At 62.6% G+C, this 57671-nt stretch carries 48 protein-coding genes and 6 pseudogenes (1 of these 54 running past the window's edge); 18 read left to right on the top strand and 36 right to left on the bottom strand.

Annotation, left to right across the window (positions count from 1 at the left end):
* The first annotated feature begins 1080 nt into the window (after positions 1–1080).
* Positions 1081–2326 (top strand): annotated as a pseudogene (locus tag C0Z18_RS06595) (ISNCY family transposase).
* Between the two features lie 236 nt (positions 2327–2562).
* Here C0Z18_RS06595 and C0Z18_RS32640 read toward each other — a convergent pair.
* The 3 genes from C0Z18_RS32640 to C0Z18_RS06610 form a co-directional block, all read right to left on the bottom strand.
* Complete coding sequence (locus C0Z18_RS32640) at positions 2563–3705, bottom strand: hypothetical protein (protein ID WP_146013956.1); 1143 nt, start codon at positions 3703–3705, stop codon at positions 2563–2565.
* 153 nt (positions 3706–3858) lie between these two features.
* A complete protein-coding gene (locus tag C0Z18_RS06605) occupies positions 3859–4269 on the bottom strand; it encodes a hypothetical protein (RefSeq protein ID WP_102644604.1) in 411 nt (136 codons plus the stop codon).
* 396 nt (positions 4270–4665) lie between these two features.
* Positions 4666–4896, bottom strand: a complete 231-nt coding sequence (locus C0Z18_RS06610; protein WP_102644605.1) for a hypothetical protein — start codon at positions 4894–4896, stop codon at positions 4666–4668.
* Positions 4897–4977: 81 nt separating this feature from the next.
* Between C0Z18_RS06610 and C0Z18_RS06615 the strand changes: the two genes are divergently transcribed.
* The 6 genes from C0Z18_RS06615 to C0Z18_RS06640 all read left to right on the top strand — a co-directional run bounded on the left by C0Z18_RS06615 (position 4978) and on the right by C0Z18_RS06640 (position 13500).
* Positions 4978–5340 (top strand): hypothetical protein, encoded by a 363-nt coding sequence (locus C0Z18_RS06615; RefSeq protein ID WP_102644606.1) that lies wholly within the window; start codon positions 4978–4980, stop codon positions 5338–5340.
* A 98-nt stretch (positions 5341–5438) separates the two neighbouring features.
* Positions 5439–6734 (top strand): TolC family protein, encoded by a 1296-nt coding sequence (locus C0Z18_RS06620; RefSeq protein WP_102644607.1) that lies wholly within the window; start codon positions 5439–5441, stop codon positions 6732–6734.
* A gap of 10 nt (positions 6735–6744) precedes the next feature.
* Positions 6745–8274 (top strand): efflux RND transporter periplasmic adaptor subunit, encoded by a 1530-nt coding sequence (locus C0Z18_RS06625; RefSeq protein WP_102644608.1) that lies wholly within the window; start codon positions 6745–6747, stop codon positions 8272–8274.
* Positions 8271–11477: an efflux RND transporter permease subunit gene (locus C0Z18_RS06630; RefSeq protein WP_102644609.1), complete on the top strand. Its 3207-nt coding sequence runs from the start codon at positions 8271–8273 to the stop codon at positions 11475–11477. Before C0Z18_RS06625 ends, C0Z18_RS06630 begins: the two co-directional genes overlap by 4 nt.
* The gene (locus C0Z18_RS06635) at positions 11474–11821 is read left to right on the top strand and encodes a copper-binding protein (RefSeq protein WP_102644610.1); all 348 of its coding nucleotides are present in this window, start codon (positions 11474–11476) and stop codon (positions 11819–11821) included. Before C0Z18_RS06630 ends, C0Z18_RS06635 begins: the two co-directional genes overlap by 4 nt.
* 647 nt (positions 11822–12468) lie before the next feature.
* Positions 12469–13500, top strand: a complete 1032-nt coding sequence (locus C0Z18_RS06640; RefSeq protein ID WP_102644611.1) for a DNA-binding protein — start codon at positions 12469–12471, stop codon at positions 13498–13500.
* Between the two features lie 169 nt (positions 13501–13669).
* Here the strand turns inward: C0Z18_RS06640 and merR are convergent, their stop codons facing one another.
* Positions 13670–14083, bottom strand: a complete 414-nt coding sequence (gene merR, locus C0Z18_RS06645) for an Hg(II)-responsive transcriptional regulator (protein ID WP_102644612.1) — start codon at positions 14081–14083, stop codon at positions 13670–13672.
* A gap of 73 nt (positions 14084–14156) precedes the next feature.
* On the opposite strand from merR, the gene merT reads away from it, so the two are divergent.
* The 3 genes from merT to C0Z18_RS33430 are packed head-to-tail and all read left to right on the top strand — an operon-like array spanning position 14157 to position 15026.
* Positions 14157–14507, top strand: coding sequence for a mercuric ion transporter MerT (merT, locus tag C0Z18_RS06650; RefSeq protein WP_102644613.1), 351 nt, complete (start codon positions 14157–14159; stop codon positions 14505–14507).
* Positions 14508–14527: 20 nt separating this feature from the next.
* Positions 14528–14806, top strand: coding sequence for a mercury resistance system periplasmic binding protein MerP (gene merP / locus C0Z18_RS06655; protein ID WP_102644614.1), 279 nt, complete (start codon positions 14528–14530; stop codon positions 14804–14806).
* A gap of 10 nt (positions 14807–14816) precedes the next feature.
* Entirely contained in the window at positions 14817–15026 is a 210-nt protein-coding gene (locus tag C0Z18_RS33430) for a GDCCVxC domain-containing (seleno)protein (protein WP_102644615.1), read from the top strand.
* 82 nt (positions 15027–15108) lie between these two features.
* Here C0Z18_RS33430 and C0Z18_RS06665 read toward each other — a convergent pair whose 3' ends face one another.
* The 4 genes from C0Z18_RS06665 to bufA1 are packed head-to-tail and all read right to left on the bottom strand — an operon-like array spanning position 15109 to position 17596.
* Positions 15109–15594: a DoxX family protein gene (locus tag C0Z18_RS06665; protein ID WP_102644616.1), complete on the bottom strand. Its 486-nt coding sequence runs from the start codon at positions 15592–15594 to the stop codon at positions 15109–15111.
* A complete protein-coding gene (locus C0Z18_RS06670) occupies positions 15582–16400 on the bottom strand; it encodes an HvfC/BufC N-terminal domain-containing protein (RefSeq protein WP_102644617.1) in 819 nt (272 codons plus the stop codon). The genes C0Z18_RS06665 and C0Z18_RS06670 overlap by 13 nt, the downstream gene beginning before the upstream one ends.
* On the bottom strand, positions 16372–17262 hold the full coding sequence (gene bufB / locus C0Z18_RS06675; protein ID WP_102644618.1) for an MNIO family bufferin maturase: 891 nt from the start codon (positions 17260–17262) through the stop codon (positions 16372–16374). Before bufB ends, C0Z18_RS06670 begins: the two co-directional genes overlap by 29 nt.
* 13 nt (positions 17263–17275) lie before the next feature.
* The gene (gene bufA1, locus C0Z18_RS06680) at positions 17276–17596 is read right to left on the bottom strand and encodes a BufA1 family periplasmic bufferin-type metallophore (RefSeq protein ID WP_102644619.1); all 321 of its coding nucleotides are present in this window, start codon (positions 17594–17596) and stop codon (positions 17276–17278) included.
* Positions 17597–17725: 129 nt separating this feature from the next.
* Between bufA1 and C0Z18_RS06685 the strand changes: the two genes are divergently transcribed.
* Together C0Z18_RS06685 and C0Z18_RS06690 are read left to right on the top strand one after the other, a co-directional pair.
* Entirely contained in the window at positions 17726–18379 is a 654-nt protein-coding gene (locus C0Z18_RS06685; protein ID WP_102644620.1) for a sigma-70 family RNA polymerase sigma factor, read from the top strand.
* Positions 18379–19035, top strand: a complete 657-nt coding sequence (locus C0Z18_RS06690) for an NrsF family protein (protein ID WP_102644805.1) — start codon at positions 18379–18381, stop codon at positions 19033–19035. The genes C0Z18_RS06685 and C0Z18_RS06690 overlap by 1 nt, the downstream gene beginning before the upstream one ends.
* Before the next feature lie 312 nt (positions 19036–19347).
* Here C0Z18_RS06690 and C0Z18_RS06700 read toward each other — a convergent pair.
* The 5 genes and pseudogenes from C0Z18_RS06700 to C0Z18_RS06720 all read right to left on the bottom strand — a co-directional run.
* Positions 19348–20244 (bottom strand): annotated as a pseudogene (locus C0Z18_RS06700) (tyrosine-type recombinase/integrase); the annotation flags it as partial.
* A 62-nt stretch (positions 20245–20306) separates the two neighbouring features.
* A pseudogene (locus tag C0Z18_RS33435) lies at positions 20307–20402 on the bottom strand (hypothetical protein); the annotation flags it as partial.
* 262 nt (positions 20403–20664) lie between these two features.
* Positions 20665–22169, bottom strand: a pseudogene (locus tag C0Z18_RS06710) (PAS domain-containing protein).
* A gap of 51 nt (positions 22170–22220) precedes the next feature.
* A complete protein-coding gene (locus tag C0Z18_RS06715) occupies positions 22221–22667 on the bottom strand; it encodes a response regulator (protein WP_102644623.1) in 447 nt (148 codons plus the stop codon).
* Complete coding sequence (locus tag C0Z18_RS06720) at positions 22664–25624, bottom strand: PAS domain-containing sensor histidine kinase (RefSeq protein ID WP_102644624.1); 2961 nt, start codon at positions 25622–25624, stop codon at positions 22664–22666. The genes C0Z18_RS06715 and C0Z18_RS06720 overlap by 4 nt, the downstream gene beginning before the upstream one ends.
* Before the next feature lie 310 nt (positions 25625–25934).
* On the opposite strand from C0Z18_RS06720, the gene C0Z18_RS06725 reads away from it, so the two are divergent.
* Complete coding sequence (locus C0Z18_RS06725; protein ID WP_102644625.1) at positions 25935–26219, top strand: hypothetical protein; 285 nt, start codon at positions 25935–25937, stop codon at positions 26217–26219.
* Between the two features lie 207 nt (positions 26220–26426).
* Here C0Z18_RS06725 and C0Z18_RS33825 read toward each other — a convergent pair.
* From C0Z18_RS33825 to C0Z18_RS06805, 17 genes and pseudogenes are all read right to left on the bottom strand, one after another.
* A pseudogene (locus C0Z18_RS33825) lies at positions 26427–26522 on the bottom strand (CopG family transcriptional regulator); the annotation flags it as partial.
* A 183-nt stretch (positions 26523–26705) separates the two neighbouring features.
* Positions 26706–26843: pseudogene (locus C0Z18_RS32645) on the bottom strand (Tn3 family transposase); the annotation flags it as partial.
* A gap of 1 nt (position 26844) precedes the next feature.
* On the bottom strand, positions 26845–27447 hold the full coding sequence (locus C0Z18_RS06735) for a phosphatase PAP2 family protein (RefSeq protein WP_102644626.1): 603 nt from the start codon (positions 27445–27447) through the stop codon (positions 26845–26847).
* A 116-nt stretch (positions 27448–27563) separates the two neighbouring features.
* The gene (locus C0Z18_RS06740) at positions 27564–27962 is read right to left on the bottom strand and encodes a surface-adhesin E family protein (protein ID WP_146013957.1); all 399 of its coding nucleotides are present in this window, start codon (positions 27960–27962) and stop codon (positions 27564–27566) included.
* 147 nt (positions 27963–28109) lie between these two features.
* Entirely contained in the window at positions 28110–28619 is a 510-nt protein-coding gene (locus C0Z18_RS06745; RefSeq protein WP_233217211.1) for a DUF2127 domain-containing protein, read from the bottom strand.
* A gap of 35 nt (positions 28620–28654) precedes the next feature.
* Positions 28655–30709: an LssY C-terminal domain-containing protein gene (locus C0Z18_RS06750; RefSeq protein ID WP_158244211.1), complete on the bottom strand. Its 2055-nt coding sequence runs from the start codon at positions 30707–30709 to the stop codon at positions 28655–28657.
* A gap of 11 nt (positions 30710–30720) precedes the next feature.
* The gene (locus tag C0Z18_RS06755; RefSeq protein ID WP_102644629.1) at positions 30721–34485 is read right to left on the bottom strand and encodes an HAD-IC family P-type ATPase; all 3765 of its coding nucleotides are present in this window, start codon (positions 34483–34485) and stop codon (positions 30721–30723) included.
* A gap of 38 nt (positions 34486–34523) precedes the next feature.
* The gene (locus C0Z18_RS06760; RefSeq protein WP_102644630.1) at positions 34524–37637 is read right to left on the bottom strand and encodes an efflux RND transporter permease subunit; all 3114 of its coding nucleotides are present in this window, start codon (positions 37635–37637) and stop codon (positions 34524–34526) included.
* Positions 37638–37678: 41 nt separating this feature from the next.
* Entirely contained in the window at positions 37679–38743 is a 1065-nt protein-coding gene (locus tag C0Z18_RS06765; protein WP_102644631.1) for a metal transporter, read from the bottom strand.
* Positions 38740–40128: a TolC family protein gene (locus tag C0Z18_RS06770; protein ID WP_102644632.1), complete on the bottom strand. Its 1389-nt coding sequence runs from the start codon at positions 40126–40128 to the stop codon at positions 38740–38742. The genes C0Z18_RS06765 and C0Z18_RS06770 overlap by 4 nt, the downstream gene beginning before the upstream one ends.
* A 145-nt stretch (positions 40129–40273) precedes the next feature.
* Positions 40274–40621, bottom strand: coding sequence for a DUF4148 domain-containing protein (locus C0Z18_RS06775; protein WP_332888203.1), 348 nt, complete (start codon positions 40619–40621; stop codon positions 40274–40276).
* Between the two features lie 27 nt (positions 40622–40648).
* On the bottom strand, positions 40649–41956 hold the full coding sequence (locus tag C0Z18_RS06780; RefSeq protein ID WP_102644808.1) for a sensor histidine kinase: 1308 nt from the start codon (positions 41954–41956) through the stop codon (positions 40649–40651).
* On the bottom strand, positions 41949–42635 hold the full coding sequence (locus C0Z18_RS06785; RefSeq protein WP_102644633.1) for a response regulator transcription factor: 687 nt from the start codon (positions 42633–42635) through the stop codon (positions 41949–41951). The genes C0Z18_RS06780 and C0Z18_RS06785 overlap by 8 nt, the downstream gene beginning before the upstream one ends.
* Positions 42636–43035: 400 nt before the next feature.
* Positions 43036–43341, bottom strand: a complete 306-nt coding sequence (locus C0Z18_RS06790; RefSeq protein ID WP_102644634.1) for a hypothetical protein — start codon at positions 43339–43341, stop codon at positions 43036–43038.
* Between the two features lie 158 nt (positions 43342–43499).
* On the bottom strand, positions 43500–43805 hold the full coding sequence (locus tag C0Z18_RS06795) for a PepSY domain-containing protein (protein ID WP_102644635.1): 306 nt from the start codon (positions 43803–43805) through the stop codon (positions 43500–43502).
* A gap of 122 nt (positions 43806–43927) precedes the next feature.
* Complete coding sequence (locus tag C0Z18_RS06800; protein WP_102644636.1) at positions 43928–44911, bottom strand: YncE family protein; 984 nt, start codon at positions 44909–44911, stop codon at positions 43928–43930.
* 410 nt (positions 44912–45321) lie between these two features.
* The gene (locus C0Z18_RS06805; RefSeq protein WP_146013958.1) at positions 45322–45798 is read right to left on the bottom strand and encodes an NHL repeat-containing protein; all 477 of its coding nucleotides are present in this window, start codon (positions 45796–45798) and stop codon (positions 45322–45324) included.
* A gap of 277 nt (positions 45799–46075) precedes the next feature.
* On the opposite strand from C0Z18_RS06805, the gene C0Z18_RS06810 reads away from it, so the two are divergent.
* Positions 46076–46516 carry a hypothetical protein gene (locus tag C0Z18_RS06810; protein ID WP_233217212.1) on the top strand — a complete coding sequence of 147 codons (441 nt, stop codon included), beginning with the start codon at positions 46076–46078 and terminating at the stop codon, positions 46514–46516.
* Between the two features lie 41 nt (positions 46517–46557).
* Here C0Z18_RS06810 and C0Z18_RS06815 read toward each other — a convergent pair whose 3' ends face one another.
* Together C0Z18_RS06815 and C0Z18_RS06820 are read right to left on the bottom strand one after the other, a co-directional pair.
* A complete protein-coding gene (locus C0Z18_RS06815; protein WP_102644639.1) occupies positions 46558–47133 on the bottom strand; it encodes a DUF7713 domain-containing protein in 576 nt (191 codons plus the stop codon).
* 149 nt (positions 47134–47282) lie between these two features.
* Positions 47283–48440, bottom strand: a complete 1158-nt coding sequence (locus C0Z18_RS06820) for a tyrosine-type recombinase/integrase (protein WP_102644640.1) — start codon at positions 48438–48440, stop codon at positions 47283–47285.
* A gap of 179 nt (positions 48441–48619) precedes the next feature.
* On the opposite strand from C0Z18_RS06820, the gene C0Z18_RS06825 reads away from it, so the two are divergent.
* The 3 genes from C0Z18_RS06825 (at position 48620) to C0Z18_RS06835 (ending at position 53155) form a co-directional block, all read left to right on the top strand.
* Positions 48620–49573 (top strand): DNA-binding protein, encoded by a 954-nt coding sequence (locus C0Z18_RS06825; RefSeq protein WP_102644641.1) that lies wholly within the window; start codon positions 48620–48622, stop codon positions 49571–49573.
* Positions 49574–49663: 90 nt separating this feature from the next.
* On the top strand, positions 49664–50137 hold the full coding sequence (locus C0Z18_RS06830) for a 3'-5' exonuclease family protein (RefSeq protein WP_102644642.1): 474 nt from the start codon (positions 49664–49666) through the stop codon (positions 50135–50137).
* Positions 50138–50173: 36 nt separating this feature from the next.
* Positions 50174–53155 (top strand): Tn3 family transposase, encoded by a 2982-nt coding sequence (locus C0Z18_RS06835; RefSeq protein WP_102644643.1) that lies wholly within the window; start codon positions 50174–50176, stop codon positions 53153–53155.
* A gap of 19 nt (positions 53156–53174) precedes the next feature.
* On the opposite strand, the gene C0Z18_RS33885 is transcribed toward C0Z18_RS06835, so the two are convergent.
* A complete protein-coding gene (locus C0Z18_RS33885) occupies positions 53175–53342 on the bottom strand; it encodes a nucleolar RNA-binding Nop10p family protein (RefSeq protein WP_146013959.1) in 168 nt (55 codons plus the stop codon).
* A gap of 313 nt (positions 53343–53655) precedes the next feature.
* Positions 53656–54498, bottom strand: coding sequence for an oxidoreductase (locus C0Z18_RS06840; RefSeq protein ID WP_102644644.1), 843 nt, complete (start codon positions 54496–54498; stop codon positions 53656–53658).
* A 166-nt stretch (positions 54499–54664) separates the two neighbouring features.
* Here C0Z18_RS06840 and C0Z18_RS06845 point away from each other — a divergent pair, with 166 nt between their 5' ends.
* The gene (locus C0Z18_RS06845; protein ID WP_102644645.1) at positions 54665–55573 is read left to right on the top strand and encodes a LysR family transcriptional regulator; all 909 of its coding nucleotides are present in this window, start codon (positions 54665–54667) and stop codon (positions 55571–55573) included.
* On the opposite strand, the gene C0Z18_RS06850 is transcribed toward C0Z18_RS06845, so the two are convergent.
* Together C0Z18_RS06850 and C0Z18_RS06855 are read right to left on the bottom strand one after the other, a co-directional pair.
* Positions 55570–56574 (bottom strand): Acg family FMN-binding oxidoreductase, encoded by a 1005-nt coding sequence (locus C0Z18_RS06850; protein ID WP_233217213.1) that lies wholly within the window; start codon positions 56572–56574, stop codon positions 55570–55572. The two genes, C0Z18_RS06845 and C0Z18_RS06850, sit on opposite strands and share 4 nt — an antisense overlap.
* A gap of 241 nt (positions 56575–56815) precedes the next feature.
* Positions 56816–57671, bottom strand: the 3' portion of a protein-coding gene (locus C0Z18_RS06855; RefSeq protein WP_102644647.1) for an alpha/beta fold hydrolase. The gene runs 275 nt beyond the window's last position; only the last 856 of its 1131 coding nucleotides appear in the window; its start codon lies beyond the right edge, outside the window — the gene reads right to left on this strand; its stop codon occupies positions 56816–56818.

Consider the following 57671-nt stretch of genomic DNA (forward strand, 5'->3'; position numbering starts at 1 on the left):
ATGGAACCGCTCGGCTATATCCCGCCCGCGGAAGCTGAGGCAAACTACTACCGGCAACGTTGCAACTCAGTCGTCGTGCCGGCATCAACTTAAACCAACCAGCCTCCACGAATCCCGGGGCGATTCAGTATCCTCGGGCGTTGCGCTTCTTGGTTTGGTTTACCTGCCCTGTTGTTTACTGAATATCGTGCCGTTACCCGTAAAGAACGATGGTTGGCTAGTGTGTCGGCCGGACACCCCATTTCGATAGGAAAACATCATTTGGGAAGAGGAGGGCTGGCCATGATCGCAGGCAATCGCGCGCGGAGAGGCAAGGAGTTCGCCGGGCCGAGCCGGGCTGGCCCTCAGCCGTGCGATTTGGAGGGATTCGCCAGGATGGCCCGCTCGAGCAGCGGCGGATCATCCGCGAAGGCATGGATGCAAGCATCGTCGAGCGCGTCGCGACGAATCTTCTGCATCTGAGTGTCCCGACGTTACTCGTCCATATCAACTTGCTGTGCAGCACGATCTTGCGAAGGATCAAACGCGCTGAACGCCTAACAGCCAGTGAATCGGATCGGATCGCACGCGTGCTGTTCGTGCTTGAACATGCCAGGGAGGTGTTCGCATCAGCGGAACTAGCGGCGGAATGGATGCAGCGTGGTAACGCCGCTTGGTGGCCCCAAACCGCTCGAGGTGCTCGACAGCCAACCCGGCTATGGATCGCGTGCGGACGCGGTTGGTGCGCGTAACGCATGGCGTGGCCGCATGAGTCTGTATAGGCTCGAGAGCAGCTGTAGCAAGAAGATCGTGGAGAAGACGCAAGCGCGGCGGTACGTTCACCCGAAGTCGCCGTACGGCCCAACGATTTCAGCCTAGGGGCTAGGAACAAATTTGTGCAAAAAGGGGGAACAGATTTCTGCAAACCAATGCGAGGTGATGAAGTACAACCGCGTGGACATCATTGACTTGACATAATCTCAATTATCGAACTTTTGGGGTGTTAGAGCTATATGCAAATGTCGTGTTCTAGCTAGATAGAAATGTCGGGTTTTAACCTGGGTATGCTTGTCGGCTCCCCGCAGGACAACGGAGCCGACCATGCACGCCACTGCACTGGTGACATTGAACATGCGAGAACTCGATCGTCTGAAGATGGTTCAGGCTGTGGTGGAAACGGGACTGAAGCCCGGGCGTGCGGCTGAACGGCTGGGCCTGCGAGAAGCTGTGGGAATGCCATGGCATCCATCTGGCCAAGGAGACGGTCAGGAAGCTGATGATCGACGCCGGCCTATGGATTCCGCGCCGGCAGCGCCCGCCCAAGATCTATCAGCCGCGGGCGCGCCGAGCGTGTCTGGGGCAACTGATCCAGATCGACGGAAGCGAGCATGCGTGGTTCGAGGATCGGGCACCGCAATGCACGCTGCTGGTCTATGTGGACGACGCGACGAGCCGGCTGATGATGCTGCACTTCACGGCCACCGAGTCGACCTTCAGCTATTTCGAGGCGACGCGTGCGTACCTGGAGCGCTACGGCAAGCCCCAGGCGTTCTATAGCGACAAGGCCAGTGTATTTCGCCCGACGACCAAGGGCGAAGCGGGCGTGACGCACTTTGGCCGGGCGATGTACGAGCTCAATATCGACACGTTTTGCGCCAACAGCAGTTCGGCCAAGGGGCGCGTGGAGCGCGCGCACCTGACTTTGCAGGATCGGCTGGTGAAGGAGTTGCGGCTGCGCGGGATCGACACGGTGGAGGCGGCCAACGCCTATGCGCCCTCCTTTATCGCGGCCTATAACGCGCGCTTTGCCAAGCCGCCCAAGAGCGCGTTCGACGCGCACCGGCAGCTGCGCGCCGACGAGGATCTGGATAGCGTGTTCACGTGGCGCGAGTTGCGCAAGGTCACCAAGTCGCTCACGGTGCAGTACGACCGCGTGATCTATCTGCTGGAGGACAGCCTCGCGAATCGCAAACTGGTCGGCCGCTATCTCGAGGTATGGGAGTATCCGGACGGTCGCATCGAACTGCGGGCCGACGGTGTGTCCCTGCCCTATGTGCCCTATGACCGGCTGGCGCATGTCGATCAAGGCGCGATCGTCGAGCACAAGCGTCTGGCGCATGTGCTGCAGGTGGCGCAGGCACTGCAAGCGCAGCGCGACGATCGACGGGCCTGCGGCTCGCCCTCGCGCACGAATCACGGCCAGCCTGTGCGAAACAAAGAACGCGTGCCGGGCACCAAGAAGCAGCGCGAGTTCACGCAGGCCGATTTGAACGACGTCATCGCGCAGTTGTCGTCCCCGCCTCCACCTTCAAAACCGGCTCGTCGGTCTGCCCAAGTGGTCACCTGATGCATCGGCGCCCTGCCCGTTCAACCCTCGTTCTTCTACGCTGCACGAACGGTAAACCGACGACAGATACGACATTTCTAAATAGCTGGCGCTACGACATTTGAATCCGGCTTTGACAAAATTTGTTAGAGCAAAGTTCTAATGTCGTATCTGGGCAAAGTTCAGATGTCGTAGTGCCGTGCTGTTTGAGCGCATTCTGGCGGGGTTTCACCCTGGCTCCCCGCGCCGGCAATCGGCTATTCCAAGTTGATCGCAACGCTTTTGAAGAATCGATTGAGCGCATCGCCGACGTGTTCCGGCGCAGCCGCGCGTATGCGCGGTTGACTTTGCGCGAGCATCTCCAAGTAAAAGCGCGGATTGGCTTCGCATAGCTGGATGCACCTCACCGCGCGATCGATGAGTTGATTGTCGGTTTCCTCACCGCGCCTGGAAAACAGCAGATGCCCTTCTCGAACAACATTGACCATCGCGGATGCATTGAGGCGATAGCCTAGCCGATCGAACGAGATGGCATACCGGCAGCCGGCATAATGATCGAGCCCGTCGATAGGGCCAGCATAGAGGACCCTCGGATTCGTGGCCGGGAGCGCTTTCATGCTGCCCACTAGCTGATCATCGGATTCCCTGCCGGCGATGACGATCTTCAACGATGCGTCGAGCCCAGCTTCATTCATCTTCGTTGCCAATCGCTCGACCGCTGCTTGGCTCAGCCCGTGTCTCGGCATGATCATGCCAAATATGACGATTCCCTTGATACCTACGCTAGCGACGACAGGTGCATTGCTCAGCCTGAGCAATTGCTGCGAGCGAGCCCAAAAGAGATTGCTCGCCGCACTGTATCGGTCGACCGGTTCGAGGTACTGCCCGACGAGCTTGAGCAGCAGATCGATCTTCGTTGTGTGGATCGAACTCATCAAGCCGGGGACCCGCGAGACATATCGGCGAACACGGGGGAATTGCAGGTCCATCGCATGCCCGACATCTGGATTCAATGAAACAACGCCGGACGGCACGAGTAGGTGGCTCGTCAGATCACTGGCCTCATGGATCGTGTAAACAATCGCAAGCTTTTTGCCGGCCATCCGGCACATCTCGGTCAACCTCCTAACCAGCGCGCCGTTTATGCCTCTACCGGTCCACCCGTTCGGCGTTCCATTGGTAAAGCGGATGTGCCAGTTGAGAATGATGATGGGTGCCTGCAGAAAAGCAGCAGAATCGAGTATCCCGGCGAATTGGGGTACAAAAATCCGATTGAATTGATTCGCGAGCAGCGAATCCTTGATGTTGCCAGTGGGGCCATCGTATCGAACCCGGCTGACCGCTAGACATCCGTTGCCGGCGGTAGCGCTAGCGCTAGCGCCCTCGAAGTGGCGCTGCATCCAATCCGAGTACGCGCCATCCCCTGCGAGCGGGTCGAACTTGAGGGTCGGCCGGGATTCGTGGATTTTTCGCTAAAATGGCGTTAAGTGATTGATAGGAAAGAGAGAATCGTCGCTCTCACGGCGCTGGAATCCCCCTCTCGGCTGTCGACGCTATCCGTCGAGTGACTGCGCGCCGCGAAGTGCCGAGGCTATTCGACTCTTCCATGTCCCCGGCTCAACCTCGTATCGTGAGAGCAGACTGAGAAGCCTCTCGCGGGGTGCAGTGGTTGTGTATCGGCCGCCTTGGATCCAAGACTCAGTATCGAGCCATCCCATCGACTTGCCGACCCCTACCGATTCAGGATAGGTCAGCGCATAGATGGTCGCTGTCTCCGGTTGTCCGATACCCCAGACGAACGCCAACTGGAGATCCGGAGATTTCGCGTATTTTCGATCGATTGAAAACGAGCGCTGCGTGGCTGTTTTGATCTGAATCGGCAGAGCCGCGAACCGTCCGATCTGCTCATCGATGTCGAGGTATGCGATCAGATCGACGCCTCGACCGCGAGCCGGTGTTGCCACCTCAACGCCGCCTCGCAGGAGATCGTTAATCAGCCTGTCGTTTCGCGCGCGTGATCAATTGCTGGTCCCGCCGGAACAGTGGACGCGCGAGCGCGACTGGTATCTGTCCTCGCTCGGCCTACCGCGCACGGCTGAGCCATTTCTCCAACGCCTCACAGAGCACCTGACGGCAGGTCTGGCCGCACTCGAGGAAGCCCGTGAGACTGAACGCGTGACCATTGGCGCCGACGGCATGCTACACCTGTCGGCACTTGAGGCGCTGCCAACTAGCGCGCGTAAAAGAGCGCTGGCGCCTTGTGGGTCGTACCGGGCAGTGCACGATCCCCTTCGTGCGAGGGAGAACGAGCGTCATGCCGCGACCAGGCTCGATGGTGACATGCTCGACGCACAGGCGGCTCAACTCGTCGGGGCGAAAGCCGCGCCAAAACCGAGCAGCACCAGCGTCGGGTTACGCAAGTGGCTGAATTGCATCCGCGCGTCGCCAGTTTGCTGTACGCGCGCAATCTGTCTGTCGAGCCAAGCAGTGAGCCGTTCGATTTGCGCAAGCTGCAATGGCTTGGCGCGCTTCCCCGTGGCGGGATGGAGCGTCGCGATGCTCTTGAGCACCTTGCGAACATGGGGCGGCATGTCGTCCGGAATGGCTGTGACCGCGCAGCGCGAACGTGCAACACGTGAACCGCAGACAAACGGCTCGGTTATACTGCGCCGATGAAAATTCTGCGGACCCTGCTCGTGCTGCTGCTGTGCGCGGTGCTGCCCCTCACCGGGCTGGCAGCCAGCGGCTCGGCCGGGCAATGTCCGATGCAGATGGCCATGACCGATGGCATGGGCAGCATGATGCAAGGTGGCATGCCCGGCTGCGATACCACAAAGCGTGTTTCCGATGGCAAGATGAAGAGTTCTCCTTGCAAGGTCTCGGCGCAATGCCAGGTGGGGAGCCTTTATCACCCGGTTTCTTCCCCGGTTGTGCTTCGGCCCGCCGGCACGCATTCCCCTGTTGTCTTCCACTACGTGGAGTCGCTTTCCGTTCGCGAGCCGGACGGTCCGTGGCGACCTCCGCGCGCACTCTAACCCCGTCCAGTAGCGGCCGCATGCGCGGTCATGTTGTCCCGCACTTTAGTCGTGCGGGACGTGATTCCCATTGGGATTCGACCATTCGGGGTTGATCAATGTTTTTAAGAACGAACGCGCCGGGTTCCCGGCATGTACGGGCACGCGCGCGTGCTCTTTTCCTCGTGCTCGCACTGGGCAGTGTCACCGCCTACGCTCAGGATGCCGCCATGACGCTCGATGCGGCGCTCCAGTCCGCGACCGACCGCTCGAGCGCCATGCAGGCGGCCCAGGCCGGGGTACGGGCGGGCTCGGAGGCCGCCGTGAAGGCGGGCCAGTTGCCCAATCCGATGCTAACCGCAGGTGTCGATAACCTGCCCATCGATGGCCCGCAGCGTTTCACGATCGGCCAGGACTTCATGACGCAGCGGCGCATCGGCATCGAGCAGGAATGGGTCTCGCCGAAGAAACGCCGGCTACGGTCCTCGCTTGCCGACCGTAAAGTGGACCGGGAGCGCTCCGACTACCTGGCGCAATTGGCCAGCGTCCGCGAGCGAGCCGCCGCGGCCTGGCTGAGCGCGGTCTATGCCAAGAAGGCGCTTACGCTGCAGGAAGACCTTGCGGACCACATGGCACACGAGCTGGCCGCCACGGAGGCGTCCTACCGCGGGGCCAAAGCGACGGCGGCCGATGTCGCGCAAGCCCAGGTCATGCTTGCGCAAACCCAGGACGATTTGCTCAAGGCGCAGCAGACGTACCGTTCGGCTCTCATTACGCTCTCGCGCTGGACCGCGGTGCCCGTCGGCGACGTCGTCGGCGAGCCGCCCGAGGCACGATCCGGCGTCGCCGAGCTGCCGCCGGACCGGCTTCGCAAGGTGCAGCCCGCACTCATCGCGGCCGCGGCCGATGTCGCCGTGGCCGATGCGGCGACGGCGGTGGCGAGCAGCGACAGGAGCCCCAACTGGACCTGGGACGTGTCCTATCAGCAACGGGGAGGCGCGTACTCGAACATGGTCTCGATCGGCGTCACCATTCCGCTGCCGCTCGACCGCAAAGACCGCGAGGATCGGGACGTGGCCGAGCAGGCCGAGCTGGCGACGCAGGCCCGCCTGACGCTGGACGAAACGCAGCGCCAGGTCGAGGCCGACATCCAGAATCTCGCGGTGAGGCTCGAAACCGGGCGCGAACGCCTCGCCCAGTTCAAACAAACCTTGTTGCCAGCCGCCGACCGCCGCGTGCGGCTCGCGGACGCGGCGTATCGGGGCGGCACCGGCTCGCTGGCCGATACCTTCGCCGCAAGGCGCGCTCAGCTCGACGCGCAATTGCAGATCCTTGACCTGCGACGCGATGTGTCGCTCGACTGGGCCCGGCTCGACTATCAGGTGGTCCCGCCGGCGATGGCCGCCGCGGAATGAAGGAGCATCGATGAACAGGAAAGTGTTTACGCGAACGACGTTCGCGCTCGTTGCCGCGGCCGCACTCGTCGCTGCGGGCTATGTGGCGGGAAGCCGCCGTGCGACACCCAATGATCCGGCCGCGGCGGTTGCAGCATCCGGCGACAAGATCGACCCGAAGACGGGCCGCAAGGTCTTGTACTGGCACGATCCGATGGTCCCGAACCAGCACTTCGACAAGCCGGGCAAGTCGCCCTTCATGGACATGCAGCTCGTGCCCGTTTATGCGGACGAAGGCGGATCGAGCGGCATTCGGATCGACGCCGGACTTCAGCAGAACCTCGGCATCCGCTATGCCAGGGTGCGCCGGCGGGACGTGAGCGCAGGGTTCGACGCGGTCGGCACGACGCAGTTCGACGAATCGATGGCCGCAGTGATTCAGGCGCGCACGACCGGCTACATCGATCGTCTCTACACCCGTGCGCCGATGCAGCGGGTCGCCCAGGGCGAGCCCATCGCATCGATCTTCGTGCCGGACTGGCTTGCGCCGCAGGAAGAATACCTCGCCCTGGAAGCAAGTCACGCCGACGAGAACCTGCTCGCCGCATCACGGGCCCGGATGCGGGCCCTGTCGATTCCCGACGGCGTCGTCGCCGCGCTCGACAGGACGGGCAAGGCGCAGACCCATGTGGTGCTGGTCTCGCCGGCCAACGGCGTGCTGACCGAGCTGAATGTCCGGGAAGGTGCGATGGTGGTGCCGGGCCAGACGCTGGCCAAGGTCGAGGGGTTGTCGAGCCTCTGGCTGATCATCGACATCCCCGAAACGCTCGCGTTGCAGGTGCGTCCCGGCATGACGGTCGATGCGACGGTGGCCGACGACCCTGCGCAGCATTTCGGCGGACACATCCGCGAGATCCTGCCGGGCATCAGCACCGGCACGCGCACGCTGCAAGCGCGTCTCGAGATCGACAACCCAGGCACGAGGCTCACGCCTGGCATGCTCATGCGCGCCCATGTGAGCGCGGCGAAGCCTGTCTCGCGTCTCGTCGTACCGTCCGAGGCGATCATCACGACGGGCAAGCGCTCGGTCGTCATCGTCCGAAACGCCGACGGCAGGCTACAGCCCGCGATCGTCACGGTCGGCAACGATACCGGCGACGACACGGAGATCACCGATGGTCTCCACGAGGGGCAACAGGTTGTCGCCTCGGGCCAGTTCCTGATCGATTCCGAAGCGAGCCTCAAATCGGTCTTGCCGAGCCTGGAAGGCAGTGCCGCACCCGACGGCAGCGCGTCGACGCCGGCGTCTGCCTCGACGGCCGGCGCTTCCCGAACCTACGAGACCACCGGGAAGGTCGAGCAAGTCACGGTCGCGGGCATCACGTTCTCGCACCGGGCGGTGCCGGCGCTCGGCTGGGGCGCGATGACGATGACCTTCAACAAGCCGGCGGCCGATGCCTTCCCCGACGTCAAGGTCGGGCAGACGGTGCACTTCGTTTTCAAGCAGACGGGCGACGGTTATCAGTTGACCCAGGTCGAGCCGGTGGGAGGCGCACAATGATCGCGCGCATCATTCGCTGGTCCATTCACAATCGGTTCCTGGTTCTGCTTGCGACGGTGCTCGTCGCGGCATGGGGCGTGTATTCGGTCACCGAGACGCCGCTCGACGCGTTACCCGATCTCTCGGACACACAGGTCATCATCAAGGCTTCCTATCCGGGCAAGGCGCCGCAGGTCGTCGAGGACCAGGTCACCTATCCGTTGACCACGACGCTGCTAGGCGTGCCGGGCGCGAAGACGATCCGGGCGTACTCGTCGTTCGGCGATGCGTTCGTCTACGTGCTGTTCGACGACAAGACCGACCAGTACTGGGCGCGCTCGCGCGTGCTCGAATACCTGAACCAGGTCCAAAGCCGCTTGCCACGTGGGGCGACCGTGTCGCTCGGGCCTGATGCCACGGGTGTCGGCTGGATCTACGAATACGCGCTCGTCGATCGCACCGGGCACCACGACTTAGGCCAGCTTCGCGCGCTCAACGACTGGTTCCTGAAGTTCGAGCTCAAGTCGGTGCCGGATGTGTCGGAGGTCGCGAGCATCGGCGGGATGGTGCGTCAATACCAGGTCGTGCTCGACCCGGACAAGCTGCGCGCCTATGGCATTACGCAGGCCCAGGTCGCCGACGCGATCCGTCAGGCGAACCGGGCGTCCGGCGGCTCGGTCGTCGAGCTTGCCGAGTCGGAATACATGGTGCGATCGACCGCCTATTTGCGCTCACTCGACGACTTCCGCCACATCGTGTTGCGCGCGAACGATGCGGGCACCCCGGTGCTGCTCGGCGACGTGGCCACCGTCCGGATCGGCCCGGAAATGCGGCGAGGCATTGCCGAACTGAACGGCGAAGGCGAAGTGACCGGTGGCGTCATCGTGATGCGATCCGGCAAGAACGCGCTCAAGACAATCGAGGCAGTCAAGGCAAAACTCGCAGACCTCAAACGCTCGCTGCCGGCCGGCGTCGAAATCGTACCGACCTACGACCGCTCCCAGCTCATCAAGCGCGCCGTCGACAACCTGAAGGACAAGCTGGTCGAGGAGTTCATCGTCGTTGCGATCGTCTGCGCGGTCTTCCTGTTTCATCTGCGCAGCGCATTCGTGGCGATCTTGTCGCTGCCGCTGGGCGTTCTGACCGCGTTCATCGTCATGCGCTATCAAGGCGTCAATGCGAACCTGATGTCGCTCGGCGGCATCGCGATCGCGATCGGCGCGATGATCGACGCGGCGATCGTGATGATCGAGAACGCACACAAGCACCTGGAAGCGTACGAGCACGACAACCCGGATGTGCCGATGACCGCCGCGCTGCGCTGGGAGCTGATCGCGACCTCCGCGGCGGAAGTCGGTCCGGCGCTGTTCTTCTCGCTGCTCATCATCACGCTGTCCTTCATTCCGGTATTTTCGCTGGAAGGCCAGGAAGGCAAGCTGTTCTCGCCGCTCGCGTTCACCAAGACGTACACGATCGCCGCCGCCGCTGGTCTGTCCGTCACGCTCGTGCCGGTGCTGATGGGTTATCTGATTCGCGGCCGCATTCCGCACGAGAACGCCAACCCGATCAATCGCGTGCTGATCCGGCTGTACCGACCGCTGCTCGAGGCGACGCTCAAGCGTCCCTGGTTCGCAATCGGCCTGGCCGCCGTCGCGCTGGTGTTGACCATGATCCCCGTATCGCGTCTCGGCGGCGAATTCATGCCGCCGCTCGACGAGGGCGACTTGCTGTACATGCCGACCGCACTGCCGGGCATCTCCGCGGAAAAGGCCGCCGAATTGCTGCAGCAGACGGATCGGCTCATCAAGACGGTGCCGGAAGTGGCGACGGTGTTCGGCAAGTCGGGACGCGCCGATACGGCCACCGACCCCGCGCCGCTCGAGATGTTCGAGACGACGATTCAGTTCAAGCCGCGCAGCCAGTGGCGTCCAGGGATGACAATGCGCAAGCTGATCAACGAACTCGATGCACGCGTCAAGGTGCCGGGCCTGTCGAACGTCTGGGTGCCACCGATTCGCAATCGGCTCGACATGCTCTCGACCGGGATCAAGACGCCGGTGGGCATCAAGATCTCCGGTCCCGATCTTCAGCAGATCGACCGCGTTGCCACGCAGGTGGAAGCCGCGGTCCGGCACGTTCCGGGCGTCACCTCGGCGCTCGCCGAGCGCCTGAATGGCGGGCACTACATCGACGTCGACATCGACCGGCTCGCTGCGGCCCGCTACGGCCTGTCGGTTGCCGACATCCAGGACGTGGTTTCGTCCGCGATCGGCGGCGAAAACATCGGCGAGGTCATCGCGGGACGCGAGCGATTCCCGATCAATATCCGTTACCCGCGCGCGTTTCGCGACTCGCTCGACACGCTGAGGCAACTGCCGATCGTGACGGATCGCGGGGCGCAGATCATGCTCGGCGACGTGGCGAAACTGACGATCGACGACGGCCCGCCGATGATCCGCAGCGAGAATGCGCGCCTCACGGGCTATGTCTACGTCGACATCCGCAACACGGACCTCGAGACTGCCGTCAAAGCCATGCAGCGTGCCGTCGCGCAGCAGGTGACGCTGCCGCCTGGCTACTCGATCGCTTGGTCCGGCCAGTTCGAGTATCTGGAGCGCGCGGCGGCCAAGCTGCGCACCGTGATCCCGGTTACGCTCGTCGTGATTTTCGTGCTGCTGTTCCTGACGTTCAACTCAGCCGCAGATGCGGCGCTGCTGATGTCGACCGTGCCGTTCGCGCTCGTGGGCGGCTTCTGGTTCATCTGGATATTGGGCCACGCGGTGTCCGTCGCGACGTCGGTCGGGTTCATCGCGCTCGCGGGCGTGGCGGCCGAGTTCGGCGTGGTGATGCTCCTGTACCTGAAGGGGGCGCTGAACCGCCGCCTCGACGAAGGCGAGCCGTTCACCGAAGCGACGCTGGTTGCCGCGATTCGCGAAGGGGCCGTGCTGCGGGTGCGGCCCAAGGCGATGACGGTCGCGGTCGTGCTGGCCGGGCTCGTGCCGATCATGATCGGCCACGGCGCGGGCTCCGAGGTCATGCAGCGGATTGCCGCCCCGATGGTGGGTGGCATGGTAACCGCACCGATCCTGTCGATGTTCGTGATCCCCGCCGCGTGGCTGCTGCTGCAACGCCGCCGCGCCGCGCGTGCCCGGCGCGATGCCGAAGGTTTCGCTGTAGCTGTTGGCACGACCGTGCCGCAAACCCACCCTGGAGAAACTCGATGAAGCAGTTGATGACCCTGTCCGTTGCGTGCTGTATGGCCGTTTCCTTGACCGGCGTGGCATTGGCCGGCGAAAGTGGCGCCATGAAGATGCAGACGGGCACGATGGGAGCGCAGGCCAGCACCTCGGCGCTCACGGATGCCGTGGTCAAGAAGGTGGACACCGCCTCGGGGATGATCACGATCAATCACGGCGAGCTCGCCAACATCGGCATGGCGCCGATGACGATGGCCTACAAGGCCAAGGACGCAGGCATGCTCGAGGCGGCCAGGGCAGGTGAGAAGGTCAAGGTACGCGTCGAGAACGTGAACGGCGCGTTGACCATCGTGGCGCTCGAGAAGCGGTAACGGGCTTCGTCGCCGTGTCGCCAGGCACGCCGCTGGTGAAACGCATCTCGCGGCGTACCAGGCGAAAGGACCGCCGGACGAGGCTCGTCCGGCTACGGTTGCACTTCGGCCTGCGTATAGATGCTGTAAAAGCGCGCCGGGCTGCCGCCGGCATCCACGCTCGCACGCCTTGCCGCAGATGGGCGGCGGCGGGCACATGTATGGATTCGGACTGACGATCGGCAGGTGCGAGCTGCCGGCCCCCCGTCTGAAAAGTCAGGGATGGGCGATCCTGCGTAACAGCCGGCGTTCCATTGTGTTGCGAATCGTCGCCACGGACACGTCGACAACCACTCATCACCCCGCATCGGGCACCGCCTATTTGCTCCATGTAGGGGGCGTACGCCGACAGCTGGCGATCACGGCGGATACAGTACTCGTCGGGGCATTTCCCCCGATCGTCAGCAACCCGTCCCCTGTCGACAGCGCGAACCCATCCGGGCGCGGAATGTACCGCCGCGAGTGGGGGACCCGGTTTGCGGGCCATTCACATTCGATAATGGGCGATTATCCAATCCTAAAAAGCCGCGCTTTGACACCAGCTTGACGGGATCTGTCGATACGTATATACATAGTACGTATTACGGTACGAAATTGTAGGAGCTACCATGGTCCGCGCTGGCCTCACCCGCTCAGCCGTCCAACGCGCCCGCGACGCACTCGTCGCCCAAGGGCAGTACCCGTCGATCGATGCGATACGTATCGCGCTCGGCAACACGGGTTCGAAAACAACGATCCACCGCTATCTGAAGGAACTGGAGGAAGAGGAAGGCACGTCGCTCACGCGCGCAGCATCGCTCTCCGACGCCATCCAGGACCTGGTCGCACGGCTTGCGGCCCGCCTGCACGAGGAAGCGCAGGCGCTCGTCGACCACCAAGCCGCCGCCTTAGCGACGCAGCGCCAGCATGCACAGACCGAGATAGCAAAGCTCACAGCTGAGCTCGCCACGCTGCAGGCGCAACTCATGGCGGCGGCCACCGCCCTTTCCTGCGAGCAGGACGCGCACGCCGAGACACGCCTGGCGCTGCATCAGCGCGACCTGGACGTCGAGCGTCTCACGCAGCAGGTGCGCGACCAGATGGCTCGACACGCCGAGCAGGAGACCTTCCGCCAGTCGCTCGAGGAAAAGCTTGTGCACGCGCGCAACGCCCTCGATCACTTCCGTACGGCTGCCCGCGAGCAACGTGAACAGGAGGCCCGACGACACGAGCAGCAGGTCCAGCAGCTGCAGGCCGAGCTTCGGCAGGCGAACCAGATGGCGATCGTCAAGCAGAACGAGATCACGCAGCTGAACAAGGACAACGCGCGGCTCATCGCCGAAGCGGGCGCCACAGTCAGGCAACTGCGCGAGCAGCAGGCGCTCGGTGAGCGGCAACAGACGGCGCTCGCCCAGGCTCAGGTCGACGTCGCACGCGGCGAGGCCGAGCGCGAGGCGCTACGTACGACGCTCGACAGCCAGGCCGAGGAGTTCGCACGCACGCGCGAGGCGCACGCGTCGTTGACAGCCGAGCGTACGCACTTTGCGGCGCAACTCGACGCCCAACAGCTACTGCTCAGCGAGTACCGGACGCGCCTGGGGATTGAGGGCGCACCGGCGACAAACCGCCAGATTTCGCACGAAAAGGACACGCCGTCTTGAAATCGCGCGATCCGTAAGTGATTGATCTGGCGCGTGATTTCAAACGAAACCGCCAGATTTTGCACAAAAAGTACGATTACCCCGTCAACTGCTCATAGGTAAAGGTGAAATGCGTGAGTATCGTTTTATTTTTTGAAAAATTGCTGCTGGGGCGACGCTCAAAATTGGATCATCTGCTGCTTTCCTGCAGCGACGCGATCATCGGGCACGACACGTGCCCGTCCCGGGCATGACAGGCGCAGACCAATTGCGCCAGAACCGACTCCATCCGCGCGAGATCGGCGAGTTTCGCCCGGATGTCGTCGAGCTTGTGCTCGGCGAGGCGGCTTGCTTCCATGCAATGGGTGCCGTCCTCGAGCCGGAGCAATTCGCCCACTTCGTCGAGGCTGAAGCCGAGCCGCTGCGCGGATTTCACGAACCGGACCCGCGCGACGTCAGCCGCGCCGTAGCGCCGGATTCCGCCATATGGTTTGTGTGGCTCCGACAGCAACCCCTTGCGCTGGTAGAAGCGGATCGTCTCCACGCCGACATCGGCCGCCGTCGCGAGCGCGCCGATCGTCAAATTGACGGTTGTGTTTTCCATACCACTTTACTCCGTACATAAGTACGGAAGTAACGTTACACCATCAGAAGTCAAACCGGAAAGGAGCAATCGCATGCCTGAGTCCCCGAATGGCCGCGGCCCGCTGGCAGCCGGCGGGGTGGCGGCCATCCTCGCGTCGACCTGCTGCCTGGGTCCGCTGGTGCTGGTGGCACTGGGTTTTTCGGGGGCGTGGATCGGCAACCTGACGGCGCTGGAGCCGTATCGTCCGCTGTTCATCGGGGCGGCGCTGCTCGCACTGTTTTTCGCCGGGCGCCGGATCTTTCGCGCACCGCGAGTCTGCCAGCGGGGCGAGGCATGCGCCGTATTGCGCGTGAGGCTGACGTACAAGGTGCTCTTCTGGATCGTGTTCGCACTAGTGGTCGTTGCCGTGGCCTTCCCGTACGTGCTGCCACTGTTCTATTGAAAGATTGACCGGAGCCTGTGATGCAAAAAATCGTGCTCGTCGCCGTGGTGGGCATGTTCGTCAATACGATGACCTGGGCCGCGACGAAAACGGTCACGCTGTCCGTGCCGGGCATGACGTGCGCGGCGTGCCCGATAACCGTCAAGACCGCGCTAACCCGGGTTGCCGGCGTCGGCAAGGTAGACGTGGTGTTCGAGAAGCGCGAGGCGCGAGTTACGTTTGACGACGCGCGCACCAGTGTTTCGGCGCTGACGAAGGCAACGGCGGATGCGGGCTATCCATCAAGCGTCAGGCAATGAGAGAACCGTGATGACCACCATATTCGAATCGGTGCTGACCTGCCCGCATTGCGGATTCACTCAGCGCGAGGTGATGCCGACGGACACCTGTCAGTTCTTTTACGCATGCCCGGGTTGTCATGCACTGTTGCGTCCGAAGCAGGGGGACTGTTGTGTGTTTTGTTCATTTGGATCGGTGCCTTGCCCGTCGATTCAACAGCAGCGGTGCTGTCCGCCGTAATGCGTTGACTTGCCGGCCGGAGGACCACTGCACGTTCCGATACGCGGGTTGTGCCACCAGGCATTTGCGATTTGCTGCCGGATCACCGTTCGTCCTGCGGTGATGAGCACGGACAGCGACGGCCTAGCCAATGATCCACCGACAGTACGCCCGCGCCACGGCACAGCAGCACGAGCAGCATCGCGGCCCACTGGATATGCGTCGGCCATGCCAGCGGATAGACGAAAATCTCGATCATGGACGTCATCCCGAGCAGCACGAATGCCGCCAGCCGCGTGCCCAATCCAAGCACGAGCAAGACGGGCATGCTCAACTCGATCGACACGGCCAGGTAGGCCGCAATCTCGGGGGGCACCACGGGCAACCTGTATTCGTCGCGAAACAGCTCGAGCGCAACGTTCCAGTCCGCCAGCTTGGCCATCGCCGAATTCCAGAAGATCGTCGCGACCGCGAGCCTGAGCGGAATCGCGAGTAGCCAATACGGCACCTGCTCGAGCCACTGCACGACGCGCAACAGGCGGGTGAGCACGGATGACGCGTGGAAGTCCGTTCGAGTCAGGTGACGCATGACGATGATCCTCCGTGATACGGCCGGTCATCTGATGCCGGCACTGCGTCGGCAAAGCATCCGCGCGCGAGCAGCATGGCCACGAGTGCGTAGCCATCCGCGTGCGTCGCGTGAAACAGCGCGTCGCGAACCGGTTCGCCGGCGAACAGCGCGGTCGCGATGCGGTACTCGCCGTTGCCCAGGCGGATCATGTCAACCCCTTCGGTTACGCGCTGCACGAGCAGATGCACCGGTCCGTCGTCCAGCCGGATTACCTGCATCCCTGGCGTGTCCTGCTCGAGCACCGCACGCCAGATTGTGTCGGCCGGAAAGTCACACCGCACCAAACGTGCCGCCGGATGGGGTCGCAGACGCAGTGCGCCGAGCGCGCCGTCATCGAGCGAGGCGAGACCTGTAAGGTCAAGTGCCGGAAAGGCCGGCGCATGCAGCACGACATTCACCTGCCATTCGAGGTGCGCGACGTCGGCCAGGTAAGGGATCGATGCGAGGTCCGAAAGCTGTGCGAGAAACGTGGGAAACGCCGCGCCGTATTCCTCCAGCCAGGCGCTTCGCGGCGATGACACATCGACGAAGCGCCGGGCCGCACCCTCGAAGCATTCCGCGCCGACCAGACGCTGCACCGCCGGAAACGCGAGACGGAGCGCGTTGACGAGGACGCTCGTCGCCGTGTTGCGATAGATCGACAGGCGCGCACCCGGTGCCAACCCGTCGGGTTCGATCCAGGCCGCCGCGTCATCTGCGGCGCCGCCCAGGCCCCGTCGAACGGCTAGTTGCAGCTCAGCGAGCGTTGGCGAGCGCGGGTTCATGTCGAGTCGCCTCCAACATCGATTCGGCGATCGCCGCATCGTGCATCAAGGTTTCCAGCGGCGGGACGTCGGTATCCCATTCGATCAGCGTCGGCACTGCTCCGAAACGGCGCAGCGCGTCGCGGTACAGAGACCAAACTTCGAAAGCGACGCGCGAACCGTGATCGTCGATGCGCAGCGTTCGGCCGTTCTCCAACTGTCGGACACTGTGGCCGGCCAGATGAATCTCGCCGATCGCGCCCGGCGGTAGCGCGGCAAGATAGGTCTGCGGATCCCAGCCGTGATTGCATGCGCTGACGTAGACGTTGTTGACATCACAAAGTAGACCGCAGCCCGTGCGTCGCGCGATTTCGGCCAGAAACTCCCATTCGGGAATCGTCGAATGGACGTAGCGCAGGTAGGTGGACGGGTTCTCCACCAGGATCCACCGGCCGAGCGCGGTCTGGACCTGGTCGACGTGCCGGCATACCACGTCCAGCGCCTCTTCGGTCAACGGCAACGGCAGCAGATCAGCCAGATAGGTGCCGCCAATCGCACTCCACGACAAATGCTCGGAAACCAGAGCGGGCTCGAAACGCTGCACCGCGGTCCGCACGCGGGCCAGATGCATGGCGTCCAGCCCGTCCGCGCTGCCGAGGGACAGACCCACGCCATGCAGCGCGAGCGGGTAGTCGCGACGAATGGCGTCCAGACATTGCGACGCCGCTCCGCCTCCCATGTAGTTCTCCGTGTGCACCTCGAACCATGCGACAAGCGGGCGTTGGTCGAGCACCGCCTGATGGTGCCGAAAGCGCAGCCCGACGCCCGCCCGGGCCGGAACCTCGCGCGGCGTCGCGCAGTGCGATGGCGCGGACACGTTCATGGCGAGAGAGCCTTCAACTGGCCTTGAGCTTGCCGCCCGCGATCTTGCCGCAGTCGCCGGCCGGCAGCAGCACGAAGGACTTCGTGTCACGGGCCTGCGTCGCTTGGCCGGCGCACGAATGTGCTCCCTCGGCGCAGTCGTTCTTGGCCACGGCGTTCACGCCGTAGCATTTTTCGAGATGATTTTGTGCCATCCTCGCCATGTTGTCCTTGACGACCTGCGGCATATTGCTCATTTCCTTCATGCCCTGTGCTTGTCCCGGGACGGCTTGCATGGCAAGCGCGAGCCCGACGGCGGCGGACAGGGAGGAAATGGCCGAAACGGATTTGTTCATGGTGTCTTCTCCTGCGGTGGGGATCGCCGGTGCGCGACCTTGTCAGAAAATTCGCTCCGTTTCGACTAAAGGTTACGCAATGCGCTGGAATTTTTTCTGCACACGACCTCGCGGCGGGATCGATCGGATATGACTGACGAGAAAGGCCATCAGCGACACCGCATCCGTCTGGTCCGGCCGGTTTCCGGACCGGAGCGCGGCGTCGGCAAGCATGCGGCGATTCGGGAGGACGGTTCGCCCGACTGGTCAATGCTGATGGCGTGCGCGCAGATCGGGGATCAAGACGCCTACCGACGCTTGCTCGAGAGCATTGCACCGTACCTGAGACGACTCGCTACGCGCCACGGCGTGCACCCCGACGCCGTTGAAGACGTGGTTCAGGACACGCTCACGACCGTGCATCAGGTCCGTCATACGTACGCACCCGAGCGCCCGTTCGGGCCCTGGTTGGTGGCGATCGCGAGCCGCCGGATCGTCGACGCGTTGCGCCGGCAGGGACGTGCGGCATCGCACGAATTGTCGCTCGATCCAGATCATGAAACCTTGCCGGGACTCGGAGCGAATCTTATGGAAGCAGCAGCAGATGCGCGGGTGCTGCGCGACGCGATTGCTCAGTTGCCGCCCGGACAGCGCGACGCGATCCAGATGCTGAAACTCGAGGAGATGTCATTGAAGGAAGCCGCCGTGGCGAGCGGCATGACCGTGGGCGCGTTGAAGATCGCCGTTCATCGCGGGCTCAAGGCGTTGCGTACGTTGCTGGAAAAGCGGGAGAACGGCCGATGATGCGCTCGACCTCCGAACTGATCGAATCGCTGGTGGTCGACAGCGCGCCCGTGCGACCGCTGCGCCGGCCGCTTTGGCGGGCGACCGGGTGGCTGATGTTTGCGACGCTGCTGCTCGTGTGCATCGGGATTGCTCACGGCCTGCGGCCGGATTTGTTGCTCAAGCTGCATGAGCGTGTATTCGTGACGGCCCTCGTAGCTGCCTCGATCACGGGTGTCCTGGCCGTCTTCGGTGCGTTCGTCGCCAGCGTGCCCGGCCGCTCGCTACGCTGGTTGCTGCTGCCGCTGCCGGCCTTGCTCGTCTGGATGTCCACGATCGGTTACGGCTGCCTGACGAACTGGGTCGAGATGGGGCCTGAGGGCCTGTCGCCGGGCGAAACCGCCCGCTGCTTCGCGACGCTCGTGCTCACTGGCATTCCACTTTCGTTGACGTTGCTGCTCATGCTGCGCCATGTTGCGCGTCTCGCGCCCGTGCCGGTGGCGATGGAAGGGAGCATCGCCGTGTCGGCGATGACGGCGGTCGCGCTGTCTCTGTTTCATCCACTCGACGCCACAGTGATGATCCTCGCGTGGAATGTCGGTTTGTCCGCCATCCTGTTGATCGGGAGCGCATGGTACGGCCCAAGACTGTTCCATTGGATCGAGCCGCGTTCCTGATCCATCGCGTTCGGCAGCATCTAATATCCTGCGGCCGGACCGGTCAGGAATGGAATATCGGATGCCGCACTCCGCGGCGATTCAGCGTCGCAACCAGCCGGACGCGATCGGACGTGCCAGAAGTTTGCGGTACGCCAGGATGATCACATGTGTCACGGCGTCGCCCGCGCGATGCCAAAGTGGCGCGATCAGCACGCCGGTCGCAGACGCGACAGCGGGTATGAACAAGGTAAAGCGCAATTTGCTTTCATAAGCCTTGGAGTTATGAAATCTCTCGCGCTTATGTTCCAAATGTCATTAACCGGCGACCTACTACTTGAAATTCCGTGTGCTAAAAGCCTGATCGAACTGCCGAGCTCGCTGCACCTCGTCGCTATGCAGATAGGTCGACGTCGTCGAGATCGACGCGTGGCGCAGGTTGTCGCGCACCATGATCAGCTCGGCGCCACGCGCGAGCGCGTGCGACGCGTGCGTGTGCCGCATCCAGTGCGGGCTCGCGCGCCGCAGCTTCTCAGGGGTTGCCGGCCGTTCGTCCTGGATCGCGTCAGCCGACAGCACGAAGAACCGGCGCAGCACGCGCCAGAGTCGAGTGCTTTCGATGCCCGCGCCATCTTCATCGAGACTCGCAACGAGTGGCGTTTCCGGGTTCCAGCGCGCCGGCGTGACGGGCAGTCCGCGCTGCACGAGAAATTGATCCAGCGCGGTTCGAGCGAGCGACGGCAACACCACCTTACCGAGCTTGCCGCCCTTGCCGAGCACGTGCAGCCAGTGATCGCCGTGCTCGTCGCGGCGGATATCGCCGAGCGTCGCACAGACCAGTTCGCTCGCGCGCAGGCCGGTCGCGTAGCCGAAATCCAGCATAAATCGCAGGCGTTGGGCGGCCGGCGCACTCCAGCCGTATGACAATTCGAGGCCATCGGCAAGCGTGCGGATCAGCAGCCACTCACCCTCGGTAAAGCCGCGAGACACGTCCAGTCTCGCACGCTGCACGTGGCTCTTAATCTTGACACCGGCAAACGGATTCGCGAGCACGTAGCGCTGCTCGACGAGCCATCGAAACAGCGCCGACAATACGTTCAGGGCGTACGCAGCCGAGCGAGCAGACAGCGGACCGGTGAACGGTCGCCATTCGAGGTTATGCCGCGGCCGCGATGGGCCAACCCAGCGCTCGCGCGGCGTTGGCCGCCGCAGGAAAGTCCGGCGTGCCAGACGTAATAGCCGGTCATGTTGATGTGGTTCCGCTCCAGCGGCGCAAGGGGCGTCAGAAAGCTGTTGTCGACGTTCTGTTGCTGTCGCAAGGTAGCGACCGCCCGTTCCAGATAAACCGCGTTCCACAGCGTGATCGTGGCCGCCGCCAGGTTGAGCACCGTGGCGCGACAGCGCTGGTTCTCATATGAGCAAATACGAGCGCCAGCCCACCCGGCTTGTCCTCGATGGTAGATGCCCAGACATCTACGCGTTCCACGAGCAGTTCCGTGACATTCCTCCTGCCCGTCGGGGCCTCAATGAAAAAAATTTACGTCAAGAGTCACTGGCGTGCGAGTCGGATCACTGGAGGAGACGGGAAGCTGCCACTCGCGAAATAACTATGCACGTCCATGCCGCCTCTCTCGGTCACTAGCACTCACCTCATCCCAGCCCACCGGCCTCGACTGCCGCGAGCGGCAAGATGGCGGTCAGCGCAAAGCCCGCTGCGGGCGACGTATGGATCTGGATTTCGCCGCCCAGCAGCGCCGCACGCTCGCGCATCCCCAGCAGACCGAACGAATGCCGCCCTGGGGTTGCGTTGCACGTGGCACCGCGGCCATTGTCGACAATCCGCACAATGCAATATGGATCGTCGCGAAGGATGTCGAGCGTCACTTCGGTCGCGCCCGAGTGGCGTGCAACGTTCGTCAGCGCTTCTTGCACCATTCGAAACACCTCTATCCTGCATTCGCGATTGAAGGCGATCTCGTTCTCATCGATATGGCGGATCACAGGAATGTGATAGCGCGCTGAAAATTCCTTAATAAGCCATTCGATCGCGGGAATCAGGCCGAGATCGTCCAGCATTACGGGACGCAGGTCCGCTGCGATGCGGCGGACCGAGTCGATCAACTGATCGATCATCGGATACATGCCGCGCACCTCGCCCCCCGATAGCGGCGGTACCGCGCCGTTTAGGTTGAGCTCGATCAGCGTCACGGTCATTTTCAACGCGGTCAGTTGCTGGCCCAGGTCGTCGTGCAGTTCGCGTGCGATGCGAGCTTTTTCTTCCTCGCGTATGTGCTGGATATGCGCGGACAGCCGCCGCAGCTCTTCGCGCGAGATACGCAGCGCTTCCTCGTCGCGCTTGCGATCGGTGATATCCGTAATCCAGCCCACCATCCGGTATGGCTCGCCGGATTCGTTCCACAGCGCCTGCCCGCGAGACTCGATCCAGCGGAAATCGCCCGACTTCGTGCGCACTCGGTATTCGACGTTGTAGGCGCTTCGATGCGCCAGATGTGCGTTCAGGCTTTCCGTAACCCGGCCGATATTGTCCGGGTGAATCGCATCCAAATGGGCGCGCCGCTCGTTGGGCAACTCGCGGTCTTCATAGCCCATGATTCGCTTGAAATGGGGCGAAAAATAGATCTCATCGGTCTGCGGATTCCAGTCCCACAACCCGGCGGTCGCGCCGCTCACGGCAAGCTGGAATCGCTCCTCACTGGCCGCCAGCGCCTGCTCGGCAGCCTCGCGATGACGCAGTTCCTCTTCTTCGGCGAGTGCCCGCCGAACCGCCGGGCCGAGGCGCGCAAGCCGGTCCTTCAGCACGTAGTCGCGCGCGCCCGCCTTGATCAACTCCACCGCCTCGTCGTCGCCCAGCGCGCCGGTCACCATCACCACCGGCACGGTGCGGTCGTACTGCCGGACAATAGCGAGCGCCTCCAGACCGTTGAGGTCGGGCAGGTTGTAGTCGGAGAGCACGATGTCGGACGAAACTCCCGCAGGTTACTCATGAATTCGCTCTTGTTCCCTGCGCGGGTCGCGACAAAAGCAATGCTCGCTCTTGTCAGCGCGTGACGAATCAGTTCCGCCTGTTCAGGCGCGTCCTCGAGGAGGAGTATCCGAAGTTCCCGGCTCGAAGCCGTTGTCACGTCGTGGTTCATTTTCATGATTTGACGGGAGTCGCTCGTCATACTGATGCCTCAACGATGCCATCACGCGATCGTGGGTGGCCGCTGATTGAGCACCAGCCAATATATGCCCAGCTGCCGCACCGCATCGGCGAACTGCGTGAAGTCGACCGGCTTGACGATGTAGCTGTTGGCACCGAATTCATAGCCGCCCAGCACGTCCGGGTCCTCCTTCGAGGATGTCAGGATGACTACCGGAACGTGGCTGGTCCGTTCATCCGCTCGAATGGCGCGCAAGACATCGAGCCCGTCGATCTTGGGAAGCTTCAGGTCCAGGAGAACGACCTGCGGAAGCTCCCTGGCATCGCGGCCGACATAGTCGCCGCGCGCGAACAGGTAGTCCAGTGCGGCCGCTCCGTCGCGCGCCACAACCACTTTGTTCGCAATGTGGCTCATCCTAAGAGCCCGCATGGTCAACTCTTCGTCGATCGAATTGTCCTCGACCAACAGGATCACGTGCTGATCGTTCATTTTCCTGGCCCCCTTTCGTTCAATGTGAAGTAGAAGGCAGCCCCGCGTGCCACTTCGCCTTCGGCCCAAATGTGTCCGCCGTGGCGCCGGACGATCCTTTGGACCGTGGCCAGGCCGATACCCGTCCCCTCGTACTCGTCTGACGGGTGCAGTCTCTGGAAAACCCCGAAAAGTTTGGACACGTAGGCCATGTCGAAACCCGCCCCGTTGTCACGGACACAGAAAACCGACTGCCCGTCTTGTCGCGTCGATGCGAGCTGGATGCGGGCATGGGATTGTTTGCGCGTGAACTTCCACGCGTTGTCGAACAAGTTGTCGATCACGACGCCAAGGAGCCGGCCATCACCCGTGGCTATCAATCCATCTTCAATGAGGAACTCGACGCCACGGTCAGGTTGCGAAGCCTTCAGCCGTTCGGCGGCGGCATGGGCGAGGCCGCTCAGTTCGACCCGTTCGCGCTGCAAGTCACTGCGCGAAATACGGGCCAGTGTAAGCAGGCTTTCGATGAGCTGCGCCATGTGCTGTGCCGATTCGCGCACGCGTCGCAGGTAACGTTGCCCCTGCTCGTCGATATTCGCGGAGTAGTCCTCCAGGAGCGCCTGGCTGAAGCCGTCGATGCCGCGCAGGGGGGCGCGCAGATCGTGCGCCACCGAGTAGCTGAACGCCTCGAGCTCGCGGTTGGCAGCATCGGTGGCCTCCTTGGCTTGAGCAACGGCCTCTTCCGCGCGCTTGCGATCGGAAATATCTCTCGCCACCTTCGAAGCGCCGACGACGTTCCCACGTGAGTCATGAATCGGAGAGATCGTCACGGAAACATCGATGTCTCGCCCATCCTTGCAGCGGCGCACTGTCTCGAAAGGTTCGACGCGCTCGCCGTTCTTGAGGCGCTCGATGATGGCCGGTTCTTCTCCCTGACGGCCGGGTGGCAGGAGCAGTGATACCGGCTTGCCGATCACCTCGTCCGGAGCGTAGCCGAAGATGCGTTGGGCCCCGGAGTTCCAGCTGCGGATCGTGCTGTCAAGGCTCTTGCCTATGATCGCGTCATCGGAGGAATCGACGATGGCGGCCAGTTGCGTCCGAAGCTCTTCGGCCTTCTTGCGTTCCGAGACGTCTCGAATGGTGCTGGATACGAGGGTTTCGCCCTCACTCTCCAGAGGGCTCAGGCTGACCTCCGCGGGGAACTCGCTGCCGTCTCGGCGGCGCCCCCATAGGTCCAAGTGCGAGCCCATGTAGCGGGCCTTGGGGTCGGCGAAATAGTGTGCTCGGTGGCCGGGATGGATTTCGCGAAACCGCTCGGGGACTAGCACCTCCACCCGCTGTCCGATGAGTTCGCTGCGGTTGTAGTCGAAGAGCCTTTCGGTCTGGGCGTTGACGAGCATAATCCGCCCCTCCTTATCGACGATGACCATCGCGTCAGGCGCCGACTCGAGGAGGCCACGGAACTTTTGCTCCGCCTTCTTGCGCTCAGTGATGTCGCGGATTGCACTCGAGACGATGACGCCCTCGTCGGTCGCGATGGGGCTCAGGCTGATCTCGATCGGAAACTCCCGGCCGTCTTTGCGGACGCCGAACAGCTCGAGGCCGGAGCCCATCGCGCGCGCTCTCGGGTCCGAGAAGAAGCCTGTCCGGTGCGCCCCGTGCTTCTTGCGAAACCGCTCTGGCATGAGCATCTCGACCCATTGGCCTACCATCTCGCTGCGAGCGTAGCCGAAGAGCTTTTCGGTCTGGGCGTTGACCAGCCCGATCCGCCCCTCCTCATCGACGATGACCATCGCGTCAGGCGCCGACTCGAGGAGGTTTCGAAACTTCTCCTCGGCCTTTCTCCGCTCACCGCCGTCACGGATGGAGGCCGAAACGAGCGTGCCCTCTTCGGTGTCAAGAGGGCTCAAGCTGATTTCGATCGGAAACTCGGTGCCGTCCTCACGCAAGCCAAAAAGCTCAAGCCCCGAGCCCATCGACCGAACCTTCGGCGCGCCAAAGAAGTCCGCGCGATACCGGGGATGGTTGGAGCGGAAGCGCTCGGGGATCAGCTTCTCGACCTGCTGTCCGAGCAGCGCCCGCCGAGGGTAGCCGAACAGCTTCTCGGTCTGGGCGTTAACGAGCACGATGTTGCCGTACCTGTTGACGATCACAACCGCGTCGGGGGCCGACTCGAGGAGCCCTCGGAACTTGTCCTCCGCCTGCTTGCGCTCGGTGATGTCGCGAATCGCGCTGGCGACGAGCAGTCCCTCCTCCGTTTCGAGCGGGCTCAGGCTGATCTCGATCGGGAACTCCGTGCCGTCCTTGCGCAGGCCATAGAGCTCCAGGCCCGAACCCATGGAGCGAACCCGCGGCTGCGCGAAGTAGCCGCGGCGGTGCACCGGATGCGCACCGCGAAAGCGCACGGGAACAAGTGCCTCCACTTGCCGGCCGATGAGCTCGGCTCGCGGATAGCCAAACAGCTTCTCGGTTTGCGAGTTGACCAGCACAATGCCGCCATCGCGGTTGACGATCACCATAGCGTCTGGCGCGGCCTCCAAGAAGCCGCGGAACTTCGCTTCGACCTTCCTCCGCTCGGTGACGTCGCGAATGGCCGCTGTGACGAGAACGCCTTGATCAGTCTCGACCGAGGCGAGGCTGATTTCCGCAGGGAACTCGGTCCCGTCCTTGCGAACGCCGTGTAGGTCCACGCCGGCACCCATGGGGCGCGGACGCGGTGCGGCAAAGTAGCCGGCGCGACGTGCCGGGTGTTCGTCCCGGAAACGGGACGGAACGAGAACCTCCACCGACTGCCCCACCAGTTCGGTTCGGTGGTAGCCGAACAGCTTCTCGGCCTGCCCGTTGATGAGCAGAATCCGGCCGTCCTGATCGACGATGACCATCGCGTCGGGCGCGGCTTCGAGGAACGCAGGAACGTTCACCTCGATAGCTCGCTGCGGGCCCTCAGGCGTGCTCTGCTGCACTGACTTCTTGTCCATGCGGCGTTCCTTTGTTCACCCGCGGCTTGTATGCGAATCGCGCTCCGTGTTTTTATGTCGTCCTTCCGGTCACCGCCTAAATCAGCAACATATTCATATTATTAAAAATTCCGGCCGTCGTCGCGCCCATTCTCGCGACCTGTCGAACGGCCGGCGTCCCGGCTACCCGGCAGGCGAGGCGATGCGTCGTTACCGATGGTTACACACGCGACAATGCGGTATCACCCGCCCGGTCTGCGCTGTGTATCCTTCAATGAGGACGAATGGGTTGCCCGTCTGCCGGAATGGCAGCAAACGGGGTGAAAGGAACATGACACGAATTTTGCTATCCAGCGTTGTCGGCCTCGCTGCGGCGTGCTTGTCGGCCAGCGCGTATGCGCACGCCGACATTGGCGTGTTCTTCGGTGTTCCCGGACCGGTGATCGAAGCCCCGCCGCCCGTTGTCTATGCGCCACCGCCCGTGGTGTACGAGCCTGCGCCCGTCTATTACGGCCCGTATTACGGCAGATACCACTATCGCCGTTACTGGCACGACGACGGCTGGCATCGACGTTGGCGCCGTCACGACGACGACCAAGACGAAGGCGAAGACTAACCCTCGCAGCTCCGCCTTGCGGCGGCTTGGCGCTCGGATTTTCAACTTTCAATCTTCATAGTTGCCAGCTTGAGGGCCTTCGGTTTCGCCGTGCTCCGCAATTTCGGTGCTGGCGGCCATTCCGAGGCTCGCCGCAAGCTGCTTGAATTGCAGCTAGACACCGCGCTCCTCGCATACTTGCGAATCCCACCCAACCCTCATTTCGGCTCAGCCGGCGCTTTGCCTGACTCGCTTGCGGAGCGGGCTTTTTGTCTTGTAGCTCACACCGTGCCGCTCGAGATACTCGCGGATCAGTAGTCGCACGGGTACCTTCTCAGCCGGCTATTTCCCAAGGGCGAAGGGACCGCGCGTGGGCTTATCTGCGTCAAATAGCACGTTTGGATCTCGATGCATCGCGCCAGTGCTGGTCGCGGATGATAGGTACGTGTTCATGGTCGCCTAGGAGAGGTCCGGCCGGGATTCGCAAAAAATCCGCCACATCTCGTCCTAAGCTGCTGGCTTGAATGCGAAATCGATGGTCAGATCCAGCAGATAGTCCCCGAGCCGATTGATATGCTCTCGCCGGTACGGTGACAGGACCCTGAGCACCTCCGCGTCGATCGAATGCCCGTTCTGCTGCAGTTTATTACAGCCGTAACCACCCTCGGCCGATCGGCCGAGCCATCACTTTGCGATACACCGCAATCAACGTCCGGGAAAAAGCGTCACCTCCAAGTCGCCACAGCGGTGCGCAGAGAACGTAGGTCAACCAAGCGATCATTGCCGCTCCGGCCATGTCAAACGGGAAGTGCACACCGACAAACACGCGCGCCCAAGCGACTGCGATATCGACGGCGAGAGCAAGCATGCCGAGCAGGCGTCTCCCGTTGTAGAAGAACGTAAAAGATAGTGCCGAGAGCAGCGTAGCGTGATCGCTAGGAAACGATGAGTCGGGGGCGTGCGTCAAGAATGTATGCCCCAGGCCGATCGCGAATGGCCGGGGGTGATACCACGCCATACCAATCAACTGGTTGATGCCAAGTGCCACAAAGCCAACGAAAGTCCCATGAGCCGCGAGTCTTCGACGATTTTCTCCGCCTGCCAGCCACATCCAGACAAGCATAATTGGAACTGTCCAGATCGCGTAGTTGGCAATGAATACGCTCACGGCGACGAGCCAATGCGGTGTGGCCGGCGTAGCGTTGATCTGAAGAAAGATGGCTTGATTGAAGGCTTCGATTGTTTCCATTGCAGACTATCGTAATGAAGATGGTATTTCTGAGGCTATGGCTTTGTCTGACGTGGCGAAAGCCGCACATGGCCAGAGGGATGCAGGTGACACGCGCGTCGGTCGTCATGCGGCGATTATTTTCCTTGCCGATTTTCACGATCTGCCGCACATACTGCCCTCGAAAGAGCGTCAATCTTGCTCGAGCCGGGAATGGGCTCGAGTTCGCCCGTGGCCCCGCTGAACTGCCGCAACACCTTCCCGGAGCCATCGACGAACTTGCCGGCCGCAATGCCATACCGAGCGTTTTCGCAGTCCAGAACAAAAAGCGTCATGTCCTCCGTGTAGTGGACCTCAACGTCCGTCTGGGGCGAAGAATAAAGCGTCTTTGTCCAGACATGGATGAGACCATGCGCGTCCTTTTTCAACGAGCCGGCATCCACGAAGACCAGGACATCGGGGCTCGCAGCCACACGCACCCAGGCTGGGTCGGCGATTGCATCGACTGCGGTGACGAGCAAGATGGCGGCCAACACGAGGTGGTCTCGCTGCCATCTCGCGGTAGCGCGAACGATGCGCCGAAGGTGCCACGCAGGAGATCGCATGATAGTCATGGGTGTCTGGAAACGTTACAACGGTCATCCCGGCTGAAGCGTGCCGAGCATGCACGTAAGTGAGTTCGGTCAGGGACTTGCTGCGGCGACGTTGTGTTCGTTTCGGAGGTATCGGTACTCGTGCCACGTGAGCGCGATGATGACGACGTCCAGGGCTGTGATGAGCAGCAACCATATCGAATGCGTGAAGGTGTATCGGTAGAGTTGGTAGACGATAAACGCGCCGAAGACGACGATTGAGACGGGGTAATACCACAGCCTCTCTCGCAGCAGTCCGACGATCAGCCAAAGCTTGATCACACCGTGTCCGAGCAGATAGATGGCCGCGAATTCCTGGGTGCCGACGGAAAGATGCTGGACGGTATGAAGGAGAAAGTTGGCGACGAGATCGTGGGGGTCTTCGACGAACTCGTCCGTGGTGACCCAGAGCACGAGTGTCAGAAAAAGTTGTTGCGAAACGAAGTACGTGACAACGCCGGCGACGATTTCTGAAAGCGCGAAAGCGGCCTTGAACCAGAGACTCACCTCGAAGACGAGATGAAGCTTCTTTTCGTCGAGAAATTTGTTCAAATCGATCACAGGAATCTCTCCAAACATTCGGATCGCGAGTTGCATTAGGGCCGTTCGTGTGGCGGCATATCCGTGTTGGACGCGCCGGACACAACAGGCAGCACCAGCACGACATCTCGAGTCCGGTTGGCTGCCCGCATCGAGCGGATCGTGGGCCGATCCTGTAGATCGAGCAATTTGACGATCGTCGCGGCACTCGTAATGTTTTGCGTGGACACCCGTGTGAAAAGATGTGCGGGCCAAGACAACGTCTCATGATAGACGGCGCCGTACCAGAGCGGTTCCGCACCCTGGGTGCCCTGAATGGCGTAATGGGATGACCAAAGGCGCAGCACAAACCTGCTTTCCGGCAAATCCGGGTCGGGGCGCATGAACGTGAGTTGCGAGTTTTCCCCTTGCGCATACTTCGGCAGCACGGGCAATTCATCCGGTCGGCTCCGAGGCAGCAGCCAGCCCAACGCCGAGCGAACGGACCACGCGGGCGCGGCCTGCCAGCCGCTCCGTTGCAAGCGCTGCTCGATGAGCCTGCTACTCGCCGGCCATTGAAGCAACAGCGGCTCTTCCTCTTCGCCACCAAAATCCATGCGTCTTGCCGGAATCTGTTGCCAGCCAGCGGCGGTCCACTCGCTAATCTTGAATATCGTGATCGCCGGAGAGACCGGAACCGATGTTGCCACGATCGACTGGAGCCCCGCTGGAATCGCCCAAGATCCGGCGACCGCCAGTGATCCGATCACGACAAGGGCCACGCTTTTGGGATGCATGTCATCCTGCACATGCCAGAGCGCATAGGCCCCACCCAGAATGGCGAACCACGCCAACCCGAGCGCCCAGCCGCCCAAAAGACCACTCAGCCAAGTCTTGCCGAAGTAAAGATCCGCAAGACCGCCAATGACGATCCAGAGTGCGATTGCGATCGCGACGGCTCCGCGCCATGATGTCGCCTGCCGACGTGTGATCACCCACCCCAAAAACCCGTACACCAGGATGTTGAACGCTGCCAGCCCATCCGGCAGCGGGATATGCGGAGCGCCAGGGCGCCAGTCGAGCGGTAACGCGCCTCCCGATTTTGCCCAATCGAAGGGGGACTGCACGACGGCTATCCCGACCAGGATGATCCACCATGCCGCTGTCTTCCAGCTTCGCCGCAGGACGAACCAGATCAGCACAGCGGACGCCATCGCGAAGCCTACGATGCGGCCATTCAACGCAGCGATGCCGGCCATCACCGCGTCGGCCGGCGTTGCATGCAGTGATTGCAGAAACGTATAAAGCGCGGTGTCGGTTCGCATCAGCGGATCGTTGGCAATCACGTCCTGCAACACGCCACCGAAGAGCCATACACTGGCAATCAAGAGCAAGGAGAATGCCGAGATGGTGGGAAATTCAGGATCATCGAGTTTGATCACGCGTTGTATGCGACCTCCAAACTGAGGGAGGCGGCGCGCCATCTCGAGCATCGCATACCGCGCGGTGCGCTTTGCGGCGGGAATGCCATGCGTGGTCGTCAGTCGAGCCAGACGGACGACGAGGTAAAGCAGTACCACGAGAAGAATCAGTGCCGCAGCCAGGCGTGTACTGACGGCTTCGGCCAAGGCCGCCGATGCGCCGAAGACGATACCGGGTATGAGATTGATCGGTGCCCAGACCAGTGCCGAGGCGACGTTGGCGGCGTAAAACTTCAACCGCCCCATGTGCGCCGTCCCAACCAGAAGCGGCACGGTCGAGCGCACCGGCGCGAAGAATCGGGCGAGCAACAGGCTCTTGCCCCCATGTCGCTCGACGAATTGCTCACCGCGCACCCACCGGACTTCTTGCCCCTTTGCCTGGAACCATGAACGAACCTTGCCGTGAAAGTGACGACCCAATTCGTAGCTCAGGCCGTCACCCACGATTCCACCCAGAGCGGACAATGCGAGTGTCGGCCAGACGTCGAGCGCCCCTGCACCGACGAGTGCGCCCGCGAAAAACATGACGATGCTTGCCGGCACCATCGCGATCGTACCCACGACCGCGATCGCCTCGGCAACCGCGATGGCGAACACCACGGCCAATACGAGATAGGGGTGGTTGCTGATCGATACGAGCCAGGTGTGCATGGACATCTCCGTTATCCACACGCGCCGCTTGGACTGTATTGTCGCGTCCGGTCACCCGACGCATCAGAAAGCACTGCGGTGCAAAGGAGCCAGACCCGCCCATCCCAGCGCCGGAAAGCAGCGCTGGCCGGATCGTCCCGCGTGACGCTCTGCGCATCGGCGAACGGCCTCGCGAACGCGGCAGCCGGCGCTGTGAAGTCCTCATTGATCGACGGCACCGAGAACGACCACGCGAACGCTGTCGCGGGAGATTCGCGCGTCACCGTGCCCGTCCAGAGCGGAACGGTACCATGCCTTGGGCTGCGCAATACCAGGTCGGCGGCCGGCCAGAGCCGCAATACGAGCAGCGTGTCGTGCGCTTCGTCGGCAATTCGAACGAACGCCATCGCGGGAGCGGCGCCCTCATGGAACTTGAGTGCGATGGCGGGCGTCGCCCGCTCGTCGCCCGATGCCGGCACTGCCGGCCAGGCCGGATCGCTGCGGGCCGCCCGCCATCCTTGCGCCTGCATCACGCGTTCGATCGTTCGCGCGGTTGCCGCCCATTGGACGCTGAACGGCTCGTCGATTCTGCCGACCACCGCCACGCGTCCGACGGGCAACGTACGCCATGCGCCCCCTCGCCACTGGGTGGCCGTCATCCGCTCGGTCCTCTCGAGCCGACGGTAAAGCGCGACGTCCGCATGATGCCGTTTCGCCATGTGCAGTGCAGCGCCGGCAAGCAGCGTCAATGCAACGATGCCCATCAGTCGCTTCGCGCCGATCGGCTGGATCGGCTGAAGCGAATAACCGACGGCGAGCACGGTGACCCACGCGAGGCCGAAGCTCAGGCCCGCGACGACATCGGAAACCCAGTGCACCCCCAGATAGAGACGCGACGCCGCAATCAGCGAGACGGCAACTGCGGTAACGAGCACGATGGCGGTCCGCAGGCGATGCCGCTGCCCCTCGCACAACAGGAAAGCGAGGAATCCGTAAGTGACGACGGCCAGCGTTGCATGGCTGCTCGGAAACGAGAAGCTCTCGACGCCGCTTGCGAACGGGTTCGGGCGGGTGCGATGCAGCGCGAGCTTCAGGAGCTTGACGATCACCTCGGCGCCGCCCACGGCGGCCAGCCAGTAGATCGCGGCGCGCCAGCGCCGGTGCCAGACGAACCACGACAGCACGACCAGCACGACGGGAACCACCACGGCGGCATCGCCCAGCTCGGACATGCCGGTCATCCATGAATCGAGATAAGGCACGCGGATGTTCTGCAGCGTGCGATAGACGATGAGGTCCGCCTGCATGAGCGGGTCCTTCGACAGCACGTCTTCCAGCACGCCGAGGAACAGCCAGGCGCTGCCGCAGAACAGCAGGGCCGACACGGGGACGAGCACCTTGTGCCGGCGCCACAGGGCGAGCCATGCGCGTGCCGCCGACAAAGCCGACGGCGGGTCGGGAGATTCAGCGGAGTCCAGAATGACGTCGGCACGCGTCGTTATGCCACGCAGCGCGGAGCACGCCAATACGATTGTGCCGATCGCACCCAGCCAGATGCGCAGCGGCAGTGGTTCGAGCGCAAAAAAGGCGCGCAGCGGCGCCGTGCTCGAGACGAGCGCAAAGGACACGGCCATCGCCGCGACGATGGCGATGCGCAGGCGGGTGAGCGGCCGCACCAGCAGCGCGACGATCCACAACGCAATACCGAGCAGCGTCACGGTTGCTGCGCTGCGGGCCGCGTCGAGCGTGCCGTGCAAGTAGCTGAGAGTGACGGAATAGGCGGCGAACGTCGCGATCGCGGCCAGCACGCCTGCCGGCACCGTGAAGCGCAGCACCCGTTCGACGAAGCCGCGGCGGGCGCGTTCCGCGGTCGGTTCGAGCGAAAGAAAGAACGCGGGAATGCCGATGGTCAGTGAACCGACGAGCGTCAGGTGGCGCGGCAGGAACGGAAAGGCGAGATCGGCGACGCCGACCGCGAACGCAAGCAGCATCACGTAGACGGTCTTGGTCACGAACAGGTTGGCGACTCGTTCGACGTTGCCGATCACGCGCCGGCCTTCATTGACGATCGACGGAAGGCTCGCGAAGCGGTCATCGATTAGCACGGCCTGGGCGACCGACGCCGCTGCGCCGCTGCCGCTTCCCATCGCGATGCCGATGTCGGCTTCCTTAAGCGCGAGCAGGTCGTTCACGCCGTCGCCGATCATCGCGACCACGTGGCCGCGTCCGCGCAGCGCTGCCACCATCGCCTCCTTCTGCTGCGGCGAAACCCGTCCGAATACGGTCTCCCGCTCCATAAGCTCGCCGAGCTGGCCGGCGCCCTCCGGCAGCGCACGCGCGTCGACGCCGTCTCCCGCCGCCTCGATCCCTGCGCGTCGCGCCACCTCGGCGGCCGTATCCGCGTGATCTCCGGAAATCACCTTGAGCGACACGCCCTGCGCAGCGAAGTAGGCGGCGGTGGTCGGCGCGTCGGCACGCACGCGCTCCGCGAGCAGCACCAGGGCGACCGGCGCAAGTTCATCCGGCAACCGGTCTCCCGCAAACGCCGAACCGGACCGCGCGAGCAGCAGCACCCTGCGGCCTTCGCGCGCATACGCGGACACGGTCCGGCGCAGATCGTCTGCTGATGCGCTATCGCCGAGCATGACGTCCGGCGCGCCGAGTATCCACGTGCCATGCCAGATAAACGACGCGCCTGCCCATTTCCTTGCCGACGAAAACGGGATGGCATGGACGGTGTGCCATTCGGGTCGCGCGGTGCAACTCGCCGCGATCGCACGCAGCGTCGCATTCGGCGCGGGATCGCTCAGCACCAGCGCGGCAAGCGCCTCGTCGACATCCGGATTGGCACCGAGCCGTTCCAGACGCTCCATGACAGGCACCCCTTCCGTCAGCGTGCCGGTCTTGTCGAGGCAGATCACGTCCACGCGCGCGAGCGTCTCGATGGCGGGCAACTCCTGCATGAGGGTGCCACGCTGCGCGAGCCGCACCGCGCCGATGGCGAGCGCCACGCTTGTCAGCAGCACGAGCCCCTCGGGCACCATGCCGGCGACCCCGCCCGCCGAAAAAAGCAGTGCCTCGTCGAGCGACGCGCCCCGCAGGAGCTGCGTCGCCACCATCAATGTCGACAGCGGCATGATCGCCCAGCAGACGTAGCGCAGGATGCGATTGATGCCGGCATTCAGTTCGGAATGCGGCGGCACGAAACGCCGCACCTGTGCCGCGAGCTGGTGAGCCCAGGCTTGTTGGCCGACCCGCGTGGCCCGATACCACCCTTGCCCGGCAACCACGAAGCTGCCCGACTGTACTTCGGACTCGGGCGTCTTGGTCTGTGGCTCGGACTCCCCCGTCAGCAGCGACTCGTCAATCTCGAGGCCATTCGCCGCCCACACGACGCCATCGACGACGATCTGGTCACCTCGCTCAACTGCGATCAGGTCATCCTTCACGATGTCGTCCGGGTGGACCTCGATCGTCTGCCCCGCGCGGCGCACGCGCGCGCGCGGCTGGTGCAGCAGCGCGAGCCGGTCGAGTTGGCGCTTCGCCCGCCATTCCTGGACGATGCCGATGAGCGAGTTCGTGATCAGCACGCCGCCGAAGAGCGCATCCTGCCAAGGGCCGACCACGAGCACCACCGCGCAGAGCGTGCCGAGCAGCGCATTGAAGCGCGTGAACACGTTGGCGCGCACGATCGCGCCAAAGCTGCGGCTCGTCTGCCGCTTGACGCGGTTGACTGCGCCGCGTCCCCGGCGCTCGGCCACCTCGTCAAGGCTCAGGCCGTCGGGAAGATCCGCCATCGCCGGTCGCCCAGTCACTGGCCGTCCTCCATTTCGGCCTATGCCGGCGCAGTGCCGGGCTCGGCCAGTTCGTCGCGCTCGAAGCGTCCGTAGCGCAGCGCCAGCGTCGGCAGCACGATCAGGTTGAGGGCGGTCGACGTGATCAGGCCGCCGAGAATGACGATCGCCATCGGCCCTTCGATTTCGTTACCCGGCGCGCCACTTGTCAGCGCAAGCGGCGCCAGCGCGAGCGCGGTGACGAGCGCAGTCATCAGGATCGGCACCAGCCGTTCCGATGCCCCGCGCACTGCTGTATCCATGTTCCACGTCAACCGATCGACGTGCACGAGATGCTCGTAGTGGCTGATCAGCATGATCGAGTTCCGCAGCGAGATGCCGAACAATGTGACGAAACCCACCATACCACCAATGGACAGATTCGCCCCCGTCAGCACCACGCTCAGCACGCCGCCGACGAGCGCGAAGGGCAGGTTGACCATGACGAGCAGTACGCCACGACGGCTCTTCATCGCGAGGAACAGGAGCAATGCGATGCCGATGAGCGACATCCCCCCGTACGCCAGCAGGTCGCGCTGCGATTGCGCGCGTGCTTCGCTCTCCCCGCTGAAAACGGCGTAGGTGCCCGGTGGCATTTTAATCTCACGGTTCACTCGCGCCTGAGCCTCCTTCACGAAATCACTGGCCGGCCGGCTACCAAGGTTGACCGACACTGTTTGCACGCGCTGGCCGCCGTCGTGCGTGATCTGATAGCGGCCGGCGACTTGGCGGATCGTCGCGAGCGTGCTCAGCGGAACGGCAAACCCGTCGGCATTACGCACCATGAGTTTTCCAACGTCGCCGACCGTCTTGCGCTGCGCCGGATCGAGCACGACCGCGACGTCATAGGTGCGGCTGCCTTTGTAGATTTGCGAGACCGTTGTGCCAGCATAGGCGGACTGGATCGTATCGAGCACTTCGACGGGCCTGAAGCCCCAGCGGCTCAACGCGTCCGGCTTGAGCTTCACGTCGAGCTCGGGTATGCCGGGAGGCGAATCTACCCGCACGCTGGCGACGCCGTGGATCGTGCCGATCAGCTGAGCGATTTGTTGCGCCGTGCGATCGATGACATCGAGATTGTTGCCGAACACTTTGACGACCACCGGGGCCGTTGTTCCAGAAATGGTCTCGTCGATACGTTCCTCGAGAAACGTATTGACCGAGGTGCTCAGGCCCGGAAAGCGCGACAGCGCCTGGCGAATCCGATAGAGCGCCCAGTTTTGGCCCGATGCGCCCATCGGCTTCAGATCGACCTCGAACTCGGAGAGCTGCACGCCGGTCGGATCGACCACCCCGTTCGCGCGGCCTGCGCGCTGTGCCACGAGACGCACGCCGGGCACCTGCATCAACGCCTTCGATACCTGCGTGCCGATGCGTATCGATTCCGCGAGCGACGTGCCCGGCTCCAGTCCCATATGGACGATGTAATGGCCTTCGCGCAGTTGCGGAATGAAGCTACCGCTCATGAACGGCAGCGACGCGAGCGCAGCGACACACATTAGCGCCGCCGTTACCATGACCGCTTTCACGTGCTGCTCGACCTTTGTCAGCAGCGCGATGTAACGCGCCTTCAGGCGCGCGACGAGACGGGGTTCATGCTCGGGCAAAGGCCCCCTCGCCAGCAGGGCGAGTGCCATGGCCGGCGTGAGCGTCAACGCGACGCCGAGCGACGCGAGAACGGCCAGTATGTAGGCAATGCCGAGTGGCGCGAAGAGCCGTCCGCCGACACCCGAGAGCGTGAGTACCGGCAGGAAGATCAGCATCACGATGAAGGTCGCAAACACGACGGCGCTACGGACTTCGAGCGAAGCACGCAGCACGACGCGAAACGCGGGGAGTGGCTGGGGTCGCTTGCGATTCTCACGTAGGCGCCGATAAATGTTCTCGACGTCAATGATCGCATCGTCCACCACTTCACCGAGCGCGATTGCGAGGCCACCCAAGGTCATCGTGTTCAGGCTCACGCCGAACTTGGTCAGCACGATAATCGCAACCAGCAGCGACAGCGGAATCGCGACGGCCGAAATCACGGCGGTGCGCACATTGAGCAGAAACAGGAACAGGATGGCGATCACGAGCACGGCGCCGACGATGAGTGCCGTCCGCAAGTGACCCACCGCGGCATCGATGAAATTGGCGGGCCGGAAAACGTCCGCGTTCACGTCGACACCTTGCTTGACAAGCGCCGGCTTGAGTCCCGCGAGCGCATTTTCGATGTCGTGCGTCACGGCCAGTGTGTTGGCGCCGTACTGGCTTTCCATCACGACCATCACGCCGGGCTTGCCCATGATCGAAGCCGCGCCGACAGGCGGCGCACTGCCCCAGGCCACATTCGCGACGTCGCCAAGTCGAACCGACGCACCATTGCTCGAACGCAGCACGACACCGGCCAGTTTCTCGGGCGTGGCGATCTGGCCGTCGGCATTGACGGCGATGCGCTGGTTATTGTTCTCGATGAACCCGGCGCCCCGTACCCCGGTGGCTTGGCGGGCCGCGGCGATCACGTCCTGGATCGACAGTCCGTAGCGCATCAGCTTCGCGGGATCGACCTGGATCTGCATCTGGCGCGTCTCGCCGCCGAACACGATTGCATCGGCCACGCCGGGGACGCTCAGCAGTTGTGGTTTGATGGTCCACTGTGCGATGCCATAGAGATCCGCGAGCGAGCGTGTCTTCGACGTGAGACCGATGATGCGCACGACGCTCGTCGTCGTGGTGAGCGGCAAAAGCCTGGGCGGCTTGACGCCTGCAGGCAGTGTGGCTGCGAGTCCGTTGATGCGCTCGGTGACGAGTTGTCGGACCTGCATCACGTTTGCGCTGTCGTCGAAGACGAGCGTGATCGCGGAGAGGCCCTGCATCGACCGCGAACGCATCGACTGCAGCCCAACCATGCCGCCGAGGGCATTCTCGAGCGGTTGCGTGACGAGCGTTTCCACCTGCTCGCTCGTCATGCCTGGCGCTGCCGTCTGCACGATGCTCATCGGCGGAGCGAATTCGGGAAAGACGTCGAGCTTGGCGCGCGTGAGCGTAAAGAGCCCGTAGCCGGCCGCGACGACGGCCAGCGCATAGATGACGCCGCGAAAGCGCAGCGAAAAGCGGATGATCGCGTTGAGCATGGAACGTGAGGTCGCGTTGATCAGGGCGGGTAAGGCGTGGGTCAGTCGTCACACTCGGGTGGATCCTTGCAGGCCGTGGCGATGCCTTGTGGCTTGAGCTCTTCTGAGAGCAACAGTTGCGCACCCTGCGTCACGACCTGGTCGCCGGCTTGGAACCCGGACGTCACTATGAAACCGTGGTCGCCCTCATCGCCAGCAGGCACGAAGCGCCGCGTAAAGCGATCGGGAGCCGTCCGCACGTAGGTCCATGTTTGCCCGCCGTACCATATCACCGCCCGTTCGGGGATCCGCAGCTCGGATGCGGCCTGGCTTGACGTCGGCACTTGCGCGCTGGTGCGCAAATTTGCCGGCAGCGCGTCGTCGGCGACGTAAAGCCAAGGGCTGCCCTGCACGGCCGGATCGGCGAGCGGTGAGGCGGAAAGCTTTTGAGCGGGCACCGAGCGGCCGTCGGGCGTGTCGATCGTGATACGCGCGGGCGGTGCCATGTCGAAGATGGCCGGCAACGTGACGCGCAACACCACGGCTTGCCCCGACAGGAGACGCTTGAACAGCTTCGAGGCCGATGCCGTCGCAGCATTCGCGAGCGCGTCGCCAAACTGCTGCCGCATCGCGCCGTTCAGGCCGTTCAGCGTGGCATTGGCCGATTGGAGTTTCGCTTCATCGGCTTGCATCGCAGACTGCGCATCTTGCAGGCTCTTCTGCGAAATGTTGCGATCGTCCGCGAACAGCGCGCGGCTGCGCTGGTACTGGGCGCGCGAGCTGGCCGTCTGGGCGGTAAACATCCCGACGTCTGCGCGGGCACTCGCCAAGCGGTTGCGCAGATCGAAGAGCGGCTGCAGATCGATGACGGTGGCGTAGGCGCTGATATTGGCCTGGCGCGTGACAGCTGTGAGCGGCGCGACCTCGATGTGGCTGGCGCGTTGTTCCTCGGGACCGACGACGACCACCGTTTCGCCGTTTACTGTCTGAACGGCGGGGGGCGGGGCGGATTGCGCTGCCGCGGTTGTCGACGCGCTGGTGTCATGGAACGTCTGATAGATGTACCAGCCTGCACCGCCAGCCAGGGCCAGCGACACGACGGACAGAAGGATCAGTCGGAATTTCATCGTGGTGTCTCTTCACTGAGGGTATCGCTCACCGCCCCGTGACCGAGGGGTTGCTGCATCGCATCTTCGAGTGCGCCGGCGGCTTGCTGGACCGCGACAACCGCGTCGAGATGGAGGGTTTCACTGGTCTGATAGTCCGCTTCCGCCTGCGTGTAGGTCAGTCGGTCCGCGTTCCCGTTGGCGAAAGCGGCAGCCTGGCTGTCGAGCTGTCTGCGGGCACTCGCGAGATGGGCGTCGGACAGGCGTAACGCTTCGACGCTTGACCGGTAGCGCGCGAGCGCATGCGCAAGATCGCCGAGGATCCTGTCCTGCAGCGCGCCAGTACGGGCCGCCGCTTCCTTGCGTCTTGCCTCGGCTTCATGGATGCCGCCTTGATTCTGGTTGAAGATCGGCAACGTGATGCCGGCGAGCCCGAATGCGATCTTGTGTGTGCCCGTGTCGTACGTGTAGCCGGGGCCGAGGTGGAGGTTCGGATACTGCTTCGCGACTTCGAGCTGAAGCGCTGACTCGGCCGCGGCGTAATCGGCAAGCGAAGCGCGCAGATCGGCGCGATGGAACATCGCCGCGCGCTGTGCATCCGCGGCCGGCGGCGCGGGCGAAACTGCGCCGAAGGCGGAGAGGTCGATCGCGATGGCGTCGAGCGCTGCAGCGGGTACACCGATAGCGGCCGCGAGTTGGGCTCGCGCATCCTGCTTGGCGCTGCGTGCCGCAGCCAGATCGCTTTGAGCCTGGGTGTCGGCGAGAATGGCGGAGTCGACGTCGGGCCGCGAGAACTGCCCCACGGCAAGGCGCTTGCGGCTCATCTCGGCAATTTGCCGCTCGGCTTTGGCTTTGGCGGACAGGAACGTAATGCGCTTTCGGGCAGCATAGAGGGCGAGCATCGCGTCTCGGACTTGCGCGCGAACCTTCCACGCCTCATTGACGAGGCTCAGTCGCGCGGCTTCCGACAAGTGAGTCGCCTGATCGACGCGATAGCCACGCTTGTGCGCCGTCTCGATCGGGATGTCGAGTGCCGGGCCGAAGGTAAGCGGAGATCCCGGCCCCGGGTTGGGTGTCGAATACTGAAACGGCAACTGCAAGACCGGGTTGGGAATCGTGTCGGCGACTTCGATGCCGGCCTTGGCAGTGCCCCATTGGGCGCGCGCAACGTCGAGGGCTGGGCTAAAGTAGAACGCCGCCAGCGTAAGCATTTCGCGATTCCAGCGCGCGGGCGGCCACGGTGCGACATTGTGTCCCGCCTCGCGCACGACGAAGGCGTGCAACGCCTTGCTCGCAAGCGAGCGCTGCTCGAAATGTCGGGCAAGCTGGGCTGGGGCGATCGGCTGGGCATGATAGGTCGTACAGCCGGCCAGCCCGACGAAAGCAATCAATATCGCTCGGCGCATTCTGGGATCCATCGGTCGTTCTGCCGCCCACCAAGGGCAGCGTCCGACGCGGATGCTACGGCACCGCTTGTGAAGTTTTCGTCAACAAGGCGCCGCCCGGTGGATGCCGGGGCGGCGCTGTGGCAATGCGCCTGCTACGGCACGCTTAATGGTGCCGGTACAGCCCTTGATTGCGCTGCTGCCGAATTGGCGCACCGGCCTCGGCATTCCCGGTCATAGCAGGCCCAGAGCCCGAGGTGTCGCAGTTCATTTCTGGCATCTTGCTCGGGTAGCTGTTTTTTGGCAGGCGCATCAGCCCCCGCTGCTGCGCACACGCAAGCTGCGCTCGAACTTCGGTGCGAGTCGTGCCGGGGATTTGCTGAGCGAACGAAAACGAGGAAACGAATGCGCACGATGCGACAACGAGTGCAGCGACTAGCGATTTCATAGTGACCTCCGTCATGAGCAGGGCCATATCAATCCCGCCAGACCGCGGAATGGCCCGTTTCTTCATGCTATGCCGGGGATTGTGAAGTTTTCGTCAAGAACTCGGCAAATTCGCGTAGGGCTCAATCCGCCTCGCACTCGGCAGGCGCAGAGATACACAAGTTCCCGCGCCGGGCTCGCTTCCGATCTGGATCAACCATCCGTAGCGGTCACAGATTTTATTTACAATCGAAAGGCCGATTCCAACGCCAGACGTCGAGGTGCGTTGGGACTTCGCCTGGTAAAACCGGTCAAAGACGTGCGGAAGTGCATCCGCCGAAATGCCGGGCCCAGTGTCCTGTATATACAGCCAGCCGTGGGTATAGCGAAACCGTAGACTTCCGCGTCCGGTATGCCGGACGGCATTGTCGATAAGGTTCGACAGCACTATCGCGAGCGCTGAACGGTTTGCCAGCACCCAAAGATCTTGTCCCACCTCATTGATAATTTTCAGTCCGTTCTCTTCGATTTTGTGTGCAAACGGCGTCAACGACGTCTCGATCACGGCCGCGAGCGCGACCGACTCGACATCGCGCGCCGTATCTTCCCGGGCGAGATTCAGCAGCGCGTTTGCAAGTTCGCGCATGTTGTCAGCCGCTCGCTCGATCTGGCGCAGGCGCGCCCGCGACTTGCCCACGATCGCCGTGTCCTGCCCGAGCAACTCGCAACTCGTCGTGATGGTCGTAAGAGGCGTGCGCAGTTCGTGGCTGACGTTGCCCGTGAACTCCTTCTCGCGTTCGATCATGTCGGCCATGCGACGGTGGTAGTCGTTGAAAGCCTGAACAAGTTCGACGAGTTCCGTCTCGTCGTATTTGCCGGGCTGGATCGGCGCCGATTCACCTAGCCGTAGATCCTTCACTTGACGGGCGAACCCGGCTACCTGCCGCACCAGCAAGCCGGATAAGCCGAACGACAACCAGATAGTGAGAAGAGCAAAGACACCGGTGCCTGCCATCAGGTCGTTGATGACGTCCTTGAAATGTTTCTCGTAGACGTTGAAGTCGTAGATCCGGTATAGGCGGGCCGCGCCTAACGGCGCAATCGCCACATGAATTTCGCGTCCCTCAATGATGATCTCGTGGGTGCCATCCGATAGACTTCTAACCGTCGCCGGTAGGGAAACTCTGCGCTTGCCTGTGCCCGACACATAACCGTTCATTTGCGCATCGAACGGCGGCAGTAAAGAGGGGTTGACTTCATCGCTCTTGATTACACTGGCCATGTCGTCGCGGATAAGGGCCGTGATCAGCTTCTCTTCTTGGGCCTCTGCCAGCGTTTTTACTCCAAGCGCCTGTGCGATAAGCAGCGCGATGGTCAGTGCAGAGAAGAATAGGGCGACCTTGAAGCGCAGGCTGTTACGCATCTTGACCAGGTGCAACGAGTCGGTAGCCGACGCCATGAACCGTCTCGATCACGTCGCACTCCCCCGGCCCACATAGGGCCCGCCGCAACATGTAGATGTGAGCTCGCAGTGTGTCGCTGTCGGGCTGGTGCTCGCCCCAGACTTCGGATTCCAGCTCAGCTCGTGTGAAAGTGCGGGCAGGCGACTGCATCAGGATACGAAGCAGTTGAAGGCATTTTGGGGGAAGCTTGACCGGATGCCCGGCTCGGTCGACGGTCATCGTCGACAAAGCGAGTCGCACGTCGGCAAATCGAAGATCCATCGATGCGACCTGGCCCCGATAGCGTTTGATAAGGGCGCTAAGACGCGCACCCACTTCCTTCAGGGAGAACGGTTTGACGAGATAGTCATCGGCACCGTGGACGAAGCCGTTTAGCTTATCGTCAAGCGCGTCCCTAGCCGTCAGCATGAGCACTGGAGTATCCCGCCGCGCCTCTTCGCGTAGCTTACGACAGATCGTGAGCCCGTCCATGCCGGGCAGCGACAAATCGAGCAGAATGGCATCCCACGATTCGCCTCGCGCCATCTGTAGACCAGCGTTTCCATTGGAAGCCAGATCGACCTCATAACCGCTACCTTCTAGGTAGTCGTACAAGTTCGCGGCAATCGCGGGATCGTCTTCGACAATTAGCACCTTCATGGATCGGCAGTTCGCGCGGTGGCATGATGAAGATTGGATGCTACAGCAGATTGCATGCACTTAACCGGACGCCGATGTGCAAGTCAATCGTTCAGAGAATACTCTGCAAATGCTTGCAAACGGAAATCCTTTCCTCGCGCGCAAAAGCGAATCGATCGATTTTTCGCATGGCGATCGGCTAGGTAGCTATGTTCACCTTCACTATCATCGAAATGGTCATCGTCACCCCCACCGCACCGATACGATTGCGCGTCGTCCTTGCGACGACCCGCTCTCGGATTTGAACGTGGGTTCTGTCCAAATGCCGCACGAAAAGAGCGGGCGTTTTGCGTGCCCCCGCGCGGCCGCCCGAAAGAGTCTTCCGCACGGGACCATAATACTGCCGGTTACAACGGCTCTATTAACCTTGAACTGCCTTTTGAGCCTGCTCCTTTGCAAGTAGGCGCTGCGCTTGAAGATCCCCGCGGTGAGCTTCCTGGGCAGTCTGCACGGAAGTTTCGGTCGCTTCGACCAACGCCGCGCGGGCGGCGCTGCTGATGGATACCGAATAAGACGCGGACGGCTTGGCCGACTGCGCGGACGACGTGTTACCGCTCGATTGGGTAGCCGACGTCGACTGTGTTGCGCCCTTCGCTTGCTCCGCCGAAGCGTCGGCCTTAGGCGAAACCAAGGCGGCTGCTTGGCCGTTGATTGCTTGAATCGTCATCGTGTCCTCTCAGAAAGGTGTGCCAAAGCGTGGCATCTGCTTTAACGGCGAACGGGCGCATGGCTTGAGAAGCATATTTTTTGTTATTTCGCGAGTTCTTCAGCTTCTCATAAGGAAGTGCGTGAATCGCGCCGCGCCATGCCGCTCCCAGCGATGCTTCAATCCGGATTCGGCCCTTCGGCCTTGTTCTCGAGAATTGCGCCGGTGCGGGCATCGACGCCCACCTCTTGCGTGCCGCTTTCCGTTTTGATGTCGAACGAGTAGCGCAGGCCGCTTCGGCCCCCTTCCTTCTCGAGTTCCTCGTCCGTGATCGTTCCCGGGTGTGCCTTCAGGGCGGCGGTGCGGGCCTGGGCAATATCGATTTTGGCGTCCTTTGCGTACTCCTGGCCGCTGAATGCATACGCGGCGACGCTCGTTGCAAGTACAGCCGCCGCTACCGCTACCATGTTCAAGGGCTTCGTCATGATGTGCCTTTGCGTTGTGAATGAGATTCAACGATAGGCGCGCGATATTAGGCGAACCTTAGCCGCCGGGCGCATCGAAGAAATGGTCACCTTTTCGCAGAGGACCGCAGGCCGGTATCCGCTCACGGATTAACCGCAAACCACATGATGCCGCCCCCCGGGCTGTGATCGCCCGGCGATACCGCCAGGTAAATGCGATCGAGCGTCGTCGAAAGCATCCCGGACTTGGCGCCCGGCGCTGTGGCGACTCGGCCGAGATCGGTGTAATGGTCGGCGTCGTCTTGCCGATAAACGCCCATATAGCCATCGCCGCCCGCCACATAGATCCGCTTTCGTGCCCCGTCGTAAAACAAACTGTCGGAACTCGCCGGGGCGTCGAGCATTGCCACGGTCTTACCGTTATCGGTGTTCATTACGAAAAGCTTGCTCGGGTTGCGGGTGCCGACGAAGAGGCGATGATGAGCCTCGTCCAACGCCATCGTCAGATTCCTCGAAGCGCCATCGAGCGGCCAATGGGCGATCACCTCGAGGCTCTTCTTATCCACGACGGCCACCTGGTTCTTGCTCGCGATGTTGACGAACAGCCGGCCTCCGTGCATTTCGGGGACCATTGCTTCGACATGGTCCGCGTCGACGCGCAACCGTCTGCGAACCGTGCCGGTTGCCGGATCCACCTCGTTGATGAAGCAATGCGTCATGCCCGCATCTTTACCGCCGCTTACGATGTACAGACGGTCCGTCGTTTCGTCGAAAGCCATCGAATCCGCACCGGGAGCGAGGTGGATGTGGCCGGTGACCTTGAACGTTGCCGCATCGATGATCTTTGTGCCGCTTGTACTGCTGTCGGTGATGACGAACTTGTCTTGCTTGGGAAGGTACAGGATCGCATGCGGCGTCCCGAATGTCGTCAAGGTGCGTTCGTGTGCGCCCGTATCGAGGTTGAACACCTCGACCGTGCCGTGATCCTCTGCTGCGAGCAGCAGCCGGTTGCGCTTGGTATCGACGCCGAAATGGTCGAAATCGCCGCTGTATTGGGGCGACCACGCGGTGCTACGTCCAATCAACGTCGGCAGATGGGGGTGGCCGTCGGCCGGCACGTTGGACATCGCCGTTCGATTCGACGATCCTGGCGTGACGGATTGGGGTGCTGCATGAGCATGAAGCGCCATTGCCGATAGCAAGGCTGCGGTCAATAAAAAGCGACGCGGCACTGTGTTTGTCCTGGGTCGATGAACGCGCTGCGAGCACGTTCGATTGGGCGGAAGCGGGGGCGGGGCGCCGACGCTAACATCGAACAGCGTAAGACGCCGGGAGCTTGGCAGACCAACCTTATCGCCGCCTTAGCGCGGCGACATCAGGCGCGCATGTCGCGTATGAATGTGAACGTGGGGGATTCGATGACATGCTCGGGGCGTTCGAAGCCCAGCATCGAGCGGGGCTTCGGCCCGTGTTTTGGGCGCATGCAATCGCCGCCGCGCATTGCCGCCATGGCTACGCGAGCGGGCACTCTTATCGATTACTGAACAAAGAGCATGCCGTGCGGCGACACCATGCCCGACGCAATGGGCGTCATGTTACCGGTCTTTGCATCGTCCAGGAGTACCGTGCCTTGACCCGCGCTATACATCGACCCGCCGGCGAAACCGGATGCGGCCGTTATCTTGTAGATCAGACCCGCGCCCGTGTCGGTGACAAGCATCGACTGGCTCGAGGCCGGCGCCCAGCGAGTATCGTCGACCGGCCACGGGTTCGTGTACAAGGTGAGGAATAGCTCGCTTACGGATTGGGTTGGGGAACCGGGATTGCTCACGAATACGAGCTCGGAGTCGGCTTGGCTGTCGAGCACTAGATTGCCCGAAGGGTCGACCGCCATCGAGTCCGGGTCCTGCAGCCCTCCAGGATTGTTCGTCGAACCGTTCGGTACGAGCGGATCGCCCAGCGTCGCGTTGCCGGACGCGTCGACAGTGACACCTGCGGCGCTCGGGTTGATCACGTGCCCTCGGCGATTTGCTCGCCGCGAAGCGGCCATTGAGCAAGCGGAAATAGGACCTTGGCTGATCAAACTGGATGGCGACCGCGACCGGCGGCTCATGGCCGGTTGCTGCCCTGGGCGAACGGCCGGTGATCCAAAACGACGCGCCCCCTTGTCAACTAAGCGTCCGCTGCGTATTGTCGATTTCAGGAACCCGCTCTGCATGGGTGCAGTCACGTTGTCGATCAGGTGCCGAGCCTGACCTCTCAGAGTTGATGTGAAGCAAAGGGGCGCAATTATGGGATTTTCGTCTCGAACGTTTCTCGTCGCCGCTGACGATACCCTCTGGCGGCTGTCAACCAGCAAGTTCGACCGGATGCTTCGAGATCCGGCCAGTCACCGTTTGTCCGCTTTTGCGGGGCAACGGGCGCGAATGGCCAACGTGGTCGTTGAACTGGTGGCCAGCGAACCGGTGCGCGTCCTTAGAACCACCTATTCGGTTCTTGCTTTTGATGCCGACGGCCGACTCGACCCAGGCCGCTTCGAAAAGCAGCAATTTGCTCTCGCGGAATCGGTCGTTGCCCCCGTCATTGCTTCATCCTCCGATGAGAGCAACCAGCCTGTCGTCGTTGCGACGGCTCGATTCATCGCGCAAGGGGGCCACTGGATTCCGTCGCCCGCCGTGGCGCGCGCGATCGAAGAGGCCGCTTTGGGGCAACGACAGTACGCACGCCTGTAGGCAGCGGCGCAAAAGCGGTTCGGTGGCGTCGGCACCGCGGTTCAAAGCTCTTCGCTCGGATCCGCGATATCAAGCCTGAACTGCCATCCTTCCATGCTCATCAGCATTCGCCCAAGATCATTCCACGAGACCTCCTTGCCGTCGACCACCACGAGTGGCAAGTGTCCATCCTGCGATTCGTCCCATTCGATGCGTCCGCGCACCGTGCTGTCGATGATCTGGCGCTCAAGAAAATCAATGTGCCGGACCGATAGCGCACGGCGCATCTTTTCGACGAGGTGCCCAAGCAGGACGAGCACATCGGCGTCGGCCTCGCCGATCAGCTGGAACCGGTAGCCGGCGCGAAGTTCTCCACGAAGCTCAAAGGCATCCAGCGCGATCCGGTCGCCCAGGAGCCGGAGCTGGAAATGAAATCGATGGGATTCACCGCCGCAGTCGATCATGCGGATGGGATCGAGTCGGACATTCTCGAAATCGGTGAAACCAGTTGACTCGGCGATCCGGGCATTGAAGCACAGCGTGCAGAGCAACTGATAGCTGCCATCGCCGGAGCCGCAGTGGATGGTGTCCCAGGGCGCCGTCGGGTTGCCGCATTGTTCGCAACGCTCGTGTGCCATGTCGCGCTTACTTGTCACGGTTTTTCCTGCGATCGCACGGAGGATGGATTCCGGTTGCCGTCTTCGGCACTGTTCGTCACACATTGTCGGCGGCAGGCAGCCCCATGAGCTGGCAATGGCGTACGTGGAAGCTGGCGGAACGAATGCCGCTATTGTGACAGAGACTGCCCGTGTTGCGATCCCACGGTATGGGCGTGACGCCGGTCCTCTTCGGCATGCAGGTAGATGCCGGTGGTCTCGATCGAGGCGTGCCGTAGATTCTTTTGGATGAAGCGGATGTCGGTGCCGGCATCGGCCTGATGTGAGGCAGCGCTGTGCCTCAGCCAGTGCGTCGAGGCGCGACGCAGCGTGGCTGCGCCGACCGGATCGGTCGGTTCAAGCGTGTCGGCCGCCCGCCGAAACACCTCCTTCACGATCAGGTAGACCGCGGTCGGCGTCAGATGCCGCGTGGTGTCGCCGGCGATGCTCATCACCGCCGGCGTGGTTTCGTCCTTGCGCGGGGCGGGCGGCAGGCCGTGGAAGAGGCGGTATCGCGCGAATTCGGCCATCAGTGCGTCACTGACCGGTACCTCGCCTTCGACGTCACCCTTGCCGGTCACATGCAACCACCAACGGCCTCGTCGCTGGACGAAGTCGGCCGCCTTCGCGTGGGCGGCCTCGCTCACGCGCAGCGCGGTGAGGTACAGCAGACGCATCGCCCAGCGACTGCGCTCGTAATGCTGGCATTCCCGCGATGTGGTCCGTGGCCATGTCTCCATGGACCCGAGCACGTACTCCCACAACGTGTGATCGAGATAGCGTTCGACGCGTCGCGCCCGTGACGTTTTCCTCGTGTGTCCGCGACGCAGGGCAAGCGGATTGCCGGCGAGATAACCGGCGGACACCAGGTAATTGAGCAGACCCGAGAGGATGCCGAGCGCCTGGCGCTGACTCTGCGTGGAGAGCGGCTTGTCGAAGAGGCGCCGCGCCCCACCTCGGCGCGGCAAGGCCGGATCGGTCCAGTCCGCACTGGGTGCGGCCATGAACCGTTCATAGAGCAGGAAATCCTCGCGCGTGAGGCTCGAGAGCGGCTTGCCAAGCGCATGCGTGGCCCACACGAGCAGGCGCACGGCCTCCTTGCGATAGCTGCGCAGGGTGTGGGGCGAGCCCGCGTACTCCGCAAGCCACAGCCGCACGGCCTCGAGGTCCGTGTCGGCGGCGATCTGCCGGTGGCCGCCGCGCGCTCGGTTGGTGCCGTCACGGCCGTCGAGCGCCGCCGGAAGCGCGACGGGCAGAAGCGAATCAGGCGCTGGTGCGGGCAGGTTCATAGCGGGCGCGTTTTAGAAGGGCGACGCGGCAGCGTACACCAAAAGTTCTTACGATTATGCGTGTTATCGTAAATTTCTAGCGGTAACAGTTATAGATATAACGTAATACATAGATATACATATACAATTATCGACAAGACCCCGCCGCTCTGATCCACTTTCATGCTGAAAACCCGCCCATGAGCCGCATCAGTGACACCCGACTCCGCACCCGTGAAGCCGCCGCGCGCCTCGTCGCCAAGGGGCGGCTCCCGCACGAACTCACCGTCGACCTGATCTATGCTGAGATTCGCCAGGGCAGCCGTACGACGATCAACGACGAACTGAAGCTTTGGAAAGACGAACAGGCGCGCAACGACGCGCTCGCGGCGGCGCTGCCTGCGCCGGTCGCTGGCGCGATGCTTTCGCTTTGGGCGCTCGCCGTCGAGCACGGTGAGCAGGCATTCGCCGCACGCGGCGAGGAACTCGAGCGCGAGGCGGCCGACGCCACGGCGCGCGCTGAATCGCTGGCCACCGCCCACTCGGCGCTGGAGGCCCAGGCGCAGACGCTGCGTGCGCAGCTCGAGGAACGTGAGGCGCAACTCGCTGCGGTGAACGTCGAGCGCGCGCGGGCGCAAGCCGAGCGCGATGCGGCCGTCCAAGCGGCGCAGTCCGCCATTGTTGAACGCGACACCGTGCGCGTCCAGGGTGAGGAGGCGCTGCGCGCGGCGCAGGCGGCGCACACCCGCGAACTCGACGCAATACGAGCCGAGCGGGTTGCGCAGGAGGCCGCTTTGCGCGTGGAAATCGACACGGCTACGGGGCGGCTCGAAGGCGTCCAAAAGCGCGTCATGCTCCAAACCGAGGAGGCGCGCGACGCGCAGCGCCGCGCGGAAACCGCTCTTGCGAAGGTCCAGCAGCGCAATGAGCAACTGGTCGGCGACGTACAGCGGCTCACGGCCGATGCGGCCGAGCAACGGCGCCTCGCCGAGCGGCACGAGAAGCAGCTCGCGAGCGTCATGGAGGAAGCGCGTGATCTGCGGCGCGAGCGCGATTCGCTCGCCCAGGAGATCGCCCTCTTGCGCGGGCAACTCAGTGCGCGAGGTGCGCCTACGCCGGCGCGAACGACGAAACGCTCCCGTCAGGCCACCTGATGGAGTAGCTCGCCGCATGCGTCGACGAGCCGCCCGAGGCCCCGCGCTACAATCGTTCGGCCAGGAACGAACCTCTCGGGAACAACAACGATGAACGCCCCGCGCAGTCCGTGGAAGATCCGCTACTTTCTCGACACCGAGTTCACGTCTTTCGATGCCTGCCAGCTCGTGAGCGTGGCGATCGTCGGCGAGGATGGCCGTGAGTTTTACGCCGAGCGCTCCGACTTCGATCGTGCGCTGTGCAGCGATTTCGTTTGCGAGGTTGTGCTCCCGCAACTCGGCCAGTTTCCAGGGCGGGCGATGACGTTCGACCAGTTGAAAAGCGAGCTGCTGGCCTGGCTGCAAGCTGTACCGGTCAAGCCAAAACCGGTGCTCTGCTATGACTACGAAGGCGACTTCGTGCTGCTCGGCCAGTTACTCGGCGGCCCGCTGCCTCGAGGCTGGAAGGCCGAAAATGTCAATCCACGGCTCAACGCCGAACGCCTAGCGACATACTTCGCCGAACACGGAGGCGAACATCACGCGCTGCATGATGCACGGGCCAACGCCTGCGCCTTCATCTGAACGCAGCCGCCCAACAATCGATCCAGTTCCGACGGTATGAGCAACGTTCACGACACCGCTTACCCTGTTCTGCCTGCCGAGGTGAGCGATGACGAGCTACGCGCGGTCTATACGCCCAGCGCGGTTGAAATCCGCTTCGTTGGCGGCCTGTTTCGCCAGGCGCCGACGCGTGTTCTCATCCTCACGCAGTTGAAGCTCTTGCAACGGCTTGGATACATGCCGCTCGTATCCGACGTGCCGTCGGCGATCATCGAGCACGTCTGCACGGTGCTCGGCGCACGTCCATTGCCGCGCACGACGCTCACGCGTTACGACCGCTCGGGCAGCAAGTCGCGGCATCAGAAGATCTTGCGCGAGTACGCCCGCATCCTTCCCCTGGATGCCTCGACCCACGAGCGGCTCGTTTCCTGGGCTGCCAACGCTGCGCGCACCAAGGCCGAACTGCCCGACATCATCAACGTCCTCCTCGAGGAGCTCGTTCGCCATCGCTACGAGTTGCCGCCGCTCGCGACACTCTCGCGCATCGCGAGCCAGGCGCGCAGTCAGCTCAACGAGACCATCTATCTCGCGTTCACCGAGGCGCTGGACGAACCGTTGCGAGCACGACTCGACGAGCTTTTCCAAGCCCGAGCAGGCCGAACAGCCTGGGATGAACTGAAGCGCGAACCCAAACGCCCGGGACCGCGCGAGGTGGCAAGCTTTCTCAAGCACATCCAGGCGATGAGCGAATTGGCGGATGGATTGCCGCCGGCGCCGGATATCCTCTCCGTGCCGAAACGAATGCAGCTCGTCACGGAGGCGCGGGCACTCGACATCCACGAGATGCGTGCTCTCAAGCCCGCCAAACGATACACACTTGCCGTGTTGTTCGTCTTCTCGCAGTTGCAGAAGGCGCTCGACGACGTCGCCGAGATCTTCATCAAGACGGTGCGCAACCTGGAGAGCACGGCAAAGCTCCGGCTCGAGCAGTATCGACTGCGACACGCCGATCAGCTGCAATCGCTCGTTAGCCAGTTTCGCGATGTGCTTCACATCCTCCAAGACGACGAGTTGCCCGCGGCCGCGCGTATCGAGCGCATGCGCGTCGCACTCAACGACGACCCGGATTCGGTGTTGGTTCAGTGCAATGAGCATATCGCACAGGCCGGCAACCACACGTTCCCGTTCCTGCTCGCGCCATACCAAAAGCTCCGCTCGCTGCTGTTTCAATGCCTCGACATCCTGTCGGTGAAATCGAGTTCGCAGGACGACGCGCTGCTCAAAGCACTCGATTGGCTCAAGCAATTTCGCTCGTCTCGGCGGGAGTATCTGCTGCTCAGCGAGGCCGACCTTGCCCAGTTACGCCTCGACTGGATTCCGGAGAAGTGGGAGAAGTGCGTGTTTCCGGACGGGCGATCGTCTCGATTGCTGCACCGGAAGTACTTCGAACTGTGCGTGTTCAGCCAGCTCATGCGCGAGCTCAACTCCGGCGACGTCTACGTTGAGCACAGCGACCAGTTCGACGATCCCCGCGAACATCAGGTGTCGTGGGACGAGTTCCGCGACGAGCTGCCGCGCTACAGCGAACTTGTCGACTTCCCCGTCGACGGCAGCGCCTTCGTGCGGCAACTCAAGGACGAACTGAGCGCGCTGGCCGACGCGGTCGATGCGGCGTTTCCGGAAAACGATCACGTGGAGATCGGCGAGCAGGGGCTGATTCTCCACAAGCTCGAGAAGAAGCCAGATCCCCCGAATATGGAGCTGATCGACCAGGCCATTACGGCGTCGATGCGACCCGTCAGCATTCTCGACATCCTGACCGAGACCGAGCAGTGGCTCGACCTGCACAAGTTCTTCGGCCCGCTCTCGGGCTTCGAGGCCAAGGTCGACGAGCCGCGCAAGCGCTTCATCACGACGCTGTTCTGCTACGGTTGCAACCTGGGCCCGACGCAGACCGCACGCTCGGTGAAAAATCTCAGCCGCAAGCAGGTCGCCTGGCTCAATCTACGCCACGTCACCGAGGAGCGGCTTGACAAGGCGATCGTCAAGGTCATCAACGCCTTCAACCAATTCACGTTGCCGAAGTTTTGGGGCTCCGGCAGCCGCGTGTCGGCCGACGGCACGAAGTGGAACCTCTATGAGCAGAACCTGCTGTCCGAGTACCACATCCGGTACGGCGGCTATGGCGGGATCGGCTATTACCACGTCTCGGACAAGTACATCGCGCTGTTCAGCCACTTCATTCCCTGTGGCGTTCACGAAGCCGTATATATCCTCGACGGGCTCATCAAGAACACCTCCGACGTGCAGCCCGATACCGTCCACGGCGATACGCACGCGCAAAGCGCGCCGGTCTTCGCGCTCGCCCATTTGCTCGGTATCAACCTGATGCCGCGTATCCGCGACGTCAAGGATCTGGTTTTCTACAAGGCCGATCGGCGCCGGCGGTACAAGAACATCGAATCGTTGTTCCGCGCGAGCATCGACTGGGCGCTGATCGAGCGACACTTCGCGGACATGCTGCGCGTCGCCATCTCGATCAAGGCAGGCCGGATGACGCCATCGACGATTCTGCGCCGCCTCGGCTCCGAGAGCGTAAAGAATAAGTTGTATTTCGCATTTCGCGAGCTCGGGCGGGTCGTGCGGACCATGTTCCTGCTGCGCTACATCAACGAGCCGGATATGCGGCGCACGATCCACGCCGCGACGAACAAGAGCGAGCAGTTCAACGACTTCGCGAAATGGCTGATGTTCGGGGGAGATGTGATCGCCGAGAACCTGCGGCACGAGCAGCGAAAGGTCATCAAATACAACCAGCTCGTCGCAAACATGGTCATCCTGTACAACGTGCAGTGGATGTCCCGAAGGCTCAAGGAGTTGCAGGCCAAACGCCATCCAATCAACGCCGAGGTACTGCAAGCGCTGTCGCCGTACCGGCGGGAGCACATCAACCGGCTCGGCTCCTACTTGCTGGATCTCCAGCGGAAGGTGCCGCCGCTCGATCCGAGCATCGATTTCGCTTTTGAATCAGCGGCTTAATGCAGGTTTGGCGAAAGATTTACGAATCCCGGCCGACCCTCAACTTGGTTCTACCTAACGTATGAATCAACCCATAACGCGACGGCGACGTCGATCCGTAAGGTTTGACTGTTGGCAGACCACAGCTAGGGCAAATCGTCTTGAGCGTATAAACGTTTGGCTTGCATATCCGACACACTCGCAGCATCTCTGGTCCCCTATTTGCGGTTGTTTCGTTTTTTTTGATCGCCCAGGCCTACGTCGTCGCTCGCTATGCGCGAGGAATCGGTTTGGATGCCGAATCCGGGCCACCATTGATTCATGCCGAGTATCACGCTCCCCGATGACGAACGAATCTTATGCCGCAATCCGCCCCCTTGCCTAACATTATCGGAGGGAGCGCGCCGCCCACAAGGTCCAGTCTTGCAAACGCAAGGTTCTGATGTCCGCTTGGGTCCGCACTGAGGCGCTGGACTAGCCTGCTCAAAGCAGCCCGACCGGCCGCATCCGCGCGCGCTTCCTCAAGCCTCGTAATTCGTGCTTCTCGTGAGATGCTCCCAAGCGTCGAGATCGTGCCTCAGGTCCTCAAGCTTGGCGCGGACGAGATCGAGCGCATCGCCACCGATGACGAGATGCAGCGGCGGCCGATCCGATTCCAGCGCAGCGATGATGGCTCGGCTGCCGCGGACTGGATCGCCCTGCTGTTGTCCGTGCCCGGCGAGCACACTGTCGCGAGTCTTCCCAGCCGTGTCCGCATAATCCTTGATACGCATACCTGACTGCTTCATGGATGCACCCCGGAAATCGGTCCGGAATGCGCCCGGCTCGACAACCGTCACGCCGAGGCCTAGCGGACCGATCTCTTTCGCCAACGTTTCGGAAAGTCCTTCGACGGCAAACTTCGTCATGTGATAGAAGCCTACGCCCGGGAACGTCGTCAGGCCGCCAACCGAGCTGATGTTGACGATATGCCCTGCCCGGTGCTTACGCATGCCGGGCAAAGCCGCCTTGATCATGTTCCAGGTCCCATAGACATTCGTCTCGAACATCGCCCTGACGTCGCTCTCGTCGCCCTCTTCTATCGCGGCCAGGTACCCGTAGCCAGCGTTGTCGACGAGTACGTCGATGGAGCCGAATCGTTCATGAGCGGCGGCAACGGCGGCCTCTGCCTGCTGTTGGCTAGTCACGTCGAGGCTGACCGCCGCCACCGCGTCGCCATACTCGCAGACGAGGTCCTCAAGGGCTGCCGTATCGCGCGCGCTTGCCACGACGCGATACCCCGACTGGAGCGCGCTTCTGGCCAGTGCCCGTCCCAGCCCTTTCGAACATCCTGTGATCAACCACACCGCATTTTTCTTCAACATATTCGCTCCGTTCGTTCGCCCCGTTCGCCCCGTTCGCCATCCGCCATCGTCCATCAACCGGCATCTCATACCGCAGCGGCCTGCCGCAGCACCTTGACCGAATTTTAGGTACGCTTATTCGTTCAATCATCCCGAAGAGTTCGAATGAGTCATGCAATCTCATGGAATGATCGCGCGAGGAAACCTTGACGACCTGGCCGCCTTCGCGACGGTCGCGAGAACGCGGAGCTTCACGCGCGCGGCGGCCGAACTCGGGGTGTCGAATTCGATGTTGAGCTATACGATCAAGCGGCTCGAACAGCGGCTCGGCATCGTGTTACTCGGTCGAACAAGCCGCAGCGTCGCGCCGACGGAGGCAGGCGAAAAACTACTCTTGACGCTCGAGCCGGCGCTGCAGGCCATCGATGCAAGGTTGGGCGAATTGGGCCGGGCGCGCGATCAAATCTCCGGCACGCTGCGCATCACTGCGACCCGGCAGGCTTACGAGGCCGTTATCCGCCCCGTGCTCGACACGTTCTGCAAGGTGTATCCCGAGGCGGTCGTGGAGGTCGTCATCGATTACGGGTTTCGCAACATCGTGGCGGACGGCTTCGATGCCGGCATCCGGCTGGGCGAGAAAGTGCAGAAGGACATGGTCGCGCTACGCGTCGGGCCCACACTCCGAATGGCGGTTGTCGCATCGCCCGCTTATCTGGCGCGGTATCCGGCGCCGAGGACGCCGCAGGACCTGACCACGCACCGTTGCATCAACTATCGAATGGTTTCCGCGGACACGGTTTATGCCTGGGAATTCGAACGGGATGGCCAGCCGTTGAAAATCGCTGTTTCGGGGCCACTCACGTTCAACGAGCCGGACCTCATGCTTCACGCCGCGGCGGATGGGCTCGGGATCGCTTATGTTTTGGAACACGAGGCAAAAGACTGGCTTGCATCCGGCCGGCTGGTCAGTCTGCTGGACGACTGGATGGCTCCCTTTCCGGGCTTCTACCTCTATTACGCGTCTCGCAAGCAGGTTTCTCCGGTGCTGGCAGCACTTCTGACGCTGTTGCGAACGCGGCAACCTTCGCAAACTTAAGCCAGCACGGCCTCCAAGGGACGGCGGAGCGAAAATGGGAGCGTGGGCCCATAACCGAAGCGCAGCACGATATCAGGCCGTCGTCGGCCGGCATCGCCGATAAGGCCGCTCAGTTCATGACGAAAGTGTGCGACTTCGACGGGCTGATTAACGAAGGCGACTTTAATTCCGAGATTCGTCGCAGTCAGCGCGAAGCGCTGACAAGCTCGGCCCGCCCTGATCCAATGCATCTTGTCTTCCCGGTCGCCAATAAAGACGGCGATGCCCGCGGAAGAATCGACTTGGCGGGCATATTTCTCGTTCTCCGAGCGAGCGTTGAAGAACCGTTGAAACGCGATGCGGCCTAGGGCATTCGGTAGCACTGGATTCCCACTTGCAGCGGAGAACAATCCATCGCCCGACAGCATCGCGCTGCGTGGGTTGAATCGAATCCACTGCTCGAGTTCACGCATAAAGGCCCCATCCGCCATTTGGGCGCTGTTCGCGGCGACGATGAGGTCGCGGACTTTGTCGATTTGCGTTCGGCCGGAGAGCAGGATCAGGTGAACACCCGGCATGGCGGCCGCTTCTTCGAGGCGCACGATGTCAGCGACAGGAACCGGACGTCGATCATATTCGGCACGGGTCGATTGCCGCTCGGTAATCGCGGCATGGAGCGCGCTTGCCTTCATCGGTCCGCTTGCGAATGCGTAGCGTGCGCCGTGTCCGTCCGGCGCGATAAGAACCTCACCCGGCCACCCCATCGCAGCACCCGAGATGGCGAGGTTTTCCGCAGCACATCCGAGGCTGACGAACAAATGATGATCGTCCGGGTCGACGGCAGGCGTGCGCCGCGAGAAATCGGCGGCAATGTCGATGAGCCCAGGGCCGACGTGAAACCGCCAGGGCTGCGTATTGTGACTGTTGGGGGCAAGCGTCGCATAGCGGATCAAGTCACGGACATCGGGTGGCATGCCCGCGGCAGCGCGTAGACGCTTCGCACGAACATCGTAGGCGGCCATCGATCCCACGGACGACCGCCAGGCGGTCGTGCCGCCCGCCAGCACCAAGGCGCCACCCGCGCCGATCAAAAAAGTCCGCCTGTTCATCGCAACTATCCGTCCCTCGCCGCGGCCGCTGCATCAGTGTCGGCACTGGCCGATACGCTGCGCTGCGCTCGCCGATGCCCGCGGAAAGAGTGGCTGAAAACGGCCTTCGGTAGTTGACTTGCGTCAAGTACCGAACGGACACCCGGCACCGAAGTTAATCGTTGCCGCGATCCCCCGCGGCCACCTGCTTGGCGAACGCAAGGAGAAGCGCGCTGAGCCGAGCCGGCTGCTCCTGCTGAATCCAGTGACCGGCGCCGTCAATCAACTCGATATCGCTCATCCTCGTCGTCGCCTTCGTCCTCATGACATCGAGCGCGCCGGGCGACACATAGGTTGCCCAATCGCTTTTCCCGCCGATGAAAAGCGATGGCACATCGATCGTCCTCCCCGAAAACAGGCGCAATTCGGCATTCAGCACAGGATCCGTATAGACGCGATAAGTCTGCAAGCCGCCTTGAAATCCGGTTCGCCCATATTCCTCGACATACACGGCAAGTTCAGGGTCGGTGAGCCATTTGCAGGCCGTAACCTCGGCCGCAGAAGGTTGGAACGGAGCCACATTCTTGGGCATCGTCTTGCCGCGTTCCATGACGTAATAGTGAGGTATCTGCGCGAACTCTTTGGCCGTTCGCGCGTTCAATGGGCGCGGTCGATTGCCTGGCCAGTCCGCGCTCTTTACGTAGAAGAACGTGCGGAGAAACGCGTGCAAGCCTTGCGGGGGATACGATAAGTCGTGGTTCGCTTCGCGAGTGCTCAAGTATTGCTGATAGATCGCTCTGGGCGGATCGAGCGCGGCCAGTGCGGCAGCCAGCTTCTGATTGTCGATGTTCGGTTGAGCCGGCGGTGCGCCGCTTTCCGCGGTGTTGAATGGAAATGCCGGTGTACCGGGGAACGGCGCACTCATTAGCACGACCGAAGGAAAGACATCGGGCCGGACGACCGCACAATAAGCTGCGACGGGCGAGCCGAAATCGTGCCCAACGAGCAGAGCCGTCCTCTTATACCCCAAG

Origin of the sequence: Trinickia dabaoshanensis, assembly GCF_002879885.1 — a bacterium.
Classification (GTDB): domain Bacteria; phylum Pseudomonadota; class Gammaproteobacteria; order Burkholderiales; family Burkholderiaceae; genus Trinickia; species Trinickia dabaoshanensis.

Excerpts from the sequence above, each read along its gene's own strand:
- C0Z18_RS32640 (WP_146013956.1), bottom strand. The coding sequence starts at position 3,705 with ATGCAGCGCCACTTCGAGGGCGCTAGCGCTAGCGCTACCGCCGGCAAC.
- C0Z18_RS06610 (WP_102644605.1), bottom strand. The coding sequence starts at position 4,896 with ATGCCGCCCCATGTTCGCAAGGTGCTCAAGAGCATCGCGACGCTCCAT.
- C0Z18_RS06615 (WP_102644606.1), top strand. The coding sequence starts at position 4,978 with ATGAAAATTCTGCGGACCCTGCTCGTGCTGCTGCTGTGCGCGGTGCTG.
- C0Z18_RS06620 (WP_102644607.1), top strand. The coding sequence starts at position 5,439 with ATGTTTTTAAGAACGAACGCGCCGGGTTCCCGGCATGTACGGGCACGC.
- C0Z18_RS06625 (WP_102644608.1), top strand. The coding sequence starts at position 6,745 with ATGAACAGGAAAGTGTTTACGCGAACGACGTTCGCGCTCGTTGCCGCG.
- C0Z18_RS06630 (WP_102644609.1), top strand. The coding sequence starts at position 8,271 with ATGATCGCGCGCATCATTCGCTGGTCCATTCACAATCGGTTCCTGGTT.
- C0Z18_RS06635 (WP_102644610.1), top strand. The coding sequence starts at position 11,474 with ATGAAGCAGTTGATGACCCTGTCCGTTGCGTGCTGTATGGCCGTTTCC.
- C0Z18_RS06640 (WP_102644611.1), top strand. The coding sequence starts at position 12,469 with ATGGTCCGCGCTGGCCTCACCCGCTCAGCCGTCCAACGCGCCCGCGAC.
- merR (WP_102644612.1), bottom strand. The coding sequence starts at position 14,083 with ATGGAAAACACAACCGTCAATTTGACGATCGGCGCGCTCGCGACGGCG.
- merT (WP_102644613.1), top strand. The coding sequence starts at position 14,157 with ATGCCTGAGTCCCCGAATGGCCGCGGCCCGCTGGCAGCCGGCGGGGTG.
- merP (WP_102644614.1), top strand. The coding sequence starts at position 14,528 with ATGCAAAAAATCGTGCTCGTCGCCGTGGTGGGCATGTTCGTCAATACG.
- C0Z18_RS33430 (WP_102644615.1), top strand. The coding sequence starts at position 14,817 with ATGACCACCATATTCGAATCGGTGCTGACCTGCCCGCATTGCGGATTC.
- C0Z18_RS06665 (WP_102644616.1), bottom strand. The coding sequence starts at position 15,594 with ATGCGTCACCTGACTCGAACGGACTTCCACGCGTCATCCGTGCTCACC.
- C0Z18_RS06670 (WP_102644617.1), bottom strand. The coding sequence starts at position 16,400 with ATGAACCCGCGCTCGCCAACGCTCGCTGAGCTGCAACTAGCCGTTCGA.
- bufB (WP_102644618.1), bottom strand. The coding sequence starts at position 17,262 with ATGAACGTGTCCGCGCCATCGCACTGCGCGACGCCGCGCGAGGTTCCG.
- bufA1 (WP_102644619.1), bottom strand. The coding sequence starts at position 17,596 with ATGAACAAATCCGTTTCGGCCATTTCCTCCCTGTCCGCCGCCGTCGGG.
- C0Z18_RS06685 (WP_102644620.1), top strand. The coding sequence starts at position 17,726 with ATGACTGACGAGAAAGGCCATCAGCGACACCGCATCCGTCTGGTCCGG.
- C0Z18_RS06690 (WP_102644805.1), top strand. The coding sequence starts at position 18,379 with ATGCGCTCGACCTCCGAACTGATCGAATCGCTGGTGGTCGACAGCGCG.
- C0Z18_RS06715 (WP_102644623.1), bottom strand. The coding sequence starts at position 22,667 with ATGAACGATCAGCACGTGATCCTGTTGGTCGAGGACAATTCGATCGAC.
- C0Z18_RS06720 (WP_102644624.1), bottom strand. The coding sequence starts at position 25,624 with ATGGACAAGAAGTCAGTGCAGCAGAGCACGCCTGAGGGCCCGCAGCGA.
- C0Z18_RS06725 (WP_102644625.1), top strand. The coding sequence starts at position 25,935 with ATGACACGAATTTTGCTATCCAGCGTTGTCGGCCTCGCTGCGGCGTGC.
- C0Z18_RS06735 (WP_102644626.1), bottom strand. The coding sequence starts at position 27,447 with ATGGAAACAATCGAAGCCTTCAATCAAGCCATCTTTCTTCAGATCAAC.
- C0Z18_RS06750 (WP_158244211.1), bottom strand. The coding sequence starts at position 30,709 with ATGCACACCTGGCTCGTATCGATCAGCAACCACCCCTATCTCGTATTG.
- C0Z18_RS06755 (WP_102644629.1), bottom strand. The coding sequence starts at position 34,485 with ATGGCGGATCTTCCCGACGGCCTGAGCCTTGACGAGGTGGCCGAGCGC.
- C0Z18_RS06760 (WP_102644630.1), bottom strand. The coding sequence starts at position 37,637 with ATGCTCAACGCGATCATCCGCTTTTCGCTGCGCTTTCGCGGCGTCATC.
- C0Z18_RS06765 (WP_102644631.1), bottom strand. The coding sequence starts at position 38,743 with ATGAAATTCCGACTGATCCTTCTGTCCGTCGTGTCGCTGGCCCTGGCT.
- C0Z18_RS06770 (WP_102644632.1), bottom strand. The coding sequence starts at position 40,128 with ATGCGCCGAGCGATATTGATTGCTTTCGTCGGGCTGGCCGGCTGTACG.
- C0Z18_RS06775 (WP_332888203.1), bottom strand. The coding sequence starts at position 40,621 with ATGAAGAAACGGGCCATTCCGCGGTCTGGCGGGATTGATATGGCCCTG.
- C0Z18_RS06780 (WP_102644808.1), bottom strand. The coding sequence starts at position 41,956 with ATGCGTAACAGCCTGCGCTTCAAGGTCGCCCTATTCTTCTCTGCACTG.
- C0Z18_RS06785 (WP_102644633.1), bottom strand. The coding sequence starts at position 42,635 with ATGAAGGTGCTAATTGTCGAAGACGATCCCGCGATTGCCGCGAACTTG.
- C0Z18_RS06790 (WP_102644634.1), bottom strand. The coding sequence starts at position 43,341 with ATGACGATTCAAGCAATCAACGGCCAAGCAGCCGCCTTGGTTTCGCCT.
- C0Z18_RS06795 (WP_102644635.1), bottom strand. The coding sequence starts at position 43,805 with ATGACGAAGCCCTTGAACATGGTAGCGGTAGCGGCGGCTGTACTTGCA.
- C0Z18_RS06800 (WP_102644636.1), bottom strand. The coding sequence starts at position 44,911 with ATGTCCAACGTGCCGGCCGACGGCCACCCCCATCTGCCGACGTTGATT.
- C0Z18_RS06810 (WP_233217212.1), top strand. The coding sequence starts at position 46,076 with ATGGGATTTTCGTCTCGAACGTTTCTCGTCGCCGCTGACGATACCCTC.
- C0Z18_RS06815 (WP_102644639.1), bottom strand. The coding sequence starts at position 47,133 with ATGGCACACGAGCGTTGCGAACAATGCGGCAACCCGACGGCGCCCTGG.
- C0Z18_RS06820 (WP_102644640.1), bottom strand. The coding sequence starts at position 48,440 with ATGAACCTGCCCGCACCAGCGCCTGATTCGCTTCTGCCCGTCGCGCTT.
- C0Z18_RS06825 (WP_102644641.1), top strand. The coding sequence starts at position 48,620 with ATGAGCCGCATCAGTGACACCCGACTCCGCACCCGTGAAGCCGCCGCG.
- C0Z18_RS06830 (WP_102644642.1), top strand. The coding sequence starts at position 49,664 with ATGAACGCCCCGCGCAGTCCGTGGAAGATCCGCTACTTTCTCGACACC.
- C0Z18_RS06835 (WP_102644643.1), top strand. The coding sequence starts at position 50,174 with ATGAGCAACGTTCACGACACCGCTTACCCTGTTCTGCCTGCCGAGGTG.
- C0Z18_RS33885 (WP_146013959.1), bottom strand. The coding sequence starts at position 53,342 with ATGCTGCGAGTGTGTCGGATATGCAAGCCAAACGTTTATACGCTCAAG.
- C0Z18_RS06840 (WP_102644644.1), bottom strand. The coding sequence starts at position 54,498 with ATGTTGAAGAAAAATGCGGTGTGGTTGATCACAGGATGTTCGAAAGGG.
- C0Z18_RS06845 (WP_102644645.1), top strand. The coding sequence starts at position 54,665 with ATGATCGCGCGAGGAAACCTTGACGACCTGGCCGCCTTCGCGACGGTC.
- C0Z18_RS06850 (WP_233217213.1), bottom strand. The coding sequence starts at position 56,574 with ATGGCCGCCTACGATGTTCGTGCGAAGCGTCTACGCGCTGCCGCGGGC.